The organism is Brevibacterium ammoniilyticum, from assembly GCF_038429965.1.
In the GTDB taxonomy this organism is placed as follows: Bacteria; Actinomycetota; Actinomycetes; order Actinomycetales; family Brevibacteriaceae; genus Brevibacterium; species Brevibacterium ammoniilyticum.
Genome location: NZ_BAABNP010000021.1, coordinates 1 through 46,329, shown reverse-complemented (window position 1 = coordinate 46,329; position 46,329 = coordinate 1). Strand labels below are relative to the sequence as shown.

Sequence of the window (46,329 nt, the reverse complement as noted above, 5' to 3'; positions counted from 1 at the left end):
TCGTCCTACCTCTGCACGGGTAGGACGAGCCGCTCCAGGGAGGTTGTGCTGAGCGGGACCGCGGATATCGCGCTGAGGGTATGAAATGCGCCTGGGGGTGCGAATTGCCGCTGGGGGTAGGACGTGCCGGCGCGAGCGGGCAACCCTCACGTCAAGCGGCTCGTCCTACCTCTGCACGGGTAGGACGAGACGCTCCAGGGAGGTTGTGCCGAGCGGGACCGCGGATATCGCGCTGAGGGTATGAAATGCGCCTGGGGGTGCGAATTGCCGCTGGGGGTAGGACGTGGCTCAGAAGAGGGTGGAGAAGAAGTTCCAGAACTGGATGACGATGCAGAAGGCGATGATGAGCAGCCAGACGACGGAGATCGCGATGTTCTCCCGGGCGAGCACACGGACCACGGCATTGTCGCGGATTCCGGAGCCGAAGTTGCCGGCCAGCGCATTGTGGGCCGTGACCGCGCAGAACATCGGGATCGTCATCGCCCACACGACCATGCACCAGGGGCAGCCGACGCCGATGACGTAGATCGAGGTGTAGAAGAGGAACATCACGAGGGTGACCCCGAGGGCGAGGCCGATGTTGAGCCCGACCATCACCCAGCCGGGGATCCGCGCCTTCGCAACGAGCAGGACGCCGAGGAGGAGCGGGAAGATGAATGCCGCCACGCCGAGGAGCTGGTTGGGGAAACCGAAGAGCTGGCTCTGCGGGTACTCCATGACCGAACCGCATGAGAAGAACGGGTTGAGGTCGCACGAGAGGGAGACATCGGGGTTCTCGAGCTTCCAGTACTTCTCCACGGACAGGGCGAAGGCGGCGAGGAAGCCGACGACCGAACCGACGATGAGGAAGATCCCCAGCGCCGTGGGACGCAGCACCCACGACCGGATCGGTGTGCCGGTGGCGAAGTCGTCGTCGAAGGTCTCTTCTGCGGGCGCGGGTGCGGTGTTCACCCCTCAAGCATGCCCGGCCACGCGGAATGCGGCAAACCCGCCGCGGTCCCACCGCCACAGTCCCGAGCACTGTGATCGACGCACGGTACGGATCGCCGTGCCTGTCGCCGGGCTGGAGCGGGGAGAACTGTGACATAATGGTGCGACGGATACCTGCCTCCACACCGGGCAGGCGACGTGCCTCCACCGAGTCGAGGGAACGGCCTCGCAGGTCGACACGAAGTTGAGGCAGCATCGACGGCCTACGCGCTGAGCGCGAGCCCGACATGCCATCCACAGGTTTCGGTCCGATCGCGGACCATGCAGGACACCGGTCATCCGTGTGGTGTGGACGGAGACTCCGGTCCAGGAGTGAACATGAACGATTCGACGAACGACAACGGCACATCGGATGCCACCGAGGGCATCCTCGCCGATCTCGCTGATCTGCAGGAGAGCGCCAACGCCGCACGCGGTGCGGACAGCCCGGTCGATGAGAGGGTCCGCGAAGAGCTCGACAGCCTCGCCGACGCCGCCGGCTCCCTGCGCGACGGCGCCGAGAACTCAGGCTCCGACTCCGACGACGACCGTCCCCGCGGTCGCCGGGCCCCGAAGAAGGCCCGCGACGCCGTGGCCAACCGCGGCCTGGTCTTCGAGGAGTTCGTCCGCGAGACCAGCCCCGAGGCGGACACCACAGCCGACGACGCCGAGGACGCCGACGACGAGTCCGAGCCACCGCAGCCGCAGGCTCCCGCCTTCGACCCCCGCAACCCCTTCGCCGCTCCGGCGGCACCCCAGCCGGCCGAGCCTGCGAGCCGTCCGGCTCCCGCAGTGCCGCAGCACGGCGGACTGATCTTCCAGGTCCCGCAGGCCGAACTCGCCGAGGTCGTCGTCGCCGACGATGACTACGACGACGAGGACGACGATCTCAGCGACGACCGTGACCGCGACGAACCCGAGAGCCGCGAGACCCGTGATCGCGACTCCGATGACCGCGAGACCGACGACGAGGCGGAGTCCGGTGGCCGTCGCCGCCGCCGCGGCGGTCGCGGTCGCCGCTCGCGCAACCGCGATGAGGACGAGTCCGATTCCGAGAAGTCAGAGGCCGCGGAGTCCGAGAAGGCTGAGAAGTCCGAGAAGACCGAATCCGACGATGAGCGTCCTGCCCGCTCGCGGCGTCGCGGTGACCGGAAGTCCGAACGTCAGGACACCGAGAAGTCCGAGGACGAACCCGCCGACCGGTCGGGCGATACCGATGACGACAGTGATGACGAGGACGGCGGTTCGCGCCGTCGCCGCCGTCGCCGCTCCCGTTCGCGCAGCTCCGATTCCGATGAGGTCACCTCGCTCAAGGGATCGACCCGCCTCGAGGCCAAGCGCCAGCGCCGCAAGGAGGGCCGTGAGGCCGGACGGCGCCGCCCGGTCATCACCGAAGCCGAATTCCTCGCCCGCCGCGAATCCGTCGACCGGACGATGCTCGTGCGCGAGAGCGGCGACCAGACCCAGCTCGTCGTCGTCGAGGACGGGATCGCCGTCGAGCACTACCTCAAGGAGAACCGCCAGCAGTCCTCGCTCATCGGCAACGTCTACCTCGGCAAGGTCCAGAACGTCCTGCCGAGCATGGAGGCGGCGTTCATCGACATCGGCAAGGGCCGCAACGCGGTCCTCTACGCCGGTGAGGTCAACTGGGACGCCCTCGGCATGGACGGCAAGGCCCGCCGCATCGAGACGGCGCTGAGCCCCGGCGACTCCGTGCTCGTCCAGGTGACGAAGGACCCCGTCGGCCACAAGGGCGCCCGCCTCACGAGCCAGATCTCCCTGCCGGGACGCTTCCTCGTCTACGTGCCCGGGAACTCGATGACCGGCATCTCCCGCAAGCTGCCCGACGTCGAGCGCGCCCGCCTGAAGAAGCTCCTCAAGGAGCTCGTCGGCGACTCCAACGGCGTCATCGTGCGCACCGCCGCCGAAGGGGCGACGGACAAGGAGCTCAGCCGCGACGTCGAGCGCCTGACCAAGCGGTGGGAGACGATCGAGAAGAAGTCGAAGTCGACGAAGGTCCTCGCCCCGCAGCTGCTCTACAGCGAGCCGGACATGATCGTGCGCATCATCCGCGACGTGTTCAACGAGGACTTCAACTCCCTCGTCATCGACGGCGACGGCGCCTGGGACACGATCCACGAGTACGTTGAAGCGGTCGCCCCCGACCTCCTCGACCGCGTCCACCGCTACTCCGAGGACGAGGGCATCTTCGACCACTACCGGGTCGAGGAGCAGATCCAGAAGGCCCTCAACCGCACCGTCAACCTGCCCTCGGGCGGCTCCCTCGTCATCGACCGCACCGAGGCGATGACCGTCATCGACGTCAACACCGGCAAGTTCACCGGTGCCGGGGGCAACCTCGAGGAGACCGTGACGCGGAACAACCTCGAAGCGGCCGAAGAGGTCATCCGCCAGCTGCGGCTGCGCGACATCGGCGGCATCATCGTCGTCGACTTCATCGACATGGTCCTCGAGTCCAACCGCGACCTCGTCGTCCGCCGCCTCGTCGAATGCCTCGGCCGGGACCGGACGAAGCACCAGGTCGCCGAGGTGACCTCGCTGGGTCTCGTGCAGATGACCCGCAAGCGCATCGGCACCGGTCTGGCCGAATCGATGGTCTCTGCCGGCGCCGACCTCACCGGTCGCGGACTCCTTCTGCCCGGTTCGGAGGAGGACGGGACGAAGGCCCACCGCGGCGGTCGTCCGTCGAACTCCGATTCATCGACCGGGAACAAGCGCGATCGCAAGCGCCGGTCGAACTCGAAGTCGACCGAGACCGAGTCGCATGCCGATTCGGCGGCGAACGAGGCCTCCCGGTCCGCTGTCGCCGCGATCGCGAAGGCGACCCTGAAGAAGGACGATGAGGAGACTCCCGCCGAGGCGGCCCCGCGTTCCGAGGAGCGCGGAGACTCCGCGGCGGAGGAGCGCACCGAGTCGAAGTCGAGCCGGTCGAAGTCCCGGGGACGGAAGAAGTCCGCGAAGACCGAGAAGCCGGCTGAACAGGCACCGGAGACGCAGGCCGAGCAGCCTGCGGCCGACCAGGCTCCCACAGCGGAACCCGCCGCTCAGCAGACGACATCCGAACCCGCAGCGGCCGAGCCTGCCGGTGAGCTGCCGCTGATGATCGGTGCGGACTCAACGACGAAGGTCGCCGTCGCGGCCCCTGAGGCAGCCCCGCGGCGCAGGGCGCCGAAGAAGAAGGCGGAACCGGCCCCGCAGGAGTCGCTGCCGACCTCGTTCGTCATCATCGGCGAGGACTGAGAGACGGCGAGCACTGAGCCCGCCTGAGACGAGAACGAGCGCCCCGCGTCAGCCGACGCGGGGCGCTCGTCGCATCCGGGGCTCAGCCGCCAGGCTGCTTGTTCCGCGTCGTGCTGATCGTCGGCTGGGCGGCCTGATCGCCGCAGAGGACGATCATGAGGTTCGTGACGAGGTCGCTGCGTTCGGCATGGCCGAGCGTGACGATGTCCCGGCCTTCGATCTGCTCGATCGCGGTCTCGACCATGCCCACGGCCCCTTCGACGATGAGCTGACGGGCCGCGACGACCGCCGTCGCCTGCTGGCGCTGGAGCATCGCCCGGGCGATCTCCGGGGCGTAGGCGAGCTGCGTGATCCGCGACTCGATGACCGTCACACCCGCCGAGGCGACGCGGGCCGCGACCTCCTCGGAGAGCTTCGAGGTGATCTCGTCGGCATTGTCGCGCAGGGACATCCGGGCAGGGTCAGAGGAATCGTAGGCATACGAGTTCGCGATGTGGCGCACCGCGGTCTCGGCCTGGATCGCGACGAACTCCTCGAAGTCATCGACCTCGAACAGGGCCTGGGCGGTGTCCCTGACCTGCCAGACGACGACGGCGCCGATCTCGATCGGGTTTCCGTCGGCGTCGTTGACCTTGAGCGTCGAGGTCTCATGGTTGCGGATGCGCGTCGAGACCTGCTCCTTCGAGTACAGCGGGTTGACGAACCGCAGGCCGGACTGGCGCACCGTGCCGACGTAGCGGCCGTAGAGCTGGAGGACGACGGCCTGGCCCGGGGCCACCGAGGTGCAGCCCTTGAAGAGGAACATCGAAGCGATGAAGGAGAGCACGCCGAGGACGATGAGGATGATGCCGAAGCCCTGACCGGAGACCATCAGTCCGAAGCCGATGAGCGCGAGGAGAGCCGCGACAACGAGGAGGCCGACGGCGGCGACGATCGCGAAGTACCCGGAGACCCCACCGGCGGGTCGTTCGCGCACCCGCTCGCCTTCGGGGGAGACGAGCCTGGTCGGGACACCGGGACCGTCCTGCCCGCGGGGCACACCCTGTTCGCCGGGTCCGCCGAGGTGAGCTGCCGGTCCCGCTGGTCGGCCCTGCGACGGCGGTCCGCCCGGACCGCGTGAGCCGCCGGGGGAGAGGCCCTGCCCAGGAGGAACGGTTCCCGGGGCAGGGGCCTGCGGTCGAACCGGTTCCGCAGGCCCCGGCCCGTGCGGGCGTCGGGGATCGTCAGGCGATGGCTGTGGCTGATTCTGTGACATGACGCCAGCCTAGGCCACAGGCGGCACCGCGCATCGTACGGCGGTGCCGAATATGTGATGCAGGTAACAGTTCTGTAACTGTCCGAATGACGGACGCGATTTCGCTTGATCCAGACTCCCCATTGCGGAACATTTGGGCCTCATGGACACACTCCTACTTGCCTCAGAGGCTCCCACATCACCCGTCGACGACGCCATCAATGCGTGGTTCGATCCGATCGCCACCTGGTTCTCCAGCGTCATCTTCGTTCCCGTGACCATCGGCGAGATCTCCTTCCCGTTCGTCGTCGCGTGGCTGATCATCGGCGCGCTCATCTTCACCCTCTACTTCGGTTTCATCCAGTTCCGCGGCTTCAAGGTCTCCCTCGACGTCGTCCGCGGCAAGTACTCCTCGCCCACCGACCCCGGTGAGGTCACCCACTTCCAGGCGCTGGCCTCGGCACTGTCGGGAACCGTCGGACTCGGCAACATCGCCGGTGTCGGCGTGGCTGTGGCCCTCGGCGGTCCCGGTGCGACGTTCTGGATGATCATCGCCGGTCTGCTCGGCATGTGCACGAAGTTCGTCGAGTGCACCCTCGGCGTGAAGTACCGCGAGATCGACGAGAACGGCGTCGTCCACGGCGGGCCCTTCAAGTACCTGCCGGTCGCGTTCCGCCGCTTCTCCCGTCCCGTCGCGATGACGCTGACCGGTGTCTTCGCCGTCGCGATCCTCATCTTCGGCGTCGTCGGCGGCGGCATGTTCCAGGCCAACCAGACCTTCGCCCAGGTGCGCACCGCCACCGGCGGTGAGGACGGCTTCCTCGGCGGCCCGTTCGCCGGCCTGATCTTCGGCATCCTCTTCGCCCTCCTCGTCGGCCTCGTCATCCTCGGCGGCATCCGCTCGATCGCGAAGGTCACCGACAAGCTCGTCCCCGCGATGGGCATCTTCTACGTGCTCTCCTGCCTGCTCGTCCTCGCCATCAACTTCACCTCGATCCCCATGGCGATCGGGGAGATCTTCGAAGGCGCGTTCAACCCGCAGGGCATCGCCGGCGGCATCGTCGGTGTGATGATCATCGGCTTCCAGCGCTCGGCCTTCTCGAACGAGGCCGGCATCGGCTCGGCTGCGATCGCCCACTCCGCGGTCAAGACCCGCCGCCCGATCTCCGAGGGCTTCGTCGCCCTCCTCGAGCCCTTCATCGACACCGTCGTCATCTGCACCATGACCGCGCTGACGATCATCGTCGCCAACCAGCCCTCGTACACCGAATCCATCGGCACCGGCGAGATCGGCGGCGTCACCCTGGCCTCGGATGCGTTCTCGACCGTCGCCTCGTGGTACCCGGTGCTGCTGGCCATCGCCGTCGCCCTCTTCGCGTTCTCGACGCTCATCACCTGGGCCTACTACGGTGAGCGCGCGTGGAGCTTCCTCTTCGGGCGCAGCAAGGCGACGATCATGGTCTTCCGCGTCATCGTCTGCGTCTTCGTCGTCATCGGCTGTGTGGCCAGCTTCAGCAAGGTCGTCGAGTTCGCCGACGCGGCCCTGTTCATGTGCGCCTTCATCAACATCCTCGGCCTCTACCTGCTCATGCCGGTGGTCAAGAAGGAGATGAAGAAGTACCTCGCCGACCGCAAGGCCGGCACGCTCACCGACCCGGACACCAAGGACGCCGTCACCGTCGAACAGCCCGCCTGAGTCAGCAGCCTGATTCAGCTCCCACCGCGCCCCGGGACCCGTCACGGGTTCCGGGGCGCAGTGCGTCACCGCCCGGTTAGACTGGTCCGGTGAACGACGACCACGATTCCCCGGCCCGCGCACAGGAGCGCCTCGTCCAGCTGCGCGGCAGCATCGACAACATCGACGCCGCCCTCATCCATCTGCTGGCCGAGCGGTTCAAGCTCACCGAGACCGTGGGCGAGCTCAAGGCCGACCACGGCCTGCCCCCGGCCGACGAATCCCGGGAGGCCAGGCAGGTCGCCCGGCTGCGGCGGCTGGCCGAGGAATCCCACCTCGACCCCGAATTCGCGGAGAAGTTCCTCGCCTTCATCGTCGCCGAGGTGATCCACCATCACGAACGGATCGCCGAGTCCCGCGAAGCCTGAGTCGAGAGCCGAGAGCTGCGGGATCGGCGGTTTGCCGTGCCGGGCCCTCATCGACTAGACTCATACGTCGGTGCGATCTGACGCACCACGGCTGGTGATTCCTCTCAATGGGTCTCCCGCGGAAGCCTCGCTCCCGTCCGAGCCAAGGGATCAACCGCCGTTCGTTTGTGAAACAGCAGAAAGGGTTCGACCATGGTCTACGCCATTGTCCGTGCCGGTGGCCACCAGGAAAAGGTCAGCGTCGGCGACATCATCACAGTCAACCGAATGAAGGCGAAGGCCGGAGACAGCGTCGAACTCGATGCCGTCCTCTTCGTCGACGGCGATGCGGTCACGACCGATGCCGATGCCCTCTCGAAGATCTCGGTGAGCGCCGAGGTCGTCGATGAACTGCGCGGTCCCAAGATCGTGATCCAGAAGTACAAGAACAAGACCGGTTACAAGAAGCGTCAGGGCCACCGCCAGGACCTCACCCGTCTGAAGATCACGAACATCAAGTAAGAGGAGACACCTGACATGTCAAGCAAAAAGGGAGTCAGCTCGACCCGCAACGGTCGCGACTCGAACCCGCAGTACCTCGGCGTCAAGCGCTTCGGCGGCCAGGTCGTCAAGGCCGGCGAGATCATCGTCCGCCAGCGCGGAACCAAGTTCCACCCCGGTGCGAACGTCGGCCGCGGCAACGATGACACGCTCTTCGCACTCACGGCAGGCGCCGTCGAGTTCGGCAAGCGCAACGGTCGCAAGATCGTCAACATCGTCGGCGTCTGACCGACCGATACTGATCTTCCCCCGCTCTCGGGGGTGCATGAAGGGTGAGTCTCACGACTCACCCTTCATCTGATATAAGGACATTATGGCCACCGAGTTCATTGATCGCGTCACGGTCCACCTGGCTGCCGGTGACGGCGGAAACGGCTGCAGCTCCATCCGACGGGAGAAGTTCAAGCCCCTCGGCGGACCCGACGGCGCCAACGGCGGCCGCGGCGGCGACATCACCTTCGTCGTCGACCCGCAGACGACGACCCTGCTGCCCCTCCACCACCGTCCCCACCTCAAAGCCGACGGCGGCGGCATCGGCAAGGGCGACCTGCGCCACGGCGCCGACGGCAAAGACCTCATCGTCCCCGTGCCCGACGGCACGGTCGTGAAGTCGCCGTCAGGGGAGATCCTCGCCGACCTCGTCGGCCCCGGCACCGAGTTCGTCGCCGCGGCCGGCGGTCGCGGGGGACTGGGCAATGCGGCGCTGGCCTCGACGAAGCGCAAGGCCCCCGGCTTCGCCCTCCTCGGCGAACCCGGTGAGGAGGCCACGCTCGTCCTCGAACTCAAGACCATCGCCGACGTCGCCCTCGTCGGCTACCCGTCGGCCGGCAAGTCGAGCCTCATCGCGGCCCTCTCGGCGGCGAAGCCGAAGATCGCCGACTACCCGTTCACGACGCTCGTGCCCAACCTCGGCGTCGTCGAAGCCGGCGACGTGCGATACACGATCGCCGACGTCCCCGGCCTCATCCCCGGTGCTTCGGAGGGCAAGGGACTCGGCCTCGAGTTCCTCCGCCACGTCGAACGATGCGCGGCCCTCGTCCACGTCATCGACATGGCCACGTGGGAACCCGGCCGCGACCCCGTCTCCGACCTCGAGGTCATCGAAGCCGAACTCGCCGCCTACTCCGTCGACCTCGGCGAGGGCGCGAACGATGTGCCGCTGTCCCAGCGCCCGAAGCTCGTGGCGCTGAACAAGGTCGACATCCCCGACGGGCGCGAACTCGCCGACATCGTCCGCCCCGACCTCGAGGCCGCCGGCTACCAGGTGTTCGAGATCTCCGCGGTCAGCCATGCCGGCCTCCGGGAGCTCTCCTTCGCGATGGCCGGACTCGTCGCCGCCGAACGCGAACGCCGCGCCGAACGCGAGGCCGTACCCCAGCGCGTCGTCATCCGCCCCAAGGCCGTCGACGACAAGGGATTCACGATCCGGGCCGAACACGATGCCGAGGGCCCCGTCTTCCGCGTCCTCGGCGACAAACCCGAACGCTGGGTGCGCCAGACCGACTTCGCCAACGGCGAAGCCGTCGGCTACCTCGCCGACCGGCTCGAACGCCTCGGCGTCGAGGAGGCACTGTTCAAGACCGGTGCGAAGCCGGGCGACACGGTCGTCATCGGCGAAGGCGACGGCGTCGTCTTCGACTGGGATCCCACGAGCGTCGGCGGAGCCGAACTGCTCGGCTCCCGCGGCACCGACCTCCGCCTCGAAGAGGAGGCCCGCGCGAGCCGCAAGGAGCGCAAGGCCGCCTACCATGAGCGCCAGGACGCCAAGGCCGCCACGCGCGCGGAGTTCGAGAAGGAGCGCCTGGCCGAACGTGCTGCCCGCGAACGTGCGGGTGCACAGCCCACCGGCGCAGAGTCCGCCGACGTCGAGTCCGCCGACGAGCAGTGAGGCCCGAAGATGAGGCGGCGGCAGTGCGCGCCGACATCGCCGGAGCCAAGCGCATCGTCATCAAGGTCGGCTCCTCGTCGCTGACGACGATCGACGGCGGACTCGACGAGTCCCGCCTCATCGCGCTCACCGACGCGATCGCCGCCCACCGCGCCGGCGGACGCGAGGTCGTCCTCGTCTCCTCCGGCGCGATCGCCGCCGGCCTCGAACCCGTCGGCCTGCGCCGCCGCCCCCGGGACCTCGCGACTCAGCAGGCCGCAGCGGGCGTCGGACAGAGCCTCCTCATGGCCGCGTACACGCGGGCGCTCGGCCGCTACGACCTCGTGCCCTCGCAGGTGCTGCTCTCCGCCGACGACCTCATCCGCCGCACCCGGTACAAGAACGCGCAGCGGGCCATCGACAGGCTCCTGACACTCGGCACCCTGCCGATCGTCAACGAGAACGACGCCGTGGCCACGGAGGAGATCCGCTTCGGCGACAACGACCGGCTCGCCGCCCTCGTCGCCCACCTCTCCCACGCCGACGCCCTCGTCCTCCTCTCCGACGTCGACGCCCTCTACACAGGGCCTCCGAACCTGGAGACCTCCTCCCGGATCGATCACGTGGCCGGGCCCGACGACCTCGGCGGGGTGGCGATCGGGGGAGTCGGGACGGCTGGGACCGGCACCGGCGGCATGGCCACGAAGGTCGACGCGGCCCTCATGGTCACCGATTCGGGCATCCCCGCGGTGCTCACCTCCGCCGACCGGGTCGCCGAGGTGCTCGCCGGGGACAGCGTGGGCACCTCGTTCTCCGTCACCCACCGTCGTCGCGGGACCCGGCTGCTGTGGCTGCGGCACCTCGCGAAGACCTTCGGTTCGGTGACGATCGACGACGGCGCCGAGGCGGCCGTGCGCTCCCGTGGAACGAGTCTCCTCGCCGCCGGAGTCGTCGGCGTCGACGGGGAGTTCGAAGCCGGCGATCCCGTCGAGATCCGCAATCTGCGCGGTGAGACGGTGGCCAGGGGGATGACGAACTTCTCCTCGGCCGAGCTGCCGATGATGTTCGGCCTGACCACCGAGGAACTTGGCACCCGGCTGGGAAGTGACTACCGTAAAGAAGTCATCCATCGCAATGATCTCGTTCTCACGCATGTGAGCGAGAGGAGTTAGTCCATGACCGCAGCAGCCGACATCCACCCCAAGACCGTGCGCGGGGTGACGAGGATCGCGCGGAACGCGAAAGCGGCCGCGGCCAGACTGGCGACGACGTCGACCGCGGAGAAGGATGCCGCACTGCAGGCGATCGCCGACGGACTGCGGGAGTCCTCGGCGCGCATCGTCAAGGCCAACGAAGCCGACCTCGCCGCGGGCGTCGAGAACGGGATGAGCGAGTCCCTCCTCGACCGGCTGCGCCTCGACGAGGCCCGGATCGCAGCGATCGCCGACTCCGTCGAGCAGGTCATCGACATCCCCGACCCCGTCGGCACCACCGTGCTAGGGCGCACCCTGCCCAACGGCATCCGCCTCACCCAGTCCCGGGTGCCCATGGGCGTCATCGGCGCGATCTACGAAGCCCGCCCCAACGTCACCGTCGACATCGCGATCCTCGCCCTCAAGGCCGGGAATGCGACGATCCTGCGCGGCGGCTCGGCGGCCGAGCACTCGAACGCCGAACTCGTCGCGGTCCTGCGCCGGGCCGTCGAATCGGTCAAGCTGCCCGCGGACACGATCAACACGATCGACCAGTACGGGCGGGAGGGCGCGAGCGTGCTCATGAACTCCCGCGACTACGTCGACCTCCTCATCCCGCGCGGGGGCGCCGACCTCATCAACGCCGTCGTCCAGGACTCGATCGTCCCGGTCATCGAGACCGGCATCGGCAACGTCCACATGTTCATCGACTCCTCGGCGACGGTGAAGAACGCCGTCGATCTCGTCCTCAATTCGAAGACGCAGCGCCCGAGCGTGTGCAACTCGCTCGAGACCCTCCTCGTCCACGAGAAGGCCGCGAAGCGGGTGCTGCCGAAGATCCTCGAACGCCTCGAGGCGGCCGGTGTCGTCGTCCACGCCGACGCCGACGTCGCGGCCCTGGCGCCGGAGTCGATGCGGATCCGTCGGGTCTCCCGTCGCGACTGGGCCAAGGAGTACTTGGACCTCGAACTCGCCGTCAAGCTCGTCTCCGGCATCGACGAGGCGATCGAGCACATCCGCGCCTACACCTCCGGACACACCGAGGTGATCGTGACGAAGGACATCGACAATGCGGAGACCTTCGTCACAGCCATCGACGCCGCCGCCGTCGGCGTCAACGTCTCCACCCGCTTCACCGACGGCGGCGAGTTCGGCTTCGGCGCGGAGGTGGGCATCTCGACGCAGAAGCTCCACGCCCGCGGCCCGATGGGCGTCGAACAGCTGACGACGACGAAGTGGATCATGCAGGGCAACGGACAGATCCGCGACTGACCCCATGTCGCTGCATGCGCCGGCGACTGGACATGAGAAACTGAAGAGAAACCGCACCGGCCACCACCGGTCCACGACACAAGGAGCACCACCGTGAACGCAACTCTGCTGGCAGCCGCCGAAGAAGCAGCAGGCCACCCCGAGCTGCCGATGGAGCCGATCTTCTACGGCCTCATCACGCTCTCGATCTTCATCACCATGGCCATTGTGGCTCGGTCGTGGAAGGGTATCTCGTACCGCCACTGATATGGCAGAGCGCACCCGTCGGGTCGGTGTCATGGGCGGCACCTTCGACCCCATCCACCACGGACACCTGGTCGCGGCGAGCGAGGTCCAATCGACCTTCGACCTCGACGAGGTGATCTTCGTCCCCACCGGACGGCCCTACCAGAAGGACGACCAAGCGGTCACCGATGCCGAGCACCGGTACCTCATGACCGTCATCGCCACGGCGTCGAACCCGCGGTTCAAGGTCTCCCGTGTCGACATCGACCGGCCCGGGCCGACGTACACGATCGACACCCTGCGCGACCTCACCGCGACGCTCGATGAGGACACGGAGATGTTCTTCATCACCGGCGCGGACGCTTTGGCTCAGATTCTGACGTGGAAGAATGTCGATGAGCTGTTCTCCTTGGCGCACTTCGTCGGAGTCAGCAGGCCCGGCCACGAACTGCGCAGCGAGGGTCTGCCCGTCGACCGTCTGTCACTGGCGCAGATCCCGGCGCTGGCGATCTCGTCAACGGATTGCAGACAACGGGTGATGGACGGCGCGCCGGTCTGGTACCTCGTGCCCGACGGCGTGGTGCAGTACATCGCGAAACACGATCTGTACAGGAGTGATAATGGCTGAAGAGCAGTTCACGTCACGGCGTGCCAGGCGCGAAGCCGAACGATTGGCGGCCGAACAGGAGTTCGAGGCCAGGTCCACCCCTGCACAGCCGACCGAGACCAACCGCGCCGACCTGCTGACCCCGCCGCAGCGTCCCACCGAGAAGCCCAAGGCCCCCGCCGAGGCGGCCGCGCCGTCGGCGACGAGCGCCCCCGGAGACCTGCCCACCGCACCGAGCGCGCCCGCGCCCGCGCCGAGCGGTCCGGTACAGGATGATTCCGCGTCGAGCGCTCCTGCGCCGCAGACCCCGCCGTCCGCACCGAGTCCGTCCGCACCGGCGCCTGAGAACGCCGAGCAGAACGACGCGGCGGCTGTGAAGAACGACGGCGCTGCCGACAAGGACGACGCTGCTCCGGCCTCGCGGATCGATCCGGCCCCGGCGGAGCGCATCTCGCACGAACGCGGAGCCCTGGCCTCCGATCACCTTCCGCAGGAGAGGCCCCCCGTCAACGCGGAGGACCGTCTGGACCCGAGGCGGGCACCGCTGCCGCACTTCGAGTCGCGAGCCGCCCGCAAACGCTACCTGAAGGAGCACGGGCTCTCCCTCGACGGTGACCTCTCGACAGGGGCGATCCCCGTCATCGCGACGCCCGAGGAGACCGCGGCCGCCGATGCCGAGGGCGCCGACGCCCAGACCGTGACTGCGCCGCGCGAACACGAATCCTTCGACACCGCCGGCTTCGGCGGCACCTCCGACGAGGTGGCCGCGCGGGACTTCGAATCCCCGGTCACCGCGGACTCCGCACCGCGTCCGGCCTCCGGTGACGACGCTCTCTCGCGCCCTGCCGAGTCCGCACCGGCCGGCTACACCGTCGCCAAGCCCGCCGAGGCGACCGAGAAGCCGAGCTCCGATGATGCGCTGAGTCTGCCTCCGACCCCGACCGAGGAGAAGGCCGCGGACACCGGCAGGCAGGCAGAGCCGTCGACGCGCTCACGCCGGATGCCGATCGTCCAGCCGCCGACGACCTCGGGGGTCCGCGTCGTCACGGCCGCCTCGGCGCAGGTCACCGAGACCCCGAAGGCCACGGAGGTCACCGAGGTCGTTGCGACCGAGACGACTCCCGCGCCTCCGACGGCACGCCGGGAGGAGCGCACCGACGACGATCGGGCGAGCGACACCGCCGACTCCGCGCAGACGGCCGACGAAGCCGCCCGCGCCCTCGCCGCGAATCCCGAGACCCGGCCCATGGACGCCGTGCCCGAAGCCTGGGCGCTGCCGAACCCCGACTACGAAGACGAAGAGACCGAGAACCCTCCCGGCACGCGGATCAAGGCCAGTGCCGTGACCGGCTACGACGGGCAGATCCTTGTCGGCGAAGAGCCGTCCAAAGTACCCTTTGTCGTGCTGGGCATCGCCGCACTCTTCGCCATCGCCCTCATCGTCATCGCACTCGTCATGCTGCTGTGACCTCCCTGAAAGGACCGCGTGGACACCACGACTGAACTCCTCCGGACGGCCGCGAAGGCCGCCGACGACAAGCTCGGCACCGACATCGTCGCCCTCGATGTCAGCTCGACCCTCTACATCACCGACGCCTTCCTCATCGTCTCCGCGGAGAACGAACGACAGGTCTCCGCGATCGTCGACGCCGTCGAAGAGGCCCTCCTCAAGGAATGCGGCCGCAAGCCGCTGCGCCGTGAGGGCCGCGGATCCGGCGACTGGGTGCTGCTCGACTACGGCGACATCGTCGTCCACGTCTTCTCCTCCGAACAGCGCGAATACTATGCGCTCGAACGCCTGTGGAAGGACGTCCCCGTCATCGACGTGAGCATCGCCGAGGCGGCCCCCGCCGAGGCCGACTCGGCCGGTGACGGCGAGACCGACCCCCGATGACGCGGACCGTCGTGTTCTGGCGTCACGGTCAGACCGACTACAACCTCGCCGGGCGCTTCCAGGGCCAGTCCGACATCCCGCTCAACGCGGTCGGGGCAGACCAGGCCGCTCGTGCCGCGGCCGACCTGGCCGAACTCGGACCGGACCTCATCGTCTCCTCCGACCTCGTCCGAGCGGCGGCGACCGCTGATGCCCTCGCCTCCCGAGTGGGGCTGAGCGTGGGACGCGATGCCCGCCTGCGGGAGACCTCGTTCGGGGACTGGGAGGGGCTGACCCGCGATGAGATCACCCAGTCGTGGCCCGATGAGCTCCACACGTGGCTCTCGGGCGCCGACACGCGACCGCCCGGGGGAGAGACGCGCACCGAATCCGCCCACAGGGTCGCCGCCGCCATCACCGACATCGTCACCGGATCCGACGCCGAGGTCACCGTCATCGTCGCCCACGGTGCGGTGCTGCGCGGTGCGGCCGAAGAGCTGCTCGAGATGACCGGCACCGGTCGGCTCGCCGTGCTCGGCAACTGCGGGCACGGGGAGTTCGGGTTCACCGGAGACCGCTGGGTGCTCCGCCACTGGGGGACGCCCCCGCTCTGAGGCTCACGCCCGTCCCGCATGCACCTCGCGGATGAGGTCGACGAGGGCCTCGGCCGAATCGCTCCACGCGAACCTCTGCGACTGCTCCTGCCCGGCGGCCGCCTTCTCCTCCCACTCCTGCGGGTCTGTCAGCGTCGTCACCGCAGCGGCGATCGACGCGGGATCGTCCTGGTCGAAGTACACGCCGGCCCGCCCGGCGATCTCGTGGAAGATCGGGATGTCGGAGACCGCTACCGGCACGCCCTTGGCCATCGCCTCGATGACCGGCAGCCCGAACCCCTCCGCCCGGGAAGCGGTGACGAGCGCGGTCGCGGACTCGAGCAGCTCGGCATAGGTCTCGTCGCTGATCCCGCGGTGGAAGACGACCCGGGCGCGGTCGGGGATGAGTGCTCGCAGCTGTGCCTCGCGACGACCCTCGATCCGGCTCGCGATGTGCAGGGTCCAGCCCGGCAGATGTTCGAGCGCCCGGATGAGCGTCTCGACGTTCTTGTACGGCATGAACGAACCCATGTAGACCAGGGACTTCGCGTGCGCACGGTTGACGGTGCGCTTCTCGGCCGCCGTCACCTCGGCGGCGTTCGACACCACGCGCACCGGCCGCTTCGTCAGCCTCTCGTCGGCCAGGAGCGCCTTCGTCGTCTCACTCACCGCTGCCACGGCATCGGCCCGGTCGAGCAGGAGACGCTGCGGGGCGTAGCTGAGGTGGTAGAGCCGCCACAGCAGACGCACGGGGGCGGGCAGGTCGGCCGGCGGCAGGGGATGGGAGTAGTAGATGAGGTCGTGGACGGTGAGGATGAGCCCGTAGCGGCGGCCCATCGACCCCATGACCTGCATCGTCGAGAACACCACGTCGGCCCCTAAGTCGTTCAGCGACTTCGCGATCCCCACCTCGGCGGGGGAGGTAGGGGAGTTGAGCTTCACCCAGGTGCACTCGGGCAGCAGCCCCAGCTGGGCCTCGTCGCTGATGATCGCCGTGACCTCGATGTCCGTGCCCGCGGTGGCCTCGAGCAGTGCGGTGAGCAGGCACGAACCGTAGCGGGAGATGCCGTCATGATGGGTGGTCCTGGTGAACCGGGCATCGAAGAAGACCCGAATGGGTCCAGGGGGCTGGGGGCCGTCTGAGTTTTTGCTCATGGAACTCCGAGTCGATAGTCTGAACATTCGAAAGTGAGCGTTCGCCGCGACGAAGGGCCAGTGAGTGAAGGAACCAGCACCTGCGTCCGAAGCCCTGAGGCTCCGGTCATGATCCTAACGATTATCGCACTCGCCGCCCTCGTCATCCTCACCCCGTTCCTCACCCGCCTCATGGGTCGGGCCACCGGATGGCCGCTGGCTGCGGCATACCTCGGTGTGGCCGCGCTCTTCACGCCCACCGCCGCCGAGGTGATGGCCGGCACCACCCCCGAGGTGTCCTTGCCGTGGGCGCCGAGTCTCGGTGTGGACATGGCACTGCGCGCCGACGGCATCGGCGTGATCTTCACCTACATCGCCCTGATCATCGGTGCGATCGTCTTCGTCTACTCGACGGCCTACCTGCCGCAGGGCCCCGGCACCCTGAGCTTCTACTGGCTCATGGTCGTCTTCACGTTCTCGATGGTCGCGCTCGTGCTCAGCAACGACCTCATCGTCCTCTTCATCTGCTGGGAGCTGACCTCCCTCGCCTCGTTCTTCCTCATCGCCCGCTCCGGCTCACCCGGACAGGCGCCGTCGCTGCGCACCCTGTTCATCACCTTCATCGGCGGCCTCACCCTGCTCGTCGCGGTGGGGGTGACGATCGCGGTGACCGGGACGACGAACCTCCACGAGGCCCTCGTCTCCGATGTCTGGGCGAACCAGCCGGCGGTGACGACGCTCGTGGCCGTCCTCGTGGCGATCGCGGCGATGACGAAGTCCGCGCAGTTCCCGTTCCACTCATGGCTGCCCGATGCGATGGCCGCGGCCACCCCGGTCTCCGCGTACCTCCACGCCGCGGCCGTGGTCAAGGCCGGCATCTTCCTCATGATGCGCTTCTCGCCCGCGTTCCATGCGACGCCGGCTTGGAACGTCATCCTCATCAGTGCCGGCCTCATCACGGCCTTCATCGGCGGGTGGTTCGCCCTCAACCAGCACGACGTCAAGAAGCTCATGGCGTACTCGACGGTCTCCCAGCTCGGCCTCATCACCGCCGTCATCGGCGTCGGCACCGAAGCCGCGATCGCCGCAGCCGCCCTCCACGTCATTGCCCACGCACTCTTCAAGTCCGGTCTGTTCATGATGGTCGGCGTCGTCGACCACCTCGCCGGCACCCGCGAACTCACCCGCATCCCCCGTCTCATCGGACCCGCCCCGGTCGCCTTCACCGTCATGGTGCTCGGCTGCGCCTCGATGGCGGGCATCCCGCCGCTGCTCGGCTTCGTGTCGAAGGAATCGCTGTTCACCGCGCTCTTCGAGGTCCCCGCCTCCGGGTGGATCCTCTTCGCCAGCGCCGTCGCGGCCTCCGTGCTCACCTTCGCCTACTGCGCGAAGACCGTGTGGGGCGCCTTCATCGACGGCAAACCGGTGACGAAGTCCGAACTCGGTCACTCCTCACCGGTCATGCTCGCAGCCGCAGGCCTGCCGATCGTCGCCTCGCTGCCGCTGAGCTTCGTCCTCTTCGTCTTCGACACCCCGCTCACCGAGGTCGTCGCCGCCGCCATCCCGGGCACCCCCGAAGAGGTGCACGTGAAGTTCTGGCACGGGTTCACCCCTGAGCTCTACGCCTCGGCGCTCATCATCGTCATCGGCATCATCCTCATCATCAACCGCTCGAAGGTCTTCGCGTTCTTCCACCGGGCACGACTGGGCTTCGACGGCGCCGACGTCATCAACGGCATCGTGCTCGGCCTCATCCGCCTCGGCCGCGGGCTGAGCATCTTCGCCCGCCCGATGAACTCCGGACCGTATCTGGCGATGAGCCTCGGCGGTCTCGCCCTCATTGCCTTCGTCTCCGTCCCGGCGATCTACCCGAGCCTGCCGCCGCTGCAGGACAACCTGTGGCGGGCACCCGACATCGTCCTCCTCGTCCTCATCACGATCGCCGTCCTCGTCGTGTGCACCTCGCACTCACGGCTGACCACCGTCGTCGCCCTCTCGGCAGTCGGCATCCTCGCGACCGTGCAGATCCTCGTCCTCGGGGCCCCGGACGTCACGCTCACGCAGCTGCTCGTCGAGGCGATGACGATCATCGTCATCATGCTCGTCCTGCAGAAGCTGCCCCGCTCCTTCTGGCGGTACTCGAAGCGCCTGCAGTCGACCCGCGCGGTCTTCGGGATCCTCGTCGGCGCCGCGGTCACCCTGCTCACGCTCGCGCTCAACGGCCGTCGCGAACGCTCCTCGGTGGGTATGTACTACATCGAGAACGCCCCGGAGATCAGCGGCGGGCACAACATCGTCAACACCATCCTCGTCGAGTTCCGTGCCCTGGACACGCTCGGCGAGCTCACCGTCCTCGGCATGGCCGGGATCGCGATCGTCGCGGTGATGTCGACGGTCAAGGACCGCTACATCGACCCGCCGGCGGAGAACATCCCCGAACCGCCGAGGCGGGCGTGGGTGACGGTGCGACCGAAGGGCACGAGCGCCTACCGCGGCGTCCACGAGGCGTGGCCCAACGTCATCCCGCTGCAGCTGACGATCAAGGTCCTCGGCCCCCTCCTCGTCATCACCTCGGCGCTGATCTTCTGGCGCGGACACAACGAGCCCGGCGGCGGCTTCATCGCGGCCCTCATCGGTTCGGCGGTCATCGGCCTGCTCTACATGTCCACGGCCAAGGACCGGGCGATCGGACCCCCGCGGGCCCCGCTCTACCTCATCGGCATCGGCATCTCGATCGCGATCCTCACCGGCCTCCTCGGTCTCGTGCTCGCCGGATCGTTCCTCGAACCGATGCAGGTCTACATCTTCGGGCAGAAGTACACCTCGTCCCTGCTCTTCGACGTCGGCGTCTACCTCGCCGTCCTCGGCCTCATCCTGCTCTCCTTCAACCTCCTCGGCGTCTCCGATTCCGCGGCCACCCCGGCCGGTGACGATGTGCTCACCGACGGCATCATCCGCCGCGACGTCGAACGCACCCGCGAACGCGCCGATGAACTCCTCTACGGGGAGCTCAAGGGCCCGATGGAGTCGATCAGGGGTGAGCGCCCCCGCCGCGGCGACCGCATCGTCGGACGCGGCTCCGACCGGAAGGTGAGAGCCTCGACGACCCACATACTCCATGGCAACGCCCCGCTCGACCGCGGCGAAGCCCCGACCACAGCCGAGGGGGACCGATGATCCTGGCCATTACGATCGGCGTCCTCACCGCCGGCGGCGTCTACCTCATGATGCAGCGCTCCATGGTGCGCGGCGTCTTCGGGCTCACCCTGCTCTCGCACGCCGCGAACTTCATCCTGCTCTCCGCCGGCGTCGGCGCCTGGCGCGTCGAACCGCTGGCCGGACGCGGGGACCAGAGCCTCGCCGCCGACCCGCTGCCGCAGGCGTTCGTGCTCACCGCCATCGTCATCACCCTGGCGGTGACGATCTTCATGCTCGCCCTCGCCGTGCTCGGCCATGACGACGACCAGAAGCGGGCGCCCGAGACGGGGGAGGTGCGCGAATCGTGAATTCCGCCCTCCTGCTCCTCCTCGTCGGCATCCCGCTCCTCGCCTCGGCGCTGAGCGTGCTCATCACCTCCCGCACCCTCGACCGGGTTCTCATGCTCGCGGTGCCCTCGTTCGTCGGGCTCGCAGGCATCGGGCTCCTCGTCCTCCACCAGCGGATCCCGGTCATCGCCCACGACGTCGGCGGCTATATCCCGGGTCTGGCGATCCCGTTCGTCTCCGACTCGTTCACGGCCCTCATGCTCGTGCTCACCTCGCTGACGGCGCTGGTCAGCTGCCTCTTCCTCATCGCGACCGGGGAGGACCAGTACCGGTTCGTCCCGGCCCTGATCATGATGATGCTCACCGGCGTCTACGGGGCCCTGCTCACCGGCGACCTGTTCAACTTCTTCGTCTTCGTCGAGGTCATGGTCCTGCCCGCCTACGCGCTCATCGCGGTCACGGGAACGTGGCGTCGCCTCGGCGTGGGCCGCATGTTCGTCATGGTCAACCTGCTCACCTCGACGATCCTGCTCATCGGCGTCGGCTTCGTCTACGGTGCCACCGGGACGGTCAACCTCGCGGTCCTCGCCGGCCTCGGCACGCCCACCGGGCAGGGGCAGCTGGCACTCGGCGTCGTCCTCTTCGCCCTCCTCGTCAAGGCCGGCGGCGCGCCGTTCCACGGCTGGCTCGCCCGCAGCTACCCGAACACCTCGGCGGGGATGATGGCGCTCTTCTCCGGTCTCCATTCGAAGGTTGCGCTCTACGCGATCTACCGGGTGTGCACGAGCGTCTACGGGGAGCCTCCGGCGTGGGCGAACGTCATCGTCGTCATCGTCATCGCGAGCATCATCGTCGGGTCGCTGTCGGGCTTCGGCCAGAACCGCGTCCGCAATGTGCTCGCCTTCCAGATGACGGCCAGTGTGGGCCACACGCTCGTCGGCGTCGCCCTCATCACGGTCGCCTCCCTGGCCGCGGGCTCGTTCTACATGGTCCACAGCATGATCACGATGGCCGGCCTCCTCCTCGTCATGGGGGCGGTCGAACAGACCTACGGCACCGGTTCGTTCAAGAAGCTCTCCGGCCTGGCCGGTCGGGAGAAGTGGGCGAGCGTGCTCATGGTCCTCGGGCTCTTCTCCCTCATCGGTCTGCCGCCGACCTCGGGCATGTGGGGGAAGATCGGCCTGATCACCGCGTCGACAGCCGTCGGGAGTGCGGCCGGGTGGTGGATCGTCGCGGCGATCGTCATCGGCGCGCTCATCTCGATGTTCGCCCTCCAGCGGACATGGCGGAACACGTTCTGGGGTCCGCCCATGCAGAGCTACCGGCCCGACTCCGCGGAGACGGGACGTGCTCCCACGGAGGAGATCCCCGATTCGCTGCGCATCCCCGCCCGCCTGCTCGTGCCCGGCACGATCATGATCGCGCTGTCGGTGGCGATCTTCGTCTGGCCCGAACCGCTGCTCGAGGTCACCGCGCGGGTCGCCGAGGGACTGCTCGACCACACGAACTACATCGAGGCGGTGACGTCACCATGAGGCGCTTCGTCAACGGCGTGTCCTACGTCTTCTACATCCTCTGGGCGATCATCGTCGGCACGGGCAAGGTCATCGGGCATCTCTTCCGGGTGCGCAGGCCGTACGCGGAGCCGATGATCGTCGAGGTGCCGTTGCGGTGCCGCACCGACCTCGAGGTCACCCTGTTCTCGTCGTCGATCACGATCACCCCGGGCACGCTGGTCACCGCGATCGCCGCGGGCACCGCGAACACCCCGCCCGTGCTCTTCGTCCACGCGCTCTTCGAGGACTCCGAGGAAGCGGCGCTCGAGGGCCTCTACGACATGGAGTCGAGGCTGTTGGCGATGACGCGGGGACGGGCCCCGCAGAGTGCGGCCTCGGCCGTCGCCGACGTCGAAGCCGCCTTCGTCGATCCCGATGAGGAGAGGAGAACGCCATGACCGTCATCGCGATCATCTGCGAGATCATCCTTGCCGCAGCCATCGTCGTCGGACTCATCCGGGTCGTCACCGCGAAGGACCTCGGTTCGCGGGCCGTGGTCAGCGACCTCGTGTACTTCTCGGCGATCGGGATGCTGACGATGATCGGGATCCACGTCTCGTCCTCGATCATCCTCGACATCATCTTCCTCGCCTCGATGGTCGGGATCCTCGCGACCATCGCCCTGTCCCGCATCCTCACCAGGGGGCACCGCTGATGAACGAACTCACCGCGACGATCCTCGTCGGCGTCTTCGGGATCTCCGGTTCCCTCATCGTCCTCGCCTCGGCGCTGGCGATGTTCCGGGTCCGCGACGCCCTCTCCCGGATCAACGTCTTCTCCCAGGCCACCGGCCTGGGCATGCCGCTCATCGCTCTGGCCGCCTATGTCAGCGACGTCTACGTCGAGGGCTTCAGCGTGACCTCGCTGATCATCCTCATCGTCACGATCCTCTGCCTCGTCATCGTCTCCTCGGTCGCATCGAACACGCTCTCGCGCGCCAGTGTGCTCTCCGGGCAGCCGATCTACCGCAAGACCTCGCCGAACCGACTGGCGCAGCCGCCCGAGGGGATCGAGGACCCGGATCCCACTGCCGCGCCGAAATCGGGCGACTGAGGTCCCGGAGGGCTGAGCCCCTCCGGTGCCCAAGCGTGGGCAGGCTCGAGGGCCCGCGGCCGACGGTCTTTTCCACGGTCGAACCGGGGTTTAAGTAAGGCTGTCCTATGCTAGGATGAGCGAGCCGCAGACACGGCGCGAAATCTCAGCAGAAAGCCAGCAATGTTCCAGACGTTTCTCATCGGCCTGCGCGAGGGCCTTGAGGCCGCTCTCATCGTGAGCATCCTCATCGGCTACCTCGGTAAGATCGGCCGGACCCGCGAGATCCGCGCGATGTGGTGGGGGATCGCCGCGGCGATCCTCGTCTCCCTGGCCTTCGGCGCCCTCCTCACCTTCGGTCCCTCGACCCTGACGTTCGAAGCCCAGGAGTTTATCGGCGGCACCCTGTCGATCATCGCCGTCGGCTTCGTCACGTGGATGATCTTCTGGATGGCGCGGACGGCGAAGAGCCTCGGCGGTGAGCTGCGGGCGGCGGCGGACAAGGCCCTCGACGGTCCGCTCATCGGCCTCGTCATCCTCGGCGCCTTCTCCGTGGGCCGTGAGGGCCTCGAGACCGCGCTCTTCCTGTGGGCGGCGACCCGCGCGAACACCTCGGCGGGCACCTCGGCCCTCGGGCTCACCCTGGCCGCGGTCGCCGGCATCGTCATCGCGATCCTCCTGGCCTGGCTCATCGCCAAGGGCCTGCTGCGCCTCAACCTCTCGGCGTTCTTCCGCTGGTCGGGGGCGTTCCTCATCGTCATCGCCGCCGGTGTCCTCGCCTACGGCTTCCACGACCTGCAGGAAGCCGGGGTCATCCCGGGGCTGAACTCGCTCGCCTTCGACGTCTCCGAGACGATTCCGCCGACGAGCTGGTACGGCGTCCTCCTCAAGGGCATCTTCAACTTCTCCCCGGCCACGACGTGGGTCGAGTTCACCGTGTGGTGGCTCTACGTCATCGTCGTCGGCGCCTTCTTCGTCCGCAGCCTGCGCTCCTCGCCGAAACCGGCACCGGCGAAGGCTCCCGGCGGAGTCGCCGCGGCCTGAGACCCCCTGCACCGCCGCCCACTGCGCGGACCACTTCACCACCCATACCCCGCCTCCGCGGACCCCTGCGGAGACCACACCCAAGGACGGAAATGAAAGCACTCAACCCCGGCACCGCCGTCGTCATCGCCCTCGGCGCCTCGATCGTGCTCAGCGGCTGCGAACCCAACGACCAGTCGAACGGTGCGATCGCGGTGACGAGCACCGACGACAAGTGCGATGTCGCGGCCACCGAGGCACCGGCCGGCACCCTGAAGTTCGACGTCACGAACGAAGGCTCGAAGGTCACGGAGTTCTATCTCCTCGGCGAGGACGGTCTGCGCATCATCGGCGAGGTCGAGAACATCGCCCCGGGTCTCGAACGCTCGCTGACGGTCACCGCACCTGAGGGCAAGTACTTCACCGCGTGCAAGCCGGGCATGGTCGGTGAGGGTCTGCGCGGGGACTTCACGGTGACGAAGGGCAAGGGCGGTGAGCAGGTCAGCGCCGAGGATTCGCAGCTGGCGGAGCAGGCGACGACGCAGTACGCGGCCTACGTCAAGGATCAGACCGAGCAGCTGCTCACCGGCACCGAGGAGTTCGCGAAGGCGTACAAGGACGGCGACGACGACAAGGCCCGCGAGCTCTACCCGAAGACGCGGACGAACTGGGAGCGCATCGAACCGGTCGCGGAGTCCTTCGGTGACCTCGACCCGAAGCTCGACCTCCGTGAGGCCGACCTCGAAGAGGGTCAGGAGTGGACGGGCTGGCACCGGATCGAGAAGGACCTGTGGCCGCCGAAGGACGGCTACACCGCGATGAGCCAGGCGGATCGGGTCAAGTACGCCGACCTCCTCGTCGCCGACACGAAGATCCTCTACGACCGCACCCGGTCGATGACGTTCACCCCCGATCAGCTCTCCAACGGTGCGAAGGAGCTCCTCGACGAGGTTGCGACCGGAAAGGTCACCGGCGAGGAGGAGGCGTGGTCGCACACCGACCTGTGGGACTTCCAGGCCAACGTCGACGGTGCCCGCGTCGCCTATGAGGATCTCCAGCCGCTGCTGGCCAGCCGGGACAAGGACCTCGATGAGACGCTGAAGACCCGATTCACCGATCTGCAGACGCTGCTCGATTCGCATCGCAAAGGCGACGGGTTCGTCCTCTACACCGAGCTGAGCCAGGACGAGGTGAAGAAGCTCTCCGACTCCGTCAACGCACTCTCGGAGCCGCTGTCACAGCTCACCGACAAAGTGGTGGGCTGATGAACGACCGGCCTGGTGTCTCCCGACGGGCGATGTTCGGGGTGGGTGCGGGGACGCTCGCGGCGGGTGCCGCTGCGGGCTTCTTCGCCCATGATCCGATCACCGAGGCGGTCGGGGCCGAGAGGGACGTCGTCGACTTCTACGGGAAGCATCAGGCCGGGATCGTCACCGAGGCGCAGGATCGGATGTGCTTCGCCGCGGTCAACGTCCTCACCGAGGATCGGACCGAGCTCATCGATCTGCTCAAGACGTGGACGTCTGCGGCGGCGAACCTCAGTCAGGGGCTGCCCGTCGTCCCCGACGGCGTGGCCGGCGGCTCGCGCTACGCTCCGCCCGAGGACACGGGGGAGGCGCAGGGACTGAGCGCGGGGCATCTCACGGTGACCATCGGGTTCGGGCGCAGCCTCTTCGTCGACGCCTACGGCAAGGACCGTTTCGGCCTCGGCGATCGGCTGCCGGCCGGGCTCATCGAGCTGCCGCACTTTCCCGGTGACAACCTCGACGAGGCGAGGGTCGGGGGAGACCTGTGCATCCAGGCGTGTGCGGATGATCCGCAGGTCGCCGTCCATGCTGTGCGCAATCTCATCCGGATGGGCTTCGGGATCGTCTCGACGCGGTGGATGCAGCTGGGCTTCGGGCGCACGGCGTCGACCTCGCCGGAGCAGGAGACTCCGCGGAACCTCTTCGGGTTCAAGGACGGGACAGCCAACATCCGCTCGGATGAGAACACAGCGCTGAATGAGCACGTGTGGGTGCGCGACGGGTCGTGGCTCGACGGCGGCAGCTACCTCGTGGCGCGGCGGATCCGGATGCACATCGAGACGTGGGACCGGGAGAGCCTCGATGGGCAGGAGCGGATCTTCGGGCGCACGAAGATGACCGGGGCGCCCCTGTCTGGGGGTGAGGAGTTCACGGAACCGGACTTCGCGATGGCCGGTGCCGGCAATCAGCCGATCATCCCCGTGACCTCACATGTCCACCTGGCCCATCCCAAGCAGAACGGCGGGACGCAGATCCTGCGCCGCGGGTACAACTACGCCGACGGCGCCGATGCCCAGGGCAACCTCGACGCGGGCCTGTTCTTCATCGCCTTCGTCGCCGATCCCGCTGCCGACTACGTGCCGATGCAGAACCGGCTGGCAAAGCAGGATGCGCTGAGCGAATACCTCCTCCACACCGGTTCGGGTCTCTTCGCGATCCCGCCGGGAGTGTCCGAGGGCGGCTGGATCGGGCAGACCCTGTTCGGGTGAGCCGGGTGCCTCGGTGGTCGCAGGGTCCTCGTTGCTTTTCCTCGTCGGTGGGGACTATTCCTCGCCGATCAGAGAGGCGTCGGGCAGAACCACGTCATCGGTGACCCTCCACGCCGATCCTGAGCCCCGGGCGAGCGAGATTCTCCGGTAGTCGGCGAAACCGGTTGACCCCTCTGCAGTGTCCGTGGGAGTCCACACGTGGACGGCTTCGAGGTCGATGACCGTGGTGGACCCGGTGCTTGTCACGGTGTAGGCGGCGAAGTCCGTGTTCGCGGCCGTGAGGGATTCCGTGTACTCCCTGTCGGTGAGAATCCCTTTGAGCTCATCGAGCCGGTAGCCCCGCAGTTCGTTCGCGCCGTCCTCGGGGCAGGACCGCTCAGGTTGATCACAGACGCGCACGACGTCAAGGGCCGTGAAGTAGTCGTCAAGCGCGTCGCTGATCGTCGGGTCGTCGATCGTGACAGGACTCGGCAGCGCCTCGGGGCCTTCGGTCGGATCGGACGCGAACACCGGCCATAAGAGGGCGCCGGCGAATCCGAGGGCGATGAGAGCGCACAGGGCGATGGGGAGTTTCAGGGTTCTCACACCCCGATTCTCGCCTATTTCCGTCCCGTCGCGCGCATCGTGATGTTGATCCTGCCCCCGCCGAGGTCGTCCAGCCTGGCGTAGGACGGTGCCGTGTCCGGGTGGATCCTCGTCACTCCGTGGAACGCGAAGCGGGCGGGGCCGCCGAAGACGAAGGCGTCGCCCGAGGCGAGGCGGATGTCCTCGTACGGGCGGTTCTTCGTCTCGGTGTTGCCGAAGCGGAACGTGCACGTGTCGCCGAGGGAGAGTGAGACGACGGGCGCTGGGTCGTGTTCGTCCTTGTCCTGGTGCATGCCCATCTTCGCGTTCTCGTCATAGTAGTTGACGAGCGCGACGTCGGGGTCGTACGCGCCCGGATCGAGCCCCCAGGCGGCGGGCGCGGAAGCGGGGGAGTCGGGGTCGGCGGCGACCGCCTCGGCGGCGGCATCGATGACCTGGCGACCCAGCCGGGTCATCCAGTCGGGGAACGGGAGGACTAGTTCGTTGTTGACGTCCTTGGCCTCGCGGTCATAGCGGCCAGGTCGCCAGTGCCATCCGAGCCCGATCGTCGTCACGCTCATCGGATGCCCGCGGATCGTCGTCGCGTGCGGGGGAACCGGGCCCGATCGCCACTGCGCGTACTGACGGATGATCCACGCCTGCCCTGCCTCGTCGAGGAAGCCGGGCAGCCAGACCGCGCCCGGGGCGATGACCCGTGGGGCGCGGTCGAAGGCGTCGTCGGCGAAGAGGGCGTCCATGGTTTCCACCATGCCATAGGCTGGTGACACCGATCCACGGCGAAAGGCGCGGTGATGACTCAACCCACGCTCGTCCTCCTCCACGGCGCTGGTGAGACCGCCGCTGCATGGGATGCGGTTATCGCGGCGTTGCCCTTGACCTGGCGCGTGCTCGCCCCGGATCTCGGGGCGGCGGGAGAGACCGACGACGGTCGCTTCGCTCTAGGTGCGGCGGTGGAAGCGATCGGTCGACAGCTTCCTGCGGAGCGTACGGTCGTGCTGTGCGGACTGTCCTTGGGGGCGATGATCGCTGCCGAGGTGGCAGCGCGGGACGATTCCGGCTGCGTCCAGGGTCTCGTTCTCTCCGGCGGCCAAGTGCGACCGCCGAAGAGGCTCATGCGCCTCCAGCGCTTCATCGCCGAGCGCTTCGTCCCGGAGTCGGCGTTCGCAGGCTCAGGGGTGACGAAGCGGCAGGTGATTGCGATGTTCGCCGCGGTCGAAGGCCTCGATCTCAGCGCAGCGCTACCGGCGATCACGGTGCCGACAGGCGTCTGGTGCGGCACCCGGGACCTCGCTAACCGCGCCGCTGCGCGTGAACTCGCCCGAGGCATCCCCGAAGCCGCTCTGTCGTTCGTGCCTGGGGTTGGCCACGAGTGGCACAAGAGCCACCCGGCGGCCTTCGCCGCGCACCTGTGCGCGTTCGCCTCCGACAACGGGCTCGCGACGCGGCGATGATACGCGAGCACCCATGACGATCGCGGAGGGAACGGTCGTGTGCCCGTGGACTCGCCTCACAGTTCGGTCAGCGGCACCGATTCGTCGGCGAGGCGCTCGGGGGCGATGTCGCGGCCGATGAGGGCGCGCAGCTCGTCGCTGACGTCCCAGATGTTGACGTTCATCGCGGCGGTGAGGGTGCCGTCCTTGAGCCAGAAGACAATGAACTCGCCGGAGTCCTTGTCGCCGCGGATGACGACGTCGTCGTCACCGGAGCCGTGGCCGACGTACTCCATGCCGAGGTCGTACTGGTCGGTGTAGAAGTATGGTTCCCAGTCGTAGACCTTGTCGCCGCCGGTGAGCGTGGAGGCGGCGACGTCGGCCTGACGGACCGCGTTGTCCCAGTGCTCGACGCGGATGCGCGAGTCCAGGCGGGTGTTGAAGGCGTTGGCGATGTCGCCGATCGCGAGCACATTGCCGGTGTTCGTGCGCATGCGTTCGTCGACGGGGATGCCGTTGTCGATCTCGATGTCGGTCGCCTCGGCGAGTTCGATCGTCGGTTCTGCGCCGATGCCGATGACGACGAGATCGGCGGGGATCTCGCCCTGGGTCGTCTGCACCGCGGACACCGCCTCCTCGCCGGTGAATCCTGTGATCTCGGCGTTGTCGAGGAACGTCACCCCGTGGGCGATGTGGAGGTCTTCGAAGTACTGGCCCATCTCCTCGCCGAGGACCTTCTTCAAAGGTGGGGCGTCGCGGACGACGACGGTGACGTCGGAGCCGTGGGAGCGGGCGGCAGCGGCGACTTCGAGTCCGATCCAGCCGCCGCCGTCGATGACGACCTTGCGGCCGTCGCCGAACTGGGAGCGGATGGCCACTGCATCGCCGGCGCTGCGCAGCGTGTGGACGTTGGCGAGGTCCTCGCCGGGCACCTGGAGGGTGCGCGGCGTCGAGCCGGTGGAGAGGATCACCTGACCGTAGGTGAGCTCCTCGCCGGAGGCGAGGGTGACGGTGCGCGCATCGGTGTCGAGCTGTGTGGCGACGTCGCCGAAGAACGTTGTGACGTCGTGGGCGGGATACCATTCTGGGCCGCGCAGGGCGGAATCGGCGGGGTCGGTGTCTTCGAGCATGACCTTCTTCGACAGGTCCGGACGGTAGTACGGGGGAAGGGGGTCGGCGCCGACGAGGGCGATCGTCCCGGCGAACCCGTCGTTGCGCAGCGCTTCGACGACCTGACCTCCGCCGATGCCCGCTCCGATGACGACGATTCCGAATTCCTGTGCCATTGCCGCTCCTTCTCATCAGTGGTGTCAATCACAGCCTGTACTGCGCCGGTGTCAGAGTCAAACGTTTCGTCACATGGTCGGTTGTGCCCACTGCGGGGCGTCGTCGGTCCGCCCTAGCCGAGGCGGTCGTGTCGTCATTTTGTGCAACCCGGGTCCTCGGGGCTAGAGTTGGATCCAGTCAGGGGCTATAGCTCAGTTGGTAGAGCGCTTCGTTCGCAATGAAGAGGTCAGGGGTTCAATTCCCCTTAGCTCCACGTATGTGATGTGTCGCGACATCGTTCCTACGATGTCGCGGCACTTTTCTCATTTCTGGCCCGGGTCTGTCTCCAGGCATCGTTCCGGTCATCACGCTGATGTTTCACGTCATCGTTCCGGTTATAGGACAACAAGTGTCTCGCGTGGAGCCGTACGGGCTCACCAGGGACCGTCAGACATGGCTATGACTGCGAGTGTGGGTTCCGCGGTTTCCGCGGCTTCGGACGGCCAGCTCGGTCTGTCGCATCCGGGACTGGCCCCAACCACCTAATCGGAGCTGCCGCATGAAAAATCGATGCTGATGGCAGGCTTGGCGTCACCACAAGTGGTCAATTCCATGAGCGAGTTCGGGCGCAACGGCTGGGCGCCCCTGCCGAGGCGTGGTGTACCTCTACGGCAGCAGCCTCCCATTCAGCGAGGTATGAAGCGGATTGCGCAGTTCGTCATAGATCGGCGCCTATGGCCGGGTAGAGAGAACGACCTTGCGGTTGCCGAAGGTCGCGATTACTTCGATACTTCCGCCAAGCGCTTCGACGTATGACTTCAGGGTCGCGAGGCCCGAACGGTCGAGGTCGCCCGCTTCGAGCGCGGAGATCGTGGGCTGGGTGATCGCCATCCGGTCGGCGAGTTCCTTCTGCGTCACTCCCTGCTCTTCGCGGATCTCGCGGAGCCGGTAGGCGCGTTCCTCAGCTTCCATTTGGGCGACGTGCTCGGCAACAGCGGTCTCGTCGACGGGGCGCTTAGTGCGCACGTCACTCCATGCGGTGGTCTTCGTCTTGGTGCTCATCTCACTCCTCCTCATCCGTCAGCCACTTATCGAACCTGTCATCGGCGATCGGGATGTTCACGTCGTACCACTGCTTCCATCTGCCTGCCTTGTCTCCGGCGATGAGCAGGATCGCCCTGCGCTTCGGATCAAAGGCGAACAGAATCCTGATCTCGCTGCGTCCCGCCGATCCGGGCCGCAGCTCCTTCATGTTGTGATGCCGGGACCCCTTGATCCGATCTGCCGTCGGTCGCCCGAGCGTAGGCCCTTCGGACTCCAGCCGGGTGATCGCGGCAGCGACGAGGTTGTAGGTCTCGTCATCCAGCCTCAGGACCCACGACTCCACGTCTTCCCAGAGCCGCACGTCCCAAGACATTCCACCATTATAGATCAGGGGCGATATTGCCTCAAGACTATGTCATTCGCGGTTTCCACGGCGGGTCATGAGAGATCTGCGGTGGAGGGCCCTACGGTGCGTGCCGTCTTCTTCCATCCGGTTGTCCGGTTAGCCTCGAACCGCTGCGGGATTGACATGAAGCTCTCACCGTTGTCACGGGCCGTGTGAATGTCGTCTATCTGCTTGGCGGTCAGCGGCGTTCGACTTCGTCTCTTTGGTTCCGTGACTTCGCCGCCGAGCCCGAGGAGCCGAGACCCCGGTCCACCCTTTCGGAGGCGCCGCGTGATCGCGGCGCCTTTCGCATTCTTCGAGGCGCCGAGGCTGGTGCCGGCTCGCACCCATCAGTTCAATCGTGCCGGCCGGCCGCTCTCGCTGGGATCGCCGAGGTGGCCGCGTCCGACGAGAACGGCGATGCCCACGGCTGCGGTCCACACGGTGAGCGTGTCGAAGGAAAGGCGCTCGGCGATGCCGAAGCTCAATCCGGGAATCGCCGTACCATCGAGCGCGAGAAGGAACGCTGCGAAACCGAGAACGGAGACGATGACGGAGGCGATGGTCAGCCCCCGGAAGAGTCCCCTGCCGGCTGCGACGGCGAGGAGGATCATCGCCATCCACTGTGCCAGTGCCTGGACCAGGGCAGCACTGTCATGGAGCGCCGGCTGAAGATCCCACGGGGCGAAGCCGACGATGACGACACACAGACCGACCACGGCCATGAGGATCGTGCCGGCACGCCCGGATCGGCTATTCCATCGCCCGTGGAGCAATACGGCACCGAGCGCGGTCAGTGCTCCGGAGAGGACCATTCCGATATTGAAAACCGGATTCCAGGGCGAGCACACCTCCCGAGGCTGTCCGCCCTCGGTGAAGGGTCCGCAGACGGTGACGCCGAGGTCACTGATCGCATTCGCCGTCACCGAATACCCCTGCGGCCACTGCAGGGCGACGATGACCTGAATCGGCAGCAGTACTGCGCTGGCCACCCACAGTACGGCTCCGATACGCCAACGCTGATTCATGTCGTCCCGCCCTCCGTCTCGACCAGTGGCTCCGTTGCCCATGGTCGCCGTCGTGCACTGGTCTCCTGTGAGTTCATCGTAGGACGGTGGCAGCCACCGTGCCGAGTCTGAGGCGTCGACGGCGCGGCGTGTGAAGGCTGTGGAGGCAAGGCACCTCGCCGGAATGAATGCTCTTCATCGGATGTTCTCGGGCACAATCGTGTGCATGACCAAAACACTCGGAGGTCGATCGACCGCCACCTCGACGAACGCCCGCACAGTCTTCATGACCGGTCTTCTCGGGTTCGCCGGGACCATGCACTTCCTTCGGCCCAAGCCGTTCGATTCGATCGTTCCGCCCAGCCTCGGCAATCGCCGTGCGTGGACCTACGCGAGCGGTGTCGCCGAACTCGGGTGCGCGGCACTCCTCGCCGTTCCCGCAACCCGGCGCCTCGGCGGCGCGGCGACGGCAGCGCTCATGGTCGCCGTCTATCCCGCGAACATCTACACCGTGGCCAAGCACTGGAAGTCACCGAAAGGTCGCGCGATCGCCCTGGCCAGGCTGCCTTTGCAGATTCCGCTCGTCCAGATGTCGTGGGCGATCGCGCGCAGCGGCGACTGACCCCTTCGGAGTGCCTACCTCGGAGTGGCTGCGACTACATGTGAAGCGGCGACCGCGCAGTCTGTCTGCCCGGTGGTACTCATAGTCCATGGACATCGAGATCGTTTCCCCAGACGCGGATATCGTCTGCGCACAGTTGGCCGAGGCCGACGGTTTTCGATTCGAATGCTGGGGAGAACGAGCAGGGCAGCGTCTCCCGGGGACGGTGCGTGTGCGCGACCTCGCGGAGCTCGACGAGGAGCTTGCCATGGCAGGGCTGCAAGCGATTCCGACCATCGCGATCGATGCGATGCGGCGTGATCGCTCGAGGCCAGGCACGGTCTACGCGTCCTCCGTGATCGCAGTCAGCTGATCTCAGGCAGACGCGACGACGCTTCGCAGAATTGCTGTGGCGCCGCCTCAGCTCAATCCGATGAGCTTCCCGCTCTTCGACAGCTCCGGATCCGTGCACGAGGACAGATCGAAACAGCAGGGGCGCCGCTTGCCGTTCTCGAGCTTGTCGATGGCCACACCGACGCGCTTCTCCCGAGTCGCAGGGTTCTTCGTGGCCTTGATCCACCGCACCCACTCCCAGCGAGCCATCGGAGTGAGACCCGCCCACGTGTCGTCGAGATCTCCGGCCTCATCGAGTGCCGCCTGCAGATCGTCGGGCACGACGACCTCAGGCCATGCCTTGGTCGGAGTCAAGGACACCGTCACGGTCTCACCGTCGCGCAGCTCCTCGAGGTCATCGAGGTTGAGCCAGTGCCCGCGCATCCCATCGGGTTCGATGACGGTGGGGAACTCGGTGCCGGCGACGACCGCCTCGGCGGCCACCTGACCACGGGAGGGCAGCTGCGCACTGGCCTCAGCGGGCAGGAGGACGATCGTGCGGTCACCGCGAGTGGTCACCTCGGCGTCGAAGTCGATCGCCGTCTGCGTCGTCGTGGTCATGGCTCTCCTCAATTGGGAACGGTCGGCAGGCTCGGGGGCCGTCGATTCCAGGATAGCTTCGCCGCCTCGGTGTCCGCTTCTCGATTCCTGACACGAATGCCTGAGAGGATCTCCGTCCGACCGACGCGTCCCCGCGGGGACGCAACGATTCCCGCGAGTCGTTGTTGACATCTCCTGAACACTGTTCAATGATCGGCTCATGCCGAATTTCACCCTGATGGCCGATCGCGCCTGCGCCGGCACCGCGGCGAGCGCCGCCGACGCCCTAGAGATCCTCCGCTCCTCCGACGACGACCTCCTCGAGCTGGTCGCCACCGCCGGGCGGGTCCGGCGCCACCACTTCGGCGACTCGGTCAAGGTCAACTACCTCGTCAATCTCAAGTCGGGGCTGTGCCCCGAGGACTGCGGCTACTGCTCCCAACGTCTGGGTTCGGACACGGAGATCCTCAAGTACTCGTGGCTGCCCGGCGAGGAAGCACGCCGGCAGGCGGAGTTCGGTCTCGCCGGGGGAGCGTCCCGGGTGTGCCTCGTCGCCAGCGGTCGCGGACCTTCGAACCGCGACGTCGATCGGGTGGCCTCGATGACCGAGGACATCAAGGCGAACAACCCCGGCGTCGAGGTCTGCGCATGTCTCGGCTTCCTCAAGGACGGCCAGGCCGAACGCCTGCGCACGGCCGGGGTCGATGCCTACAACCACAACCTCAACACCGCCGAATCGAACTACGCGGAGATCTGTTCGACCCATACCTTCGCCGACCGCGTCGACACGGTCGACCGGGCACACACTGCCGGTCTCTCCCCGTGCTCGGGGCTGATCGTGGGCATGGGGGAGAGCGACGAGCAGATCGTCGAGGCGATCGAGGCCCTCCGCGCACTCGGATCCGACTCCATCCCCGTCAACTTCCTCATCCCCTTCGACGGCACACCGCTCGCGGGCACCTATGAGCTCACCCCGCAGAAGTGCCTGCGCATCCTCTGCGCCGTGCGCCTCATGTGCCCGGACAGCGAACTGCGGATCGCCGGCGGGAGGGAGATGCACCTGCGCACCCTCCAGCCGCTGGCGCTCCATGTCGCGAACTCACTCTTCCTCGGCGACTACCTCACGAGTGAAGGTCAGGACGCCGAGGCGGACCTCGACATGATCGTCGACGGCGGATTCTCCATCATCGGCCACGACAGCGCCGAGGTGCTCCGCGAGCAGGTGCGGGCCTCGAAGGCCGCGCACACCGCTGCGTTCAGCCCGGTCGGCGGCGCCGAGCGCACCGAGTCCGCTGCGGGGTCGACCCTGCCGTGCGGAAAATCGGCACCGACCGGAGTCTCGGGCGAGAGCGAGAACGTCCTCGTGCCGACGATCCGCCGCCGCGGCGCCGGCACCGCGTTCTCGCCCAATGCGTGAGCGCGCCCTTGCGCTGGTGTGCCGGAACGAGAAGGTGGCCGGATTGGCCGCTGAGGCGCAGCGCGAATTTGCCTTGCACCACCCGGAGCACGACGTCCTACCTGTGCACGTGTAGGGGTAACGCTCCGGGTGGTGCGTGGAGAGCGTCACCGCGGAAGCAGCGCTCAAGGTGCCGAATAGAGCTCAAAGTGCCGAATAGAGGCAGAGGTATGATTTGGTGCCGAAAGTGCCCGGTCCGCGGAGCGTAGCTGACCCTGATCCGGTACCCCCGGACAGGATTCTGCTCGGTCGGTCCGGCCACGCTCAGCCGATGCTGCGACCACTCCAATCCGGGGTGGACGTCGCCACCTCGGCGATGCGGGCAGCGATCGCGGGCGGGAACCCGACGGCCCGGTCCGCGTTCTGGTCGACGTGGAGGGCGAGGATCTCCTCGGTCGCGACGACCCGATCGTCGACGAGCATCTCATAGGCGAGATGGAGCTTCTTCGAACCGGCCGACACGAGACGCGGACGGACGACCAGCGTCGACCCGAGGGACACCTCGTCGAGGTACCGAACGTGCGATTCGACGGTGTAGAGGGAGCAGTCGCTCGCCTCACGGTACGCGGCATCGAGCCCGAGCTCGTCCATGACCTGATCGGTCGCGAACCCGAAGACGAGGACGTAGAACGCCTCGGACAGGTGCCCGTTGTAGTCGATCCAGTCCTCACGCACCGGTGTCGAATAGTCAGCAAGCTCCCGGCCCTGAGCAGTCGCCTTCGCCGAGGCGGCGGCAGACTCCGGAGCCGCCGGAACATCCGGAGCCGCCGGAGCGTCTGGTGCGGCCGGAACCGCTGACAGCGACCTGCCAGCGATGAGCTTCCGCAGTGCGACGATCCCGGCATCGCGTTCGGCGACGAGATCGGCGATCGAACGCGTCCCACTCTCCTCCTCGCACCCGGCGACGACGTCATCGCGCAGCCTGGTCGTCAGCTCGGGGGCCTCGAGCCTCGTCCACGGGGACTTCAGCGAGGGCCCGAAGTGGTCGAGCATGTGCCCCATCCCGCCCGGACCACCGGCGAGGTGGAAGGTGAGCATCGGCCCCTGGAAGGGCCAACGCAGACCCGGTCCGTCCGTGATCGACCGGTCGATCTGCTCGACGGTCGCCTCACCGGCTGCGACCATGTGCAGGGCCTCGCGCCACTGCGCCTCCTGGAGGCGGTTGGCAATGAAGCCGGGAACCTCGCGGTCCATGCGGATGACCGACTTGCCAATGAGGTCGTAGAACTCAGCCGCCCAGTCGACGGCTTCGGCAGACGTGTCCTCACCGCCGACGACCTCGACGAGCGGGATGAGATAGGGCGGGTTGAACGGGTGCCCGACGACGAAGCGCTCGGGCCTGGCCACCTCGGTGGCCATCTCCGTCATCCCATATCCCGAGGTCGATGATCCGATGATCACCGAGGCGGGGGTGAGGGCGTCGATGTCGGCGAAGAGCTGACGTTTGAGGTCGAGGTTCTCCGGCGCCGACTCCTGGACGAACTCGGTACCCGCGACCGCCTCGGCGAGATCGGTGTGGATCGTCCACGCGGTCTTGTTTGCACCGTCGACCATGTCGAGGGCGGCCAGGGCAGGCCAGGCGGCATCGATGAGGCTGGAGAGCTTCTCCCCGGCGTTGGGATCGGGATCCCACACCTTGACGGTGAACCCGCGGGCGAGGAAGTACGCGACCCAGCCGCCGCCGATCGTGCCCGCCCCGATGCACGTGATCGTCCGGACGGACTCGGGAGCAGGGAAGGAGGGGAAGTCGGTCACAGATCGGCTCCCATCGCAGTCGAGGTCTGGACGCGCAGATCGAGGATCTCGCGCGCCTCAGCGGGGGTGGCGACCTCGGCACCGAGGTCCTCGATGATCGAGACGGCACGGTCGGTCAGGGCGGCATTCGTCGCCTTGACGCCCTTGGACAGGTAGAGATTGTCCTCGAGTCCGACCCGGGCATGACCCCCGGCGAGCACGGACTGGGCCACCCACGGCAGCTGGTCACGGCCGATCGCGAACGACGTGAACTGCGCTCCCTTGGGCAGCAGATGGACCATCGCCTGGAGCAGGCCCGCATCGACGGGGGCACCGTAGGGGATGCCCATGCACAGCTGGTAGAGCGGCGGGGGATCGATGAGCCCCTCCTCGACGAGCACGTTGGCGAACCAGAGGTTGCCGGTGTCGAAGATCTCGAGCTCGGGACGCACCCCCAGCGTCTGGATCTTCTTCGACCCCTCCCGGAGCATGTCCGGGGTCGAGACGTAGATGTTCGATCCCTCGCCGAAGTTGAGCGATCCGCAGTCGAGGGTGCAGATCTCCGGCAGCAGCTCCTCGACGTGGGGGAGGCGTTCGAGGGCGTTGACGAGGTCGGTGCCGGGCATGTGCGTCGTCGGATCCTGCGGATCGATGACGAGGTCCCCGCCCATGCCCGCAGTGAGGTTGATGACGGGGTCGACGTCGGAGGCCCGGACGAGCCGGACGACCTCCCGATAGTAGGCGACCTCGCGCGAACCCTGCTTCGTCTCGAGATCGCGGACATGGATGTGGACGACCGAGGCTCCGGCCCGGGCGGCGGCGATCGCATCTGCGGCGATCTCCTCGGGAGTGACGGGCACGTGCTCGCTCTTACTCGTCGTGTCGCCGGCGCCGGTGACGGCGCACGTGAGAATGACCTTGCGATTCATGATGACTCCTCGTCAGTCGATGGATGGGCTGTTGTCGGTTCGATGGCGGGCGGCGTATCGGCGGTGAAGACGGCACGGTGCAGGTAGGCGTCGAGGCGGTCGCGGAAGGTGGGCACGTCCATGATCCCGGTGACGACCTTGATGCCGAGGCCGTCGAGGACTGAGGTGAGCTCGTCGGTGATGAGCTCAGGATCGCCGAGGCGGAAGACCCCGCGGTCCTGCCCGTCGACGATCGTCGCCCGCACCGTCCGCGACCAGCGGTCGTAGCCTGCCGGATAGGCCGACTCGCCCGGGTCCTCGAGGGCGAGACGGCTCCACGTCTGGATCCAGATCGACCATTCCGCCCGGGCACGGGGGCCGATGGGGGACTGGAGTTCGAGGAGGCGTTCGAGCCGTCTGCGCGGGGAGACGATCTCGTCGAGCCACGCGACCTGCCGGTCGAAGGCGAGTTTGACGGAGAACTCGAGAGTCGCGTCGAAGAGCTCGGACTTCCCGGCGAAGTGATAGTGCACGGCCGCACTCGAGACCCCGGCCGCCTCGGCGATGTCGGCGATGCGCACGGCGTCGTATCCGCGACGGGCGAAGAGATCCCAGGCGGTCTCGACGATGAGCCTGCGCGGTGAGCTCTCATCGGACTCGGTGACCGGGGTGACGGACCGCAGTCCCGTGGGCACAGCGGAGACGGTCGATTCGTCGCCGAGCAGCCACCGCACGGTCACTCCGGTCGCGGTCGCGAGGCCGAGGAGTTCCTCGGCGGTGAACTTGCGCCGACCTGAGAGGGACTTCGACAGCTTCGTCTCGTCGATGCCGATGGCCTCAGCCAGGCGGCGCTGCGACAGGCCGCTGCCGGCGACGGATTCCCGCGCCCGTGCGGCGATCGTGGTGGCCATGCCCCGAACCTACCGCAGTGCCTGCGACTATCGCAAGCATTTGTGATGAGAAGTCAGAACTTGCGATTTCGGCGGCGGCGATTCTCCGTGCAGTTGAGAAGCAGCCCGTGCTCGGGTCGGGTTTCGGGCGCGCAGCGGATATCCTCGAACGGATGAACACCTCGCACTCGCCCTCGGAGGCACCCATGAACCCCGATCTCCATTCCCGCATGCACGTCGTCTCCGATGAGACCCGCAATCTCGTCAACCTCGTGCTCGACTACTCCCGCCGTCGGACCCTGTCCGTCGACACCCCGCTCGACCATCCGATGAAGGACTCCGAGCTCACCCGCCTCGCCGGGCCGACGATCAGCGAGGAGGGCGTCGGATCGTCCCGGGCGCTGGCGATCTTCGAGCACATCTTCGCCCCCGCCTGCATCACCACCGACCACCCGAAGTACCTCTCCTTCATCCCGAGTGCCCCGACGAAGGCCGCGGTCGCCTTCGACCTCGTCGTCTCCGCGAGCGCGCTCTACGGCGGATCCTGGCTCGAAGGCGCCGGAGTCGTCCACGCTGAGAACGAGGTCCTCAGCTGGCTCGCCTCCGAATTCGGGCTGCCGAAGTCCGCCGGCGGCGTCTTCGTCCAGGGCGGAACGATCGGCAACCTCTCCGCCCTCGTCGCCGCGCGTGAGGCGCAGAAGGCGAAACTCGGCGACAAGCGGCCGGGCCGGTGGGTCATCGTCTGCAGCGCCGAGGCGCATTCCTCCGTCGCTTCGGCCGCCGCCGTCATGGACGTCGACGTCGCCCCCGTGGCCACCGGCGAGGACGGCATCCTCCGCCCCGAAGGCGTGCGCGAAGCCCTCGAAGAGCACGGCGACGCCGTCATCGCCGTCGTCGCCACCTCGGGGACGACGAACTTCGGCACGATCGACGACATCGCCGGGATCGCGAAGCTGAAGAAGGAGTTCGACTTCTGGCTCCACATCGACGGCGCCTACGGGCTTGCGGCCATGCTCTCCCCGCTGGCCAAGCACAAGTTCAAAGGCGTCGAGGACGCCGACTCCGTCATCGTCGACCCGCACAAGTGGTTGTTCGCCCCGTTCGACGCCTGCGCGCTCATCTACCGGGACCCGCGCAACGGACGTCGCGCCCACACTCAACACGCCGAGTACCTCGACACGCTCACCGAATCCGATGAGTGGAGCCCCTCGGACTACGCGATCCAGCTCACCCGTCGCCCCCGCGGGCTTCCCCTGTGGTTCTCCCTGGCCAGCTACGGCGCCGAGACCTACCGGGCTGCGATCAGCCACTCGATCGACCTCGCCCGTCAGATCGGCACGGAGATCAAGAAACGCCCGAACCTCCGCCTCGTCCGCGACCCCGAACTCTCCGTCGTCGTCTTCGAACGTGTCGGCTGGAGCCGGGAGGACTACGATGCGTGGTCGGACAAGCTCCTCGAAGAGCAGCGGGCCTTCGTCGTCCCCAGCTCGCACAAGGGTCAGCCGAACGCCCGCTTCGCGATCGTCAACCCACTGACGACGTACGAGGACCTCATCGACATCCTCGACACCATGGAGTGACACTCCCTCACCATGGAGTGAGACTCACCTGACCGGTGACGACACCGACCGGCCGGCTGTCCAGTGCGGACAGCCGGCCGGCGGCATTCATCCGTCCCGCTCGCCCTGCTCCCGTGGCCGCAGCTCGACGGTGAAGAACGGCAGGAGGGCCTGCGTGATCGGTCCGATGCTCACCGCGTAGAGGGCGGTGCCGATGCCGACGACCCCGCCGAGCGCCCAGCCCATGGCTACGACGGTGACCTCGATGAGGGTGCGCACGAGTCGGATCGACCGTCCGGTGACACGGGAGAGCCCGGTCATGAGGCCGTCCCTGGGCCCAGGTCCGAACTGGGAGCCGATGTACATCGCCGAGGCGACGCCGTTGAGCACGACGCCTGCGACGAGGAACACGATGTTCCAGGCGAGCACCTCGGTGCGGGGGAGGAAGAGCAGGGTGAGGTCGAGCGCCGGGCCGATCGTCAGGGCGTTGAGCAGGGTGCCGAGTCCCGGCTGCTGCTTGAGCGGGATCCAGGCGAGGAGGACGAGCACCGAGGTGATCGTGATGATCGTGCCGAAGGTCAGCGGGACGTGGCGGAGAATGCCCGAGTGGAGGACATCCCACGGGATCATCCCGAGCCCGGAGACGACGACGAGGGCCATCGAGGCGCCGTAGAGGTAGAGGCCGAGCATGAGCTGGGCGAGGCGCCTGACGAGACGGCCGCCGGCGAGCTGCTGGAGCGGGCCGACGTTGGCGAGTTCGCGCCGAGGCGCGGGCGAGGATGACATCGAGTGGTCCTTGGGCATCGTGGTCGGGCTGTCCACCCCATCGTCGCGCAGATTGGCATTGCGGAAAAGAGCCAATTGCAGGAAAGTGGTTCCATGACGAAAGGGGCCCCATGACGACTGCGATGAGTGCGAGGCGGCTCGCCGCCCTCATCGGCACCGGACCGTGGCAGCCGCCTGCCTACGAGTCGCTGGCCGCGACGATCGCCCGAGCGATCACCGACGGCCGCATCCCCGTCGGTGTCCGACTGCCGAGCGAGCGCGAACTCGCCGCGGCGCTCGGCCTCTCCCGCACCACCTCGACGCGCGCCTACTCCCGGCTGCGGGAGCTCGGCTATGTGCGCACCCGCCGCGGCTCCGGCAGCCTCGTCGAACTCCCGCAGGTCCCCGGCGGCCGGATCGACCACCTCCTCGCACCGGCCGGACCGCAGCCCGGCGGCATCGACCTCACATGCACGGCGACGCTCGCCCCGATCGGCGTGCTCGACGCCTACGACCGGGCCCTGTCGAAGCTCCACGCTTACCTGCCCGGCACCGGGTACTACCCCTCGGGAATCCCGCAGCTGCGCGAGATCATCGCCGAGAGGTACACCCGCCGCGGACTGCGCACGCATCCGGACGAGGTCCTCATCACCTCGGGTGCCCTGGGCGGGGCTGCCATCGGCATCCGGGCTCTGCTCGGCGGCTCCGGGGGAGTCCTCGTCGAGAGCCCGAGCTACCCCAACGCGATCGCGACGATCGCCGCCGCAGGCGCCCGCATCGTCCCCTACCCGCTCGAGGTCACCGAAGCCGGGCACCACTGGGATGTTCCGGCGATGGGCCAGTCGATGCGTGACGGACGAGTGCGCGCGGCCTACCTCATCCCCGACTTCCACAATCCCACGGGCGCACTCATGCCTGATGCGCAGCGGGCCGAACTCGCCGAAGAGCTCGCCCGGTCCCAGGTCGTGCCCGTCATCGACGAATCCCTCGTCGAACTCGGACTCGACGGCACCGAGCCGCAGACTCCGCTCGGCGCGTTCGTCCCCGATGCGATCACGGTCGGCAGCACGAGCAAGATCTTCTGGGGCGGACTGCGCATCGGCTGGATGCGCGTGCCCGGGCGCCGGATGGACGAGGCGGCGGGAGTCCGGCTCACCCTCGACCTCGGCGCACCCGTGCTCGAACAGCTCGTCGCGATCGAGCTGATGGACGACCAGGACGCGATCCTCGACCAGATGCGCACGCGTCTCACCGCCGCCCGCGATCGCCTCGTGCGCGATCTCGGGCAGGCCCTGCCGAGCTGGCACATCACCGTCCCGTCCGGCGGCATGGCACTGTGGGTGCGCCTGCCCGAGGAGCGCTCCGGGGCACTCGTCACCGCCGCCCTCTCCCATGGCCTCACCCTCGCCTCGGGGCCGAACTTCGCCCCGGTCGGGGGACTCGACCGCTGGGTGCGCGTGCCCTACACCGTCGCCGAGGCGGACCTCGCCCAGGTCGCCCCGCGCCTTGCGGCGGCATGGGAGGACGCTCAGCGGATGCCCGAACCACGGCCCGGGGACCGGACCCGGATCGTCGCATGAGCAGAGGACAGAGCCCCCTCCGCACCATCGACCGGCTCACCGCGCACCAGACGGCGGCCTGCCTCGGCGCGGTCGCCCTCGGCGTGCTGGCGGGGGCACTCCTTCCTTCGGCCGCCTTGGTCGCCTCTGCCCTCGTCACCCCGCTCCTCGTCCTCCTGCTGTTCACGACCTTCATCGACATTCCCCTGCGCACCCTCGGGCCGGCGACGGCGAACCTCCGATTCGCCGCGGTCGTCCTCATGGCGAACTTCCTCATCGTCCCGCTGCTCGTCTGGGCTCTCCACACGATCGTGCCGCTGCCCGCCACGGTCGCCGTCCCCGTCCTCATCGTCCTCCTCACCCCGTGCATCGACTACGTCATCGTCTTCACCGGGCTGGCCGGCGGTGCGAGCGAGAAGCTCCTGGCACTGACCCCGGTGCTCATGATCGTCCAGATCCTCCTCCTGCCCGTGTGGCTCGGTGTCATCGCCGGAGACTCCGCTCCCGAGCTCATCACCCCGGGTCCGTTCCTCACCGCGCTCACGCTCTTCATCGTCCTGCCGCTCGCCGCCGCCCTCCTCGTCCAGCTCGGGTCCACACGTTCACGCATCGTCCGCGGGGTCCGGGGTGCGGCATCGACGGCGATGATGCCGCTCATGCTCCTCACCCTCTTCGCCGTCGCCGCCTCCGAGATCCGATCCGTCGTCCCCCACCTGGCCGATCTCGGCATCGTCGCCGTCGTCTGCGTCCTCTTCGCCGTCGTCATGACGATCCTCGGCTGGGGTCTCGGTGCCTGGTCCCTCGCCGAGGTGGGGGAGCGGCGAGCGCTCATCTTCACCGGCGTGACCCGCAATTCGCTCGTCATGCTGCCCCTCGTCCGGGCCGTCGACGGCGACGGCCTCGGGTCGGCCGCCGTCGTCACCCAGACGCTCGTCGAGCTGCTCGTCATGGTCGCCCTCGTCCGGATCGTGCCCCACCTGGTCCCCGACACTGCGATGTCCGAAAACCGCTAGCCGCACGGCTGCGGGCGGAGCAGAATGGAGACATGCTCACCTCGGATCAGTGCTATCAGGCGGTCACCGGACGCGACACGCGCTTCGACGGCATGTTCTTCACCGCCGTGTCGACGACCCGGATCTTCTGCCGCCCATCGTGTCCGGCGCGCACCCCGAAGCGGACGAACGTCGACTTCTATCCGACCGCGGCCGCCGCCGTCGAAGCAGGGTACCGGGCATGCAAGCGGTGCCGCCCCGATGTCAGTCCCGGCTCACCCGACTGGGATGTCCGCGCCGACGTCAGCGCCCGCGCGATGCGCCTCATCCGCGACGGTCTCGTCGACCGGTCGGGAGTCGACGGTCTCGCTGCGGCACTCGGCTACAGCAGCCGGCAGCTCGGCCGCGTCCTCCACGCCGAACTGGGGGCTGGACCTCTGGCGCTGGCCCGCAGCGAACGCGTGCGCACCGCCCGCACCCTCGTCGAATCGACGGCGATGACGATGAGCGAGGTCGCCTTCGCCTCCGGCTTCGCGAGCATCCGCCAGTTCAACGAGACCTTCAAGGACACGTACGGGGTGGCCCCGGGGCAGCTGCGCACCGGATCGGCGAGTGTGCAGTCCGAGGACATCGCCGTGCGTCTCGCGTTCCGCCATCCCTTCGATTTCGACCACCAGTTGAACTATCTCCGGCACCGGGCTGTGCCCGGGATCGAAGACGTCGGCGACGGGAGGTACACCCGGTCGCTGCGTCTCGCACACGGGCCGGGCGTCATCACTCTGACGGCCGGAAGCGGCAATTTCGTCACCTGCCGGCTCCAGCTCGCCGACACCCGCGACATCGGCGCGGCCGTCGCGCGTGCCAGGCGCATCCTCGACCTCGACGCCGATCCGACGGCCGTCCACGCGACGCTCACCGGCGCCGGTTTCGGTGGTCTCGTCGCCCTCGTCCCGGGAATCCGCTCCCCGGGCCACAGCGATCCCGTCGAACTCTCCATCCGCACCGTCCTCGGCCAGCAGATCTCGATCGGTGCCGCCCGGACCCATCTCACCCGCCTCGTCGACGATGCCGGCGAACCGCTGCCCGAGGATATGGCCGGCAGCGGCGTCGATCGGCTCTTCCCCACCGCCGAGGCGATCGCGGAGAGGCCCGACGATTCGTGGGCACTGCCTCGGCGCCGGATCGAGACCATCCGCGCGCTGGCCTCCGCCCTCGCCACCTCGGAGATCGACCTCGGACCCGGATGCGATCGAGAGGAGTCCGCCGCTCGGCTGCTCGAGCTTCCCGGGGTCGGCCCGTGGAGCGTCGGCTACATCCGGATGAGAGCACTCGGTGACCCGGACGTCCTCCTCGCCTCCGACCTCGGCGTGAAGAAGGCCCTCGACGCTCTCACCGACTCAGGCGGAGAGATCACGCCCACTCAGCTCGAGGCCGCCCGACCTTGGCGGTCATATCTGACGCACCTGCTGTGGGCAGCCCACGCCAGAGCAACGCACCAGAATCCGGCCCAATAATGACAACTCTCAGCCTGGATCACTCCTGGCCATATTCATCTTCAGCCATGACAACGAAAGGACCGACCATGCACTTCACGAAGGCGAACCCGAATGTCCTCGTCTACGCGATCATCGACTCGCCCGTCGGGGAGATCCTCCTCACCGCTGACGGCGAGCATCTCACCGGGGCCTACCTCGACGGCTTCGACGCCGTTCTCGAAAGGCTGTCTCTGCGCACGGGCGCCGAGGCGGTCGAGGACCCCGAACTCGAGGTGCTCGCTCGTGCTCGCACTCAGCTTGCTGAGTACTTCGCGGGGGAGCGGAAGTCCTTCGATCTGCCGCTCGCACCCTCGGGCACGGACTTCCAGCTGCAGGTGTGGGAGGCGCTGACGACGATTCCCTTCGGCGCCACCGCCGGATACGGCGAGCTGGCCGGGTGGATCGACCGTCCCTCTGCCGCGCGGGCTGTGGGGGCGGCGAACGGGAAGAACCCGATCAGCATCATCGTCCCCTGTCACCGGGTCATCGGCGCCAACGGCTCCCTGACCGGGTACGCGTGGGGTGAGGAACGCAAGCGAACCCTCCTCGACCTCGAGGCCACCGGCGCCTGAGCCTCTGTCGCCTGATCCTTCGGCTCCGACGGGACTGGCGACGCGGCGACCGGCGCAACGGACCCGGAGCGAGCGCCCACCTCACGTGAGGATCGGTCGGAATCGGGAATCGGCCGGGTTCAGGCACCAGGCCCTGACCGGGTTCTGGCACCAACCCGACCACGAACCAACCGGAATCGGGCACTGCGCGGACTTGAGCTCACTTGAGTCTCGAGAGCTCAGTTCACGAAGTGAGCTCTCGAGACTCAGGTGAGCTCGACCGGTGCGCAAGTCGAAATGAGTGCGGGCGACCGGCGGGTAGCGATCGGCGAGAGCGGCGGGAATCATAGAATGGGCCCGCGCACCGGGCGGAATGAGCCAGGGCGCCAGACAGAATGGGCCTGTGGGGGCTTGCCGGCGGAAGCGGAAACGACGAAGGCCCCGAACCGTGAAGTCCGGGGCCTTCGCCCTGCGGTGGAGCTCCTACGCACTTACTGCAATCGGAACGAAATAACTCGTCAAATCGATGGTCTGGTCGCAGAAGCCAGGCGTCAGATCGGAAGCGTTGGGCTGTGTCAAGTTTCGTAGACGATCTCTTTGTGGATCAGGCGGCGATCGCGGCCTGAAGGGTGTAGTCGGCGCGCGCT

The 46,329-nt window shown here is 67.7% G+C and carries 45 protein-coding genes and 1 tRNA gene; 32 read left to right on the top strand and 14 right to left on the bottom strand.

Annotated features, from left to right (window positions below; all coding sequences use genetic code 11):
- Nucleotides 1-288 precede the first annotated feature (288 nt).
- On the bottom strand, nucleotides 289-951 hold the full coding sequence (locus tag AAHA49_RS16800; protein ID WP_339391814.1) for a vitamin K epoxide reductase family protein: 663 nt from the start codon (nucleotides 949-951) through the stop codon (nucleotides 289-291).
- Between the two features lie 351 nt (nucleotides 952-1,302).
- Here AAHA49_RS16800 and AAHA49_RS16795 point away from each other — a divergent pair, with 351 nt between their 5' ends.
- The gene (locus AAHA49_RS16795; protein WP_425286532.1) at nucleotides 1,303-4,230 is read left to right on the top strand and encodes an Rne/Rng family ribonuclease; all 2,928 of its coding nucleotides are present in this window, start codon (nucleotides 1,303-1,305) and stop codon (nucleotides 4,228-4,230) included.
- An 82-nt stretch (nucleotides 4,231-4,312) separates the two neighbouring features.
- Here the strand turns inward: AAHA49_RS16795 and AAHA49_RS16790 are convergent, their stop codons facing one another.
- Nucleotides 4,313-5,206, bottom strand: coding sequence for an SPFH domain-containing protein (locus AAHA49_RS16790; protein WP_342039063.1), 894 nt, complete (start codon nucleotides 5,204-5,206; stop codon nucleotides 4,313-4,315).
- Between the two features lie 421 nt (nucleotides 5,207-5,627).
- Between AAHA49_RS16790 and AAHA49_RS16785 the strand changes: the two genes are divergently transcribed.
- The 12 genes from AAHA49_RS16785 (at nucleotide 5,628) to AAHA49_RS16730 (ending at nucleotide 15,758) form a co-directional block, all read left to right on the top strand.
- Entirely contained in the window at nucleotides 5,628-7,160 is a 1,533-nt protein-coding gene (locus AAHA49_RS16785; protein ID WP_342039062.1) for an alanine/glycine:cation symporter family protein, read from the top strand.
- 89 nt (nucleotides 7,161-7,249) lie between these two features.
- The gene (locus tag AAHA49_RS16780; RefSeq protein WP_339391810.1) at nucleotides 7,250-7,567 is read left to right on the top strand and encodes a chorismate mutase; all 318 of its coding nucleotides are present in this window, start codon (nucleotides 7,250-7,252) and stop codon (nucleotides 7,565-7,567) included.
- Between the two features lie 192 nt (nucleotides 7,568-7,759).
- The gene (gene rplU, locus AAHA49_RS16775; RefSeq protein ID WP_009375428.1) at nucleotides 7,760-8,068 is read left to right on the top strand and encodes a 50S ribosomal protein L21; all 309 of its coding nucleotides are present in this window, start codon (nucleotides 7,760-7,762) and stop codon (nucleotides 8,066-8,068) included.
- 15 nt (nucleotides 8,069-8,083) lie between these two features.
- Nucleotides 8,084-8,335 (top strand): 50S ribosomal protein L27, encoded by a 252-nt coding sequence (rpmA, locus tag AAHA49_RS16770; protein ID WP_339391809.1) that lies wholly within the window; start codon nucleotides 8,084-8,086, stop codon nucleotides 8,333-8,335.
- An 85-nt stretch (nucleotides 8,336-8,420) separates the two neighbouring features.
- Nucleotides 8,421-9,995: a GTPase ObgE gene (gene obgE / locus AAHA49_RS16765; RefSeq protein ID WP_342039061.1), complete on the top strand. Its 1,575-nt coding sequence runs from the start codon at nucleotides 8,421-8,423 to the stop codon at nucleotides 9,993-9,995.
- Nucleotides 9,992-11,146, top strand: coding sequence for a glutamate 5-kinase (proB, locus tag AAHA49_RS16760; RefSeq protein WP_342039060.1), 1,155 nt, complete (start codon nucleotides 9,992-9,994; stop codon nucleotides 11,144-11,146). Before obgE ends, proB begins: the two co-directional genes overlap by 4 nt.
- Nucleotides 11,147-11,149: 3 nt before the next feature.
- Nucleotides 11,150-12,439: a glutamate-5-semialdehyde dehydrogenase gene (locus AAHA49_RS16755; protein ID WP_342039059.1), complete on the top strand. Its 1,290-nt coding sequence runs from the start codon at nucleotides 11,150-11,152 to the stop codon at nucleotides 12,437-12,439.
- Nucleotides 12,440-12,532: 93 nt separating this feature from the next.
- On the top strand, nucleotides 12,533-12,685 hold the full coding sequence (locus tag AAHA49_RS16750; protein WP_339391805.1) for a hypothetical protein: 153 nt from the start codon (nucleotides 12,533-12,535) through the stop codon (nucleotides 12,683-12,685).
- 1 nt (nucleotide 12,686) lies between these two features.
- Nucleotides 12,687-13,292 (top strand): nicotinate-nucleotide adenylyltransferase, encoded by a 606-nt coding sequence (gene nadD / locus AAHA49_RS16745; RefSeq protein WP_339391804.1) that lies wholly within the window; start codon nucleotides 12,687-12,689, stop codon nucleotides 13,290-13,292.
- On the top strand, nucleotides 13,285-14,739 hold the full coding sequence (locus AAHA49_RS16740) for a hypothetical protein (protein WP_342039058.1): 1,455 nt from the start codon (nucleotides 13,285-13,287) through the stop codon (nucleotides 14,737-14,739). The genes nadD and AAHA49_RS16740 overlap by 8 nt, the downstream gene beginning before the upstream one ends.
- An 18-nt stretch (nucleotides 14,740-14,757) precedes the next feature.
- Nucleotides 14,758-15,165 (top strand): ribosome silencing factor, encoded by a 408-nt coding sequence (gene rsfS / locus AAHA49_RS16735; protein WP_342039057.1) that lies wholly within the window; start codon nucleotides 14,758-14,760, stop codon nucleotides 15,163-15,165.
- Nucleotides 15,162-15,758: a histidine phosphatase family protein gene (locus AAHA49_RS16730; protein ID WP_342039056.1), complete on the top strand. Its 597-nt coding sequence runs from the start codon at nucleotides 15,162-15,164 to the stop codon at nucleotides 15,756-15,758. Before rsfS ends, AAHA49_RS16730 begins: the two co-directional genes overlap by 4 nt.
- A gap of 3 nt (nucleotides 15,759-15,761) precedes the next feature.
- On the opposite strand, the gene AAHA49_RS16725 is transcribed toward AAHA49_RS16730, so the two are convergent.
- Nucleotides 15,762-16,892: a glycosyltransferase family 4 protein gene (locus AAHA49_RS16725; protein WP_342039055.1), complete on the bottom strand. Its 1,131-nt coding sequence runs from the start codon at nucleotides 16,890-16,892 to the stop codon at nucleotides 15,762-15,764.
- Nucleotides 16,893-17,000: 108 nt separating this feature from the next.
- Here AAHA49_RS16725 and AAHA49_RS16720 point away from each other — a divergent pair, with 108 nt between their 5' ends.
- From AAHA49_RS16720 to efeB, 9 genes are all read left to right on the top strand, one after another.
- Nucleotides 17,001-20,048, top strand: coding sequence for a DUF4040 family protein (locus AAHA49_RS16720; protein WP_342039054.1), 3,048 nt, complete (start codon nucleotides 17,001-17,003; stop codon nucleotides 20,046-20,048).
- On the top strand, nucleotides 20,045-20,377 hold the full coding sequence (locus AAHA49_RS16715; protein WP_339391798.1) for a sodium:proton antiporter: 333 nt from the start codon (nucleotides 20,045-20,047) through the stop codon (nucleotides 20,375-20,377). The genes AAHA49_RS16720 and AAHA49_RS16715 overlap by 4 nt, the downstream gene beginning before the upstream one ends.
- Nucleotides 20,374-21,891, top strand: coding sequence for a monovalent cation/H+ antiporter subunit D family protein (locus AAHA49_RS16710; RefSeq protein ID WP_342039053.1), 1,518 nt, complete (start codon nucleotides 20,374-20,376; stop codon nucleotides 21,889-21,891). The genes AAHA49_RS16715 and AAHA49_RS16710 overlap by 4 nt, the downstream gene beginning before the upstream one ends.
- Nucleotides 21,888-22,310: a Na+/H+ antiporter subunit E gene (locus AAHA49_RS16705; RefSeq protein WP_342039052.1), complete on the top strand. Its 423-nt coding sequence runs from the start codon at nucleotides 21,888-21,890 to the stop codon at nucleotides 22,308-22,310. Before AAHA49_RS16710 ends, AAHA49_RS16705 begins: the two co-directional genes overlap by 4 nt.
- Nucleotides 22,307-22,567 carry an MrpF/PhaF family protein gene (locus AAHA49_RS16700; RefSeq protein WP_339391795.1) on the top strand — a complete coding sequence of 87 codons (261 nt, stop codon included), beginning with the start codon at nucleotides 22,307-22,309 and terminating at the stop codon, nucleotides 22,565-22,567. Before AAHA49_RS16705 ends, AAHA49_RS16700 begins: the two co-directional genes overlap by 4 nt.
- Nucleotides 22,567-22,965, top strand: coding sequence for a cation:proton antiporter (locus AAHA49_RS16695; protein WP_342039051.1), 399 nt, complete (start codon nucleotides 22,567-22,569; stop codon nucleotides 22,963-22,965). Before AAHA49_RS16700 ends, AAHA49_RS16695 begins: the two co-directional genes overlap by 1 nt.
- Nucleotides 22,966-23,127: 162 nt before the next feature.
- On the top strand, nucleotides 23,128-23,988 hold the full coding sequence (gene efeU / locus AAHA49_RS16690; RefSeq protein WP_342039050.1) for an iron uptake transporter permease EfeU: 861 nt from the start codon (nucleotides 23,128-23,130) through the stop codon (nucleotides 23,986-23,988).
- 92 nt (nucleotides 23,989-24,080) lie between these two features.
- On the top strand, nucleotides 24,081-25,232 hold the full coding sequence (gene efeO, locus AAHA49_RS16685) for an iron uptake system protein EfeO (RefSeq protein ID WP_342039049.1): 1,152 nt from the start codon (nucleotides 24,081-24,083) through the stop codon (nucleotides 25,230-25,232).
- Nucleotides 25,232-26,482 (top strand): iron uptake transporter deferrochelatase/peroxidase subunit, encoded by a 1,251-nt coding sequence (gene efeB / locus AAHA49_RS16680; protein WP_342039048.1) that lies wholly within the window; start codon nucleotides 25,232-25,234, stop codon nucleotides 26,480-26,482. Before efeO ends, efeB begins: the two co-directional genes overlap by 1 nt.
- A gap of 54 nt (nucleotides 26,483-26,536) precedes the next feature.
- On the opposite strand, the gene AAHA49_RS16675 is transcribed toward efeB, so the two are convergent.
- Together AAHA49_RS16675 and AAHA49_RS16670 are read right to left on the bottom strand one after the other, a co-directional pair.
- Nucleotides 26,537-27,067 carry a hypothetical protein gene (locus tag AAHA49_RS16675; protein ID WP_342039047.1) on the bottom strand — a complete coding sequence of 177 codons (531 nt, stop codon included), beginning with the start codon at nucleotides 27,065-27,067 and terminating at the stop codon, nucleotides 26,537-26,539.
- A gap of 14 nt (nucleotides 27,068-27,081) precedes the next feature.
- Nucleotides 27,082-27,804, bottom strand: a complete 723-nt coding sequence (locus AAHA49_RS16670) for an alpha-ketoglutarate-dependent dioxygenase AlkB (RefSeq protein WP_342039046.1) — start codon at nucleotides 27,802-27,804, stop codon at nucleotides 27,082-27,084.
- 54 nt (nucleotides 27,805-27,858) lie between these two features.
- Here AAHA49_RS16670 and AAHA49_RS16665 point away from each other — a divergent pair, with 54 nt between their 5' ends.
- Nucleotides 27,859-28,518: an alpha/beta fold hydrolase gene (locus AAHA49_RS16665; protein WP_342039045.1), complete on the top strand. Its 660-nt coding sequence runs from the start codon at nucleotides 27,859-27,861 to the stop codon at nucleotides 28,516-28,518.
- A 56-nt stretch (nucleotides 28,519-28,574) separates the two neighbouring features.
- Here the strand turns inward: AAHA49_RS16665 and AAHA49_RS16660 are convergent, their stop codons facing one another.
- On the bottom strand, nucleotides 28,575-29,783 hold the full coding sequence (locus AAHA49_RS16660) for an NAD(P)/FAD-dependent oxidoreductase (RefSeq protein ID WP_342039044.1): 1,209 nt from the start codon (nucleotides 29,781-29,783) through the stop codon (nucleotides 28,575-28,577).
- A 181-nt stretch (nucleotides 29,784-29,964) separates the two neighbouring features.
- Here AAHA49_RS16660 and AAHA49_RS16655 point away from each other — a divergent pair.
- A tRNA-Ala gene (locus AAHA49_RS16655) sits at nucleotides 29,965-30,037 on the top strand.
- A 458-nt stretch (nucleotides 30,038-30,495) separates the two neighbouring features.
- On the opposite strand, the gene AAHA49_RS16650 is transcribed toward AAHA49_RS16655, so the two are convergent.
- From AAHA49_RS16650 to AAHA49_RS16640, 3 genes are all read right to left on the bottom strand, one after another.
- Nucleotides 30,496-30,825 (bottom strand): helix-turn-helix domain-containing protein, encoded by a 330-nt coding sequence (locus tag AAHA49_RS16650; RefSeq protein WP_342039043.1) that lies wholly within the window; start codon nucleotides 30,823-30,825, stop codon nucleotides 30,496-30,498.
- Nucleotide 30,826: 1 nt separating this feature from the next.
- Nucleotides 30,827-31,180: a type II toxin-antitoxin system RelE/ParE family toxin gene (locus tag AAHA49_RS16645; RefSeq protein WP_342039042.1), complete on the bottom strand. Its 354-nt coding sequence runs from the start codon at nucleotides 31,178-31,180 to the stop codon at nucleotides 30,827-30,829.
- Nucleotides 31,181-31,542: 362 nt separating this feature from the next.
- On the bottom strand, nucleotides 31,543-32,220 hold the full coding sequence (locus AAHA49_RS16640) for a DUF998 domain-containing protein (protein ID WP_342039041.1): 678 nt from the start codon (nucleotides 32,218-32,220) through the stop codon (nucleotides 31,543-31,545).
- 205 nt (nucleotides 32,221-32,425) lie between these two features.
- On the opposite strand from AAHA49_RS16640, the gene AAHA49_RS16635 reads away from it, so the two are divergent.
- Both AAHA49_RS16635 and AAHA49_RS16630 read left to right on the top strand, forming a co-directional pair.
- On the top strand, nucleotides 32,426-32,821 hold the full coding sequence (locus AAHA49_RS16635) for a DoxX family protein (RefSeq protein WP_342039040.1): 396 nt from the start codon (nucleotides 32,426-32,428) through the stop codon (nucleotides 32,819-32,821).
- 88 nt (nucleotides 32,822-32,909) lie between these two features.
- Nucleotides 32,910-33,173: a hypothetical protein gene (locus AAHA49_RS16630; protein ID WP_342039039.1), complete on the top strand. Its 264-nt coding sequence runs from the start codon at nucleotides 32,910-32,912 to the stop codon at nucleotides 33,171-33,173.
- A gap of 47 nt (nucleotides 33,174-33,220) precedes the next feature.
- Here the strand turns inward: AAHA49_RS16630 and AAHA49_RS16625 are convergent, their stop codons facing one another.
- A complete protein-coding gene (locus AAHA49_RS16625; protein ID WP_342039038.1) occupies nucleotides 33,221-33,754 on the bottom strand; it encodes a YdeI/OmpD-associated family protein in 534 nt (177 codons plus the stop codon).
- A 199-nt stretch (nucleotides 33,755-33,953) separates the two neighbouring features.
- Here AAHA49_RS16625 and bioB point away from each other — a divergent pair, with 199 nt between their 5' ends.
- Nucleotides 33,954-35,150, top strand: a complete 1,197-nt coding sequence (gene bioB / locus AAHA49_RS16620) for a biotin synthase BioB (protein WP_342039037.1) — start codon at nucleotides 33,954-33,956, stop codon at nucleotides 35,148-35,150.
- Nucleotides 35,151-35,453: 303 nt separating this feature from the next.
- Here the strand turns inward: bioB and AAHA49_RS16615 are convergent, their stop codons facing one another.
- The 3 genes from AAHA49_RS16615 to AAHA49_RS16605 are packed head-to-tail and all read right to left on the bottom strand — an operon-like array spanning nucleotide 35,454 to nucleotide 38,742.
- A complete protein-coding gene (locus AAHA49_RS16615; RefSeq protein ID WP_342039036.1) occupies nucleotides 35,454-36,944 on the bottom strand; it encodes a 3-hydroxyacyl-CoA dehydrogenase NAD-binding domain-containing protein in 1,491 nt (496 codons plus the stop codon).
- Entirely contained in the window at nucleotides 36,941-37,852 is a 912-nt protein-coding gene (locus AAHA49_RS16610; RefSeq protein ID WP_342039035.1) for a beta-keto acid cleavage family enzyme, read from the bottom strand. Before AAHA49_RS16610 ends, AAHA49_RS16615 begins: the two co-directional genes overlap by 4 nt.
- Nucleotides 37,849-38,742 (bottom strand): TetR family transcriptional regulator, encoded by an 894-nt coding sequence (locus AAHA49_RS16605; protein ID WP_342039034.1) that lies wholly within the window; start codon nucleotides 38,740-38,742, stop codon nucleotides 37,849-37,851. The genes AAHA49_RS16610 and AAHA49_RS16605 overlap by 4 nt, the downstream gene beginning before the upstream one ends.
- Nucleotides 38,743-38,927: 185 nt before the next feature.
- Between AAHA49_RS16605 and AAHA49_RS16600 the strand changes: the two genes are divergently transcribed.
- Nucleotides 38,928-40,301 (top strand): pyridoxal phosphate-dependent decarboxylase family protein, encoded by a 1,374-nt coding sequence (locus AAHA49_RS16600; RefSeq protein WP_342039033.1) that lies wholly within the window; start codon nucleotides 38,928-38,930, stop codon nucleotides 40,299-40,301.
- 87 nt (nucleotides 40,302-40,388) lie between these two features.
- Here the strand turns inward: AAHA49_RS16600 and yczE are convergent, their stop codons facing one another.
- On the bottom strand, nucleotides 40,389-41,066 hold the full coding sequence (gene yczE / locus AAHA49_RS16595) for a membrane protein YczE (RefSeq protein WP_342039032.1): 678 nt from the start codon (nucleotides 41,064-41,066) through the stop codon (nucleotides 40,389-40,391).
- A 110-nt stretch (nucleotides 41,067-41,176) separates the two neighbouring features.
- Between yczE and yczR the strand changes: the two genes are divergently transcribed.
- The 4 genes from yczR (at nucleotide 41,177) to AAHA49_RS16575 (ending at nucleotide 45,703) form a co-directional block, all read left to right on the top strand.
- A complete protein-coding gene (gene yczR / locus AAHA49_RS16590; RefSeq protein WP_342039031.1) occupies nucleotides 41,177-42,625 on the top strand; it encodes a MocR-like transcription factor YczR in 1,449 nt (482 codons plus the stop codon).
- Nucleotides 42,622-43,617 carry an arsenic resistance protein gene (locus AAHA49_RS16585; RefSeq protein WP_342039030.1) on the top strand — a complete coding sequence of 332 codons (996 nt, stop codon included), beginning with the start codon at nucleotides 42,622-42,624 and terminating at the stop codon, nucleotides 43,615-43,617. The genes yczR and AAHA49_RS16585 overlap by 4 nt, the downstream gene beginning before the upstream one ends.
- A 32-nt stretch (nucleotides 43,618-43,649) precedes the next feature.
- Nucleotides 43,650-45,110, top strand: a complete 1,461-nt coding sequence (locus AAHA49_RS16580) for an Ada metal-binding domain-containing protein (RefSeq protein WP_342039029.1) — start codon at nucleotides 43,650-43,652, stop codon at nucleotides 45,108-45,110.
- Between the two features lie 68 nt (nucleotides 45,111-45,178).
- On the top strand, nucleotides 45,179-45,703 hold the full coding sequence (locus AAHA49_RS16575; RefSeq protein ID WP_342039028.1) for a methylated-DNA--[protein]-cysteine S-methyltransferase: 525 nt from the start codon (nucleotides 45,179-45,181) through the stop codon (nucleotides 45,701-45,703).
- The last annotated feature ends 626 nt before the right edge of the window (nucleotides 45,704-46,329 follow it).

Excerpts from the sequence above, each read along its gene's own strand:
- AAHA49_RS16610 (WP_342039035.1), bottom strand. The coding sequence starts at position 37,852 with ATGAATCGCAAGGTCATTCTCACGTGCGCCGTCACCGGCGCCGGCGAC.
- rplU (WP_009375428.1), top strand. The coding sequence starts at position 7,760 with ATGGTCTACGCCATTGTCCGTGCCGGTGGCCACCAGGAAAAGGTCAGC.
- AAHA49_RS16705 (WP_342039052.1), top strand. The coding sequence starts at position 21,888 with ATGAGGCGCTTCGTCAACGGCGTGTCCTACGTCTTCTACATCCTCTGG.
- AAHA49_RS16715 (WP_339391798.1), top strand. The coding sequence starts at position 20,045 with ATGATCCTGGCCATTACGATCGGCGTCCTCACCGCCGGCGGCGTCTAC.
- AAHA49_RS16660 (WP_342039044.1), bottom strand. The coding sequence starts at position 29,783 with ATGGCACAGGAATTCGGAATCGTCGTCATCGGAGCGGGCATCGGCGGA.
- AAHA49_RS16670 (WP_342039046.1), bottom strand. The coding sequence starts at position 27,804 with ATGGACGCCCTCTTCGCCGACGACGCCTTCGACCGCGCCCCACGGGTC.
- AAHA49_RS16665 (WP_342039045.1), top strand. The coding sequence starts at position 27,859 with ATGACTCAACCCACGCTCGTCCTCCTCCACGGCGCTGGTGAGACCGCC.
- bioB (WP_342039037.1), top strand. The coding sequence starts at position 33,954 with ATGCCGAATTTCACCCTGATGGCCGATCGCGCCTGCGCCGGCACCGCG.
- AAHA49_RS16650 (WP_342039043.1), bottom strand. The coding sequence starts at position 30,825 with ATGAGCACCAAGACGAAGACCACCGCATGGAGTGACGTGCGCACTAAG.
- yczE (WP_342039032.1), bottom strand. The coding sequence starts at position 41,066 with ATGTCATCCTCGCCCGCGCCTCGGCGCGAACTCGCCAACGTCGGCCCG.
- AAHA49_RS16640 (WP_342039041.1), bottom strand. The coding sequence starts at position 32,220 with ATGAATCAGCGTTGGCGTATCGGAGCCGTACTGTGGGTGGCCAGCGCA.
- AAHA49_RS16575 (WP_342039028.1), top strand. The coding sequence starts at position 45,179 with ATGCACTTCACGAAGGCGAACCCGAATGTCCTCGTCTACGCGATCATC.
- AAHA49_RS16785 (WP_342039062.1), top strand. The coding sequence starts at position 5,628 with ATGGACACACTCCTACTTGCCTCAGAGGCTCCCACATCACCCGTCGAC.
- AAHA49_RS16625 (WP_342039038.1), bottom strand. The coding sequence starts at position 33,754 with ATGACCACGACGACGCAGACGGCGATCGACTTCGACGCCGAGGTGACC.
- AAHA49_RS16585 (WP_342039030.1), top strand. The coding sequence starts at position 42,622 with ATGAGCAGAGGACAGAGCCCCCTCCGCACCATCGACCGGCTCACCGCG.
- AAHA49_RS16645 (WP_342039042.1), bottom strand. The coding sequence starts at position 31,180 with ATGTCTTGGGACGTGCGGCTCTGGGAAGACGTGGAGTCGTGGGTCCTG.
- efeO (WP_342039049.1), top strand. The coding sequence starts at position 24,081 with ATGAAAGCACTCAACCCCGGCACCGCCGTCGTCATCGCCCTCGGCGCC.
- AAHA49_RS16600 (WP_342039033.1), top strand. The coding sequence starts at position 38,928 with ATGAACCCCGATCTCCATTCCCGCATGCACGTCGTCTCCGATGAGACC.
- AAHA49_RS16695 (WP_342039051.1), top strand. The coding sequence starts at position 22,567 with ATGAACGAACTCACCGCGACGATCCTCGTCGGCGTCTTCGGGATCTCC.
- AAHA49_RS16755 (WP_342039059.1), top strand. The coding sequence starts at position 11,150 with ATGACCGCAGCAGCCGACATCCACCCCAAGACCGTGCGCGGGGTGACG.
- AAHA49_RS16580 (WP_342039029.1), top strand. The coding sequence starts at position 43,650 with ATGCTCACCTCGGATCAGTGCTATCAGGCGGTCACCGGACGCGACACG.
- rpmA (WP_339391809.1), top strand. The coding sequence starts at position 8,084 with ATGTCAAGCAAAAAGGGAGTCAGCTCGACCCGCAACGGTCGCGACTCG.
- nadD (WP_339391804.1), top strand. The coding sequence starts at position 12,687 with ATGGCAGAGCGCACCCGTCGGGTCGGTGTCATGGGCGGCACCTTCGAC.
- AAHA49_RS16605 (WP_342039034.1), bottom strand. The coding sequence starts at position 38,742 with ATGGCCACCACGATCGCCGCACGGGCGCGGGAATCCGTCGCCGGCAGC.
- efeB (WP_342039048.1), top strand. The coding sequence starts at position 25,232 with ATGAACGACCGGCCTGGTGTCTCCCGACGGGCGATGTTCGGGGTGGGT.
- efeU (WP_342039050.1), top strand. The coding sequence starts at position 23,128 with ATGTTCCAGACGTTTCTCATCGGCCTGCGCGAGGGCCTTGAGGCCGCT.
- yczR (WP_342039031.1), top strand. The coding sequence starts at position 41,177 with ATGACGACTGCGATGAGTGCGAGGCGGCTCGCCGCCCTCATCGGCACC.
- AAHA49_RS16635 (WP_342039040.1), top strand. The coding sequence starts at position 32,426 with ATGACCAAAACACTCGGAGGTCGATCGACCGCCACCTCGACGAACGCC.
- AAHA49_RS16700 (WP_339391795.1), top strand. The coding sequence starts at position 22,307 with ATGACCGTCATCGCGATCATCTGCGAGATCATCCTTGCCGCAGCCATC.
- AAHA49_RS16630 (WP_342039039.1), top strand. The coding sequence starts at position 32,910 with ATGGACATCGAGATCGTTTCCCCAGACGCGGATATCGTCTGCGCACAG.
- AAHA49_RS16740 (WP_342039058.1), top strand. The coding sequence starts at position 13,285 with ATGGCTGAAGAGCAGTTCACGTCACGGCGTGCCAGGCGCGAAGCCGAA.
- AAHA49_RS16730 (WP_342039056.1), top strand. The coding sequence starts at position 15,162 with ATGACGCGGACCGTCGTGTTCTGGCGTCACGGTCAGACCGACTACAAC.
- AAHA49_RS16725 (WP_342039055.1), bottom strand. The coding sequence starts at position 16,892 with ATGAGCAAAAACTCAGACGGCCCCCAGCCCCCTGGACCCATTCGGGTC.
- obgE (WP_342039061.1), top strand. The coding sequence starts at position 8,421 with ATGGCCACCGAGTTCATTGATCGCGTCACGGTCCACCTGGCTGCCGGT.
- AAHA49_RS16720 (WP_342039054.1), top strand. The coding sequence starts at position 17,001 with ATGATCCTAACGATTATCGCACTCGCCGCCCTCGTCATCCTCACCCCG.